The following is a 54211-nucleotide window of genomic DNA, read 5'->3' as shown; positions in this document are numbered from 1 at the left end:
ATGAAGTGGGCAAGAAGGGAGCCGCGGCGTTCGGGGGAAGCGGCCGGCCCAAGGCGAGCAACGATGAGGTGGCAGTACTCAAGCGCGAGTTGGCTCGCCTCAAAGAAGAGAATGAGATTTTAAAAAAAGCGGCAGCGTACTTCGCGCGGGAGTTGTCGTGAAGTACGCCTGGATAGAGGGCATGTCTGGCCATAGTGTGCGCACGATGTGTCGAGCATTGCGCGTATCGCCCAGTGGCTACTACGCCTGGAGGACGCGGAAACCCAGCGCTCGCCGACTCGCCAACGAACAACTGATCGCTCGCATGGAAGCCCTCCATCGCGAAAATCACGAAGCTTACGGCTCGGAGCGCCTGTGGCGAGCACTCAAGCAGGAAGGAGAGCACTGCGGCCGGCATCGGGTTCGTCGCCTGCGCTGCGAGCAGGGTATTCGTAGCCGTCGTCGCCTGCGGTATCTACGCACCAAGAGCCCCTATCAACGCGTACCGACGGCACCCAATCGTCTCGGTTGGCCGTTCGCAAGCCCGGAGCCCGATCATGTCTGGGTCGCTGATATCACCTTCATACCCACGCGCCAGGGCTGGGTCTATCTGGCTGCCGTTTTGGACCTTTGTAGCCGCCGCATCGTGGGCTGGGCCATGAGTGATCGTGCCGACCAGGCACTCGCCAGTGATGCGCTGGCGATGGCGCTGGGGCGCCGCTGCCCCGCCAACGGCGCGATCCATCACAGCGATCAAGGCTCTCAATACACCAGCAAGCTCTATCAGCAGCAATTACAAGATGCAGGCCTTACGGCCAGCATGAGCCGAAAGGGCATGCCCTATGACAACGCGGTCATGGAGAGCTTCTTTGCCTCGTTGAAACACGAGTTGACACATCATCAGACCTTCCCGGATCGCGACTCTGCACGGACCCAGATCTTCCAGTACATCGAGATCTTCTATAACCGCAAACGCTTGCATAGCAGTCTCGGGTATCAATCTCCGGACAGCTTTGAGCGTACGCTCACGGTGACGATTTAAACCGTCCGAGAAATCGGGGGTGATCCAGAGTGCACTTTTCCTTCGTGATCGGACGATCTGAGCCGGCATGCATGGTGCCTTGATTGGCTGACCATGAAAGCTCCGACTTATCGTGTTTGCCATGGCCCGACAACCTCGCATCGATCTGCCCGGTATCCCGCAACACATCGTTCAGCGCGGTAACGATCGGCAACCATGCTTTTTCACTGAGCAAGACTACCAACGATATCTAATGGATCTTCGGGAGATCTGTTCTCGTGAAGGATGCCAAATCCACGCCTACGTGCTTATGACCAATCACGTGCATCTACTAGCCACGCCGTCTTTGCCGGGCCAGATCGCACGAATCATGCAGTCACTGGGGCGCCGCTATGTACGATATATCAACGACCAGTATCGCCGCAGCGGTACTTTGTGGGAGGGCCGGTACAAGTCGTGCCTCGTCGACAGCGATAATTACCTCCTGCGTTGCTATCGCTATATCGAACTCAATCCAGTGCGGGCATGCATGGTCGCCACGCCCGCCGAGTATCGATGGTCCAGCTATCGGAGCAATGCCGAGGGGATGCAAAGCATCCTGCTGCGCCCTCACGCCAACTATTTGGCACTTGGCGGGTCCCAGGAAGAACGGTGCGTCGCTTATCGCGCACTCGTAGCGGAGGCTCTCTCTGAGGATGACCTTGAGGCTATCCGCGGTCATGTTCAGCGACAGCATGCGCTCGGAAGCCATCGATTCCGCGACRCAATCGAAGCGCAACTAGCGCGCCGCGTGGGACCGGCCAAGATGGGCCGGCCGCGCAAAGAGTCATGCTCCTAATTGTGTACTCTGACCCCAGTTTTGCCAGTTTTACAGTTTTGCTGCCGTCGCATTGAAACCGAGAGTTAGGACCGGCTTCCTTGCCCTGATCGCCAGATCAGCCAAAAAACGATCCCAGCCAGACCGCAGGCCAACCCTTGTACCAATCCCGATTGATACCGATCCGGGTAGAACGGCAACCGATACGCGTAGCCGACCAGTGCACCCGCAATCAGTCCTACGAGCAAGAACGTCCACCATCGCGTGAAGTCTCGGCTCCTGAACAGTAGGAAGAGTGGTAGTCCAATGATAGTCATCAACAAGGCAACGCCCGTGTAAATAATTGCCATGACTTCGAAGAACACTACCCAAGGCCCCTTGTTCGGCAGACTTAGTACAGCCATGACGACGACTGGGATGAGGGGGGCGACTAGAAAGCCGGACAATGTTGCAATTGACTGCCGATTCATCGTCATCGTTTACACCCGCACTTTTGCTTTGCGTTCGCGATTATGTCATTCATCTGAGTTCCCCAAACTGCCTGATTTCCGAAATCGTTGAGCGGACCCATGAAGGAGAGAGTACTTTGGCTAAATGCCTCACCCTCACCGTACGTGTGAGCTACACCGCCTGTAACTGTTCGCGCAACGTAGCCAGGCGCGAAGGCGCTGTTTGAACCAGTGACGTTAACCACCACTGGTGCGCCAGTATTGTTGTCGGTGGTGAGGTACGAGGTCACTGGATTGTTCGGTGCAATTCCCGGTACGGCTGCGTTATTTGCTGTCCCATCTATCGTTGCGGGCGAAGGATTGCCGAACGAAGGGGTGGGATTGTCAATGAGCCCTTGCATAACCGAATCAGCATCAGCACATCCTATGTCGCGCGTGACATCGTATGCATGATAGAACGCGTCGTGGCCGTCATCGGGACCCAAAAGCGAGGGAAATCCTGGCTGAGAAGGGATCGTGAACGACGGCCCGCCCGGATACGAACACGTCAGCGACCCGTAGCTTTGGGTGCAAGAAGTGCCGCGTGGATCCGTTGCACCAAGAGTATTGGCGCTCACGTACATGTAGGCGTTTAGGCCACCATTGAGGCCAATGGGATCGCTCTGCACATACCTTCCCGTCCCAGCTTCATAGTCGCGATTGACGTTGTAGCTCAGGCCGCTCTCCGTGTCGTAGTACTGACCGGGGAAGCGTAAATTGTAAGTGTAGTCACTTGCACTTGACGGCTGCTGCTCACCAAATGCATTCGCCTGATACGCAAACTGCCAGATAGCAGCCCCTGCAGGATCCGTTACAGCCCTGGGCGTACCCAGCCCATCCGCATGCACGTAGCTCACCGAGCTGGCGCCACTCGAGGTATCCACCACGGCGACCGGCAGGTTCCCTAGCCAGATGTAGTCGCGCGAAAAGCTACCGTATTCACCGAGTAGCTGGCTCGCTTCATCGTACGCAAAACGCAGGCTACTGGCGGCTGGGAAGGTTACGGCTTTAGCCGTACGCTGCCCGAAGGCATTGTACGAATACGTCCCAACAGTACTCCCGTCCCGTTGCACAACCGTCATCCGATTGCGCCCGTTGTAGCCGTAACCAAACGTGCTACCGCCAACCACGCTTCCCGTCGTATTGCCATTGGCGTCGTACGCCCGAGAGGTATTACCGATACTGGCAAGGTGATGCGTTCCGGCCTGGTAGTTGTAGACACCCGTAGCGAGCCCACTAGCGGTCTTGCTCAAGCGGTCACCAGTCTTGCTATACGTGTAGGCCTCTTCCACATTGCCATTGCCATCGGTCAATCCCGTTAGGCGATACAGCGGGTCATAGCTGTAGCTCTCCACGGCAGGATTGGCGCCCGGCGCATTGCCCAAGGCAGTGATATTGCCCATCGCATCGCGTGCAAAGTGCAAGTTCAGCGCCGGACTCACCACGTCTGTGAGCGCGTAGTTGGCGTCATAGGTACGCGTGATGGTCTGACCATTACCCAACGTATAGCTGGCAATAGGTCCAAAGGGCAGGTAACTGATGGTAGTGACCACATTTCCAGCCCCCGCACCGCTTGTGCCTGGCGGCAGGGCAGTGACGCCGCTGATACGGCCGGCAGCATCGCGGCTGTACTGGATGGATGTCCCCGACGGCGTCAGCGTGCTGGCGAGGCGGTCGGCCAAGGTGTAGCCGTAGGCGGTGACGTCAGTGACCGTGCCCTGCGTCTGGCTCTTGCGCGTGACGTTGCCATGCGCGTCGTAACAGTAGATCGTGGTGACAGCGGTCTCGATGATGCGGGTGAGGCGACCGGTCGGGTACGAGGCCGGGCAGCCGGTGACGCTGTTGGGCTCGTCGTAGCCGTAGGCCACATTGAGCGAGCTGTCGGCATAGGTGGTGGCGGTGCGACGGTTGAGCGCATCGTAGGTGCTGTTGCTCACCGTGCCTTTGGCGTCCGTGCGCTGTGTGGCGTTGCCAGCGGCGTCGTAGATGTAGCCCGTGGCACCCGTGTCCGGACTCTGTACGCCGGTTGCGTTGCCCAGGCCATCGTAGCTGTAGGTGGTGTTGAGCCCGTCCGGATCGCCCACGCCTTCCAGGCGATCATTGGCGTCGTAGGCGAACACGCTTTGCGTGTTCTGCGTGGCGGTATCGGTGCCGTTGTAGTTGTCGATGGTGCTGACCAGGCGGTTCAGCCCGTCATAACCCTGCTTGCGCTGGACGCCGAGCGCATCGGCGGTGTGCACCAGGTTGCCGTTGGCGTCGTAGCTGTCGCTGTAGGTGGCGTTGAACACGGCGTGGCTCAGCCCGTCCGTCACCTTGGTGAGCTGGCCCAGCGTGTTGTAGGTGCGCGAGAGCGCGCGACGTACCGTGCCGCTGGGATCGAACGTCTGCTCCTGCGTCTTGTTGCCCGCTGCATCCAGCGTGTAGTGAATGCGATCGCCCAAGGCATCGGTGATGTCGGTGAGGCGATGGGCGGCGTCATAGGTGTAACTCACCGTGACACCGTCGGCATCCGTGATTGATGCCACCGAACCGTATGGCGTGTAGCCGATGGTGGTGACAGCGTCGCCGGAGGAGGGCGTGCCGTTGGTATTGGCGCGCGTCGTGCGCGTCAGCAGCCAGCCGCGCGGGCTATAGGTGAGGTCCGTGATGACGCCGTTGGTATCGGATTGACGAACCACGCGGCCGTTCTTGTCGTAGGCCACGAGCGTGGTGACTTGGCCCAGCGCGTTGGTCACCTGATACAGGTCGCCTGCGCGATGGCAGGTGCCGCCAGAGGTGCCGCAGCCGGACTCGTCCGTGGCCAGGTAGTAGCTGTAGTTGGTGATGTCGGAGACATCGGTGCGCGGACCATCGACGAAGAGCAGCAGGCCGACGAGCGGGCATTGCGTGGTGTCGATGGCGGTGCAGTAGGTGTAGCGCTGCTGACGCACGCCGGCAGGCGCATTGCCGCTGCTGCCGCAGCCGTAACTCAGGCTTCCGGGGACATTGGGGTCCGCCTCGCAACGTGCCGTGGCCTGACCGGAGTTGTTGTAGACCCATGAGTCGTAGGCGACGGTGTTGCCGCTGCTGTCGAGGACGGTACGGGTAAGCGGGACGCGCTGCGTGATGTCCCAGGTGAAATTCGTGGTGCGTTGAGTGGCCTGACCTTTGGCATCGATCTGCTGGGTCAACAGGGCGGCGCTGTTATAGGTGGTCGCCGTCGTGTTGCCGTTGAAATCGACGTAGCTGGTCGGATTGCTGTTGGCGTCGTACGTGCGCGTCTTCCAGGGCTGGCCGCAAATGGGGCCGCACGGCTGGCTGATCGAACTGGCGCGAACCAGGCCATTGGCGGTGGCATACCCCATGGTCATGGTGTTGCCTAGCGGGTACGTCACCGTCGACGTGCCATTGCTGCTGTATACGACGCTGGTTATCCCAATGCTGCCTCCAGCAAAGCTGGATGAGGTTCCGCGCCCCGTGCTGTCGTACGTGGTGGATTCATACCTGCTGCCGGATTCATCGATGACGCCGGTCAAGGCATTCGGAAGATTGGCGCCACTCGTCAGCGACGATTCGTTGTACGCGTACTGCAGGACACGCGTGTCGGGGTATTGCACAGACGCCAGATTGCCTGCCGTATCGTAGGTATATATCAACGTGCCGCCATCGGGCAGAGTGACCTGATGAACACGGGCATTGGCGTCGTACGCGAAACTAAGTTGCCGACCTTTCATGTCGGTGACAGTCAACAATAGTCCCGCCAATGGAGCGATCTGTTGTGACGTTTGGGCGGTACTGTACGTCAGCGAGATGCCGTTTCCTGTTTCATCCATGACTTGTTGCAGCAGGCCATTGGCATCGTACGTTTCGGTGTGATGGAGTGCTGCAATGAACGCGGAGTAGCCAACAGGATTGCCCTGACCGTCGTCCATTTCGACTAGCGTGTCCGTAACGTCTCGGGACGCGGTCCAAATCCCATTGCTCTTGGTGAAGAATTCTTGCTTTCCATCCGGGCGAAGCAATGCCACGGTCCCCGGGTAAACGATGACTCGAAGCGATCGGTCGAAACTGTGGCGCCAATGTGAGCCTATCGCCGACTGCGACGTTGAGGCATCACTGTTGTAAAAGCGACGAAGCGTAAGCCATTGGGATCCGGCATAGTCATCTTCTTGCCGATAGCTGTTCCCTGTAGCCGTATTGATAGGATCGCCAACGCTTGGATTGCCATCCGAAGGGGAGCCATACGCTTGTTGGCAGGTAGGTCCGCTTGTGGCCCCGATGTGACCTTCGCCACCATTACAGCCACCGCCATCGCCGACATTCTTGCGATTGTCGACGCCATATATCCAGATGAAATAATCATCGCTCGGGCCCAGATATAACGGCGTCCGCGGAGAACCATCATTGTTAGCAATTAGCCAAGTTCCAACCATAACGGAGGGATAGCCGTTATAGGTCGCATCGACGCATGCTTGACTGTGTGACCAATTGACCACTTTTCGAGACCCGTCTGCGGGCAGTCCGTACATAGAAACGCAGCCATTTACGGCGTCTGCGTGCGTTTGCACATTGATCCAGTTGTCCGCCCGCGCACCCGAGGGCCATAGCGAAAGCAAAGCAGACAGACACAGCAGTCGAAGGACTCCTTTTCTGACAACGTCCGCGCGACGCCGCATTGAACCTGTATAGGAAGAGGCTGTGCGCGAGCGAATCCAGCGCACAAGGGATGGCGTGCGAAGTTCCATTTCATTTCCCCTGATTGACATCTGAGCAAGCCGCGCCTTGGCGCTAGTCACAGGCAGATATAGCAAGGAATGGCAACTGCGCCACCCACCGATGCGCGAACTGGTTCACGATTTGAGCAGTGATATCTCTTACGACAGATGGCGTCGTATGCCATCAATCCGGCTTGCGGAAGGTCAACCCATGGTTGAAGACGAGAACCGAGGTCAATAAAACCGAGGTCAAAGTGGGCTTAAGTTGTGGTCGAAAAGGCCTGGGACAAAATGCCTCGGCAAGCACGAAAAAAGGCCCGACAAAAGTCGGGCCTTTTCTTTCAAATCTGGTACCGGTGATAGGACTCGAACCTACACGACATCGCTGCCAGTGGATTTTGAGTCCTATCAAGAACAGTCTTTAAAACATTAGCTTGGATGATTTGGCGTTCCGCAACGGGGCGCTATTTTGGTCATACAAGTCATTGAAACACAAACCCACGAAAACAATTGCGGAATGACTATTTGGTAGGCGTGACTTTGTCGCCGCGGCGATTGCGCACGTAGTGCTCGGTCATGGTGACGGTGGTGTGGCCGAGCTGTTGCTGAGCTTGGCGGATGTCCGTCGAGTCAGTCTTGTCGGTGCCCGCCTTGGCGCGAAGATCGCGGAACTGGAACTCGCTGGCGGGGATGCCTGCGTCGTCGCGCGCAGTATTGAACCGATCGCGCAGCATCCATTCCGATAGCGGCCGGCCCTGGTCGCTGACGATCAGCCGCGTGCTATGCACCTTGTACCCCGCCTTGCGTGCCGTAATGCGTGCCAGGAGCGCCGCCAAGTCGCCAACGACCTCGATGCGACGCTTGGCCTTGGTCTTGCCCTGCTTAACGTGCAGAAAGCCATCACGGACGTCTCGCTGATCCATGGTCCGCGTGTCTGCCACGCGCTGGCCGGTGAGGTACGCGAGATCCATGGCGTCGCGCAGCGCCTGGTCGCCAAGGTTATAGACGGCGTTGAACACGTCGTCCTCGATATACACGTCGCGGCCCGTCTCCTTGAAGCCACGGATGCCGGCGCAAGGGTTGGGCAAATCGGTATAGCCTTCCTCGCGCGCCCAATTCCAAAGATGAGATAGCAGGGCCTTATCGCGGTTGGCGCGCACCTGAGCCTTGGCGCCACGCCAGCGCAGGAACTTCTTCACTAGGTTGGGCGTGATCCCATCCAGCGGGCCGGGCGGGTCGTTGAAGAAGGTGAGCAGCTGCCGCATGCTTTTGTGGTTGTCGCGCTGCGTGCCGGTCGACTTGGTTGGCACGACGGAGCCGAGATAGCGATCAGCAACATATTTGAAGGTGATGACCTCGCGCGGCTTCTCTGCGCCGTCGCGCTCGATCTCGGCCCATCGTTTGATGGCCAGGCCATAATCAGTTCCTAGCGCCTCTTCTTTGCGCGGCCTGCCGCCGTGGTCGTAGAAGTAGTACGTGGTGTCGCCGCGCTTGCGCTGTCGCAGGCGCGGGATGGCGTTCGGCGTGGATGGTCTGCGCCCCATATCAAGCGGCCTTGTTCGGTCGCCATACGGGCTTGGCGGAGGCCTTCTCTGGCGCACCTTCCACCGCTGCGCGCGTGACCACGGGCCAGCCGTGGCCATCGACGTAATGGCGGATGCCATTCTGGCGAAGAAAGGAGAGCTGTCGGGCGCGCGTGTGCGCCCGGGTCAGCTCGGTGATTTCGGTACGTGACAGACACAGGTTCGTCATTTTCTCACTCACAGCCCCACCTCGGTCGCCTTTCCTTTCTCCACGCGCTGGGATAGGGCGGCTTCTGCAATGGCCAGCGACTCGTCTGCTTTTCCTTGAGTGACAAAACCAGCAGCCACAAGCGCGTCAAAGGCGAATGCCTTTCGCATATCCAACGAAGTGGCGCTCGGGTGGGTGAATAGCGGGATGGGCGTCGCTTTGCATGGATGCGCATACACTTCAATATCTCCGGCATGCTCGCAGCATTTCAGATAGTCGATGTCTTGCTGCGAAGTCCAAGCAACCGCATCACCGCTATCGGCTCGGGTGTTGATCGGCCTAAATCCACGTTCTGCCGCCTTAATGAAGTCAGTGCAGAACGATGAATCCGCGAAACCAAGCGTCACATATGCGCGATTGGCGTGTGTTCGATCAATCGTCACAGGCACAGGGATGCCGTTGACTTCCTGCTGAGATACTTGTTCGATGCGCTCGCCATTCGGTTCGGCGGCGAGCATCGCCCGTTCAATAGCATGCAGGCCACGAACCAGTTCCTTCAGGTCCGGGTCCGTCTTAAGGTCATTGGCGAGAAGCTCGAAGCTATCGAGCAGCGATCCAATGAGTGGCATGACATCCCGAGACTGAGCTGCACGTAGAGCTTCGACCTCAGAAACCGTAGAAGACGTTTGGACGTCGGTGGTCTTAGCGGCTTTCCATGCATGCCACGTTGCATCCTTCAGGTTGTTAGGTTGGTATTCACCGTAGCGATTGGCGTACCACTTCTCAAACGCCTCACGACACTTAAGCTGCTCGGCGGTGTTGTCGTTCATATTGGCATCTCATCTTGCCGTTGTTCGAACAAGTCTGGATCAAGCTCATACATTGAGCATGTACCGTCCTGCTTAACCAGCGCGTCAAGTATATTCGTTGCTGTCTCGTTGTTGCAGGCATCGTAGTTGTACGTGTACTGCACAAAGGCGATTGGACACGGATGTTCGCCATATCTGCATCGCATACACTGCTCGTTGAACGTATAACCTTCAGAGCTATTCGCGAAGTAGGCCATCACTTCACCTCGTCTTGCGGTGCGAGCATGGATTTACGTAGGAAACATGGCGGGTCACCTTCTGGATGGAACGCGCCTTTTGCGAGTAGCGTCTCCGTCACTTCATCGATCATGTCATCGCCAAAGTCGCTGAGGACACCTTCATCCGGCGCGCCGCACATCCAAACTCCCACTTGCGAGTAGATGTCGCCGCGCGCCGCGCAGTAGTGCGCATGTGGCGTTCCTTCATCGTCCGCGTAGTAGAAAATCCACCCATCATGCACAGCCACCTTCCGAGAGGCTACGAACGCTTCTAGTGCTTCAACGGATTCAATGGTCCCGTGCAGTCCAACAGGTTTTCCATCAAGCGTTCCGGTAAAGAGTGCAGGGTAGGCCACCTTCCGCGAGGCGAGGGATTCAAGGGCGGCGCGCAAATCGTCGGCACGTACCGTCACCGACTTAGCCTCGTCACGGTATGCAATCTCCCGCAATCGCTCCGTGACAGCATCATTCGTAACCGCATCGCGGGATAGGTGGGCGTCGATAGCTTTGGCCCAAATATCCATCAAGGTGCACGTTACGTGGTGTTTCGTGGTTCGCTGGAATTTAGATTCCTCGCGAATCGAATCGCGCACCTGCTCCAAACTCATCCCGCTACGCTCGGTGGTCATGGGTTGTTGTCCTTGTTGTCGGTGATGGCGTATTTGCGAAAATTCGTATCGCCAGTCTCCTTGTGCGCAAGATTTCCTTTGCTATCCGTGACGAACATACCAAGTGGCAGGAACACTTGTTCAAAGCATCCATGCCACTGGCCTTTCGCGCCAATCGATTCATCCTTGTCGCATCCCGAACAAAGCGCAGGCATACCCTTGTACTTACGCCACGCGTAATTGCTGAGAGCCGTGTTTTCACAGCAACCACACTGTTCGCATTGAAATAGGCTCACGACTTCCCCCTCACCATCGATTCGAGCGCGTCTTTTCGTGGCGGCAACTTGCCGTCAGCGACATTCCGCGCGATGGATTCCTCCGTCATCTTCACGGCGTGCGCAATGGCGTCATCCTTCGACCAGTCGCGATAGCATTTGTCGTGGTTGACGATGTTCATCCACTGCGTGTCCCAAAGTCGAACCTCACCATCCCCAACCTCCACGGGACGCTCAAGGATTTCTTGGATGGCATCGGCACACATTTCGTAACCATGCGCAATGCCGTCGCAGAAGTCGCCACAGCCGCGACTGGTTCGTTCTTTCTCGCGCCACTTCTCCACCAGCTCCCACAGAGCGCGGTTGTCAGGGGTTGTCATGGGGTCACCTCAACGATTGCACGAGCGATTCGGTAGCCACGCCTATACGCGATAGCCCATCGCCGTGAAGTTGTTGCCGCCTCATCGTATTCTCTGGCAGAAATACATCCTGAGACGACCAGGGTCATAACTGCGTGCCTCGTTCGCTTAGCGCCTAGCCACTCGATGATCCTTCCGCTCGGATACATAGCAACCCACATCTGCGTACTCGTACTCATTTCGCCTGCTCCTTCAACGCAGAGAGGACGGCGGTGGTTTGTTTGTTGCACATGCCAATCTCCTAAAAAGGAATCACTTCCGACCAGTCGTCACAGCCCTCAAGCTGCGCGCCTGGCGGAACCGTTGCCGTCCAGTGCCCGCACCAGCCATCCCGGAACGCCTCGCAGTCCTTGCACGGCGTCAGCTCCGGCAACGACTCCAGCGCCTTCACCGCGTTCTGCGCCGACCGGATCATTCGCGCTCGTTCGTTCTTGTTCGGTAGCTGCAGGCTCACTGAATTGGTGCTCCAGAATGTCGGGATACTTGTCGGTCTCATCGACCAGGATTGAAGCGGGCGTGGGCAGCTTCCAGGCGAGCGGCAACGCTTCCTCTACCGTGCGCGGACACTGGTCAGAGGTTCGCGCCTGCCACCAGCGCAGCGCCTTAGCGCGCGGCATGCCGTCGTGCTCGATGCACACCCACTCGCTAAAGCGTCGCAGGCCGCATTGGTACGTCACACGAAGCGACACGGTCTTGCCGGCCTTGTCGTGGCGTGCATACGAAACAGAGTTGACGGCGTGAACGTTGCGCACGCGTTCTCGGTCCGTGGACAGCACGGGCGCGTTCACCGGGCGGTCGCTGTGCGCTGGGTCCGCGCTACCAAACTCGAATTCGCACACGTCGCACTTGCGCATGCCGAAGGGCAGAAGAGACTGGCACTTCGGGCATTCCTTCATGCGCCCCTTTTCGACTTCCGCTTTCTGTCCCGCTTTGCGCGGTCGGCTCACGCGGATCTGATCGACGGGGCCGTGCTCAAGCAGGTTTCCGGCGAAGTCCAACACCAGGCAGTCACTCTTTCCGGGTGCGATGCGGAAGCCGCGGCCGATTTGCTGATACATGAGCCCGGGCGACTTTGTCGGTCGCAGCATGGCCACGCAATCGATATGCGGGGCGTCGAAGCCTTCGCTGAGCACGTTTACGTTGACCATGCACCGGATGCGGCCTTCCTTGTAGGCGTCGATCAGCGACTTGCGCTCGCCCTTGGGCGTCTTGCTACTGACGACGCCAACAGTGATGCCGCGAGCTTTGAGCACGTCGCGCACCATCTCGGCGTGCTTGATGTTCACGCAGAACACAATCCATGCGCGGCGGTCAGCGGCGCGCGTGCACAGCTCATTGCAGGTGCGCCCCACCAGGCCATTTGCCATCATGGCGTCAGCGAGCTCGCCCTCGTCGTACTCGCCGCCCTTGGTGTGCACCTGCGACAGGTCGGCCAGCTCAAGGCCACCCGGCGTGACCAGGCGCGACAGGTAGCCATCGCTGATCAGGTCCGGGATACGCGCCTCGTAGGCAATCTCGTTGAGCACGTACTCGGGCCCGCAGATCGGAATGGCCTTTCCCTTGAGGCGGTAGGGCGTCGCGGTCAGGCCGATGACGCGCAGGTTCGGATTGAACTTGCGGCAATCGTTGATGAATTTGAGATAGCTGCCTTCGCCATCCAGCGGGATGCGCTGGGCTTCGTCGATGATCAGGATGTCGAAGCGGCCAAGCTGGTGCGCGATCTTGGCCACGCTCTGGATCTGCATGTACAACACGGAGTCGAAGCGATCGCGTCGACGCAGGCCGGCGGCATAGATGCCCATGGGTGCGTTGGGCCACAGCGCGCGGAGCTTGCCGGCGTTCTGGCTGACGAGCTCCTGGACGTGCGCAAGGATGCCCACGCGACCGCCCCACTGCTTGACGGCTTCCATGGCAATGGCCGCCATTAGCGGCGACTTGCCGGCGCCGGTGGGGAGCACCATGGCAGGGTTGCCTTCGCGGTTGCGCAGGAAGTCCCAGCAGGTGTCGAGGGCGGTTTGCTGGTAGGAGCGCAGCTCCATCACGCCGCCCTCTTGGCCGGCGGATCGAGCTTCGCCTCAGTGCGCCGCTTATTGGCACATACAACGCATGCACCGCCATTCACATAACGCACGCAGCTTCCGCACTTCTTGCACTCGGCACCGTCATATCGCGCAGCGTTCCTGTTCTCAACGCGGTGCAAGTGGTTTCGACCGCCTGAAATCTTCCGTTCGCGCGCCGATGCCAGCAGATCGTCCGAGAGCTGACGCCACAGGCCGAAGAGGCTGTCGCCAGCCGTGTACACGCCGACCAGTTCTTCCTCGATCACATGGTCAGGCGCCTCGACCGTCACGAAGCCATCAGGCGACAGGCACACAGCGCGCGCGATCTTGTACTCGCTGATGATGTTGGCCGCTTTGTCGGCGCACTGGCTGATGGTGTGCATGCCGATACGGCCGCAGGGGCGCTCGTTCATGCGGCCTCCCAAGTACGGTATGTGGAGGCGTGCTTCTCTTTGCTGCATTTCTCGCAGCGGCGAATGCCCGTGTCTTTCCAGTCCGGGTGAGCCAAGTGGTCAGGCCACAGCGAAATGCGCTTGATGTTCAGGCGCGGCATGAGCCACACAACGCGCCATGAGTGCAGGCAAAGCAACTGACGAATACTCACGCCGCCTCCTTGTGCTCAACCAACCGTCCCGCAAACGCATCACGCAACTCGTTCGTCTGGGCATCGCGAATCTGCGCAGGCGTACTGGCGGCGAGCTCCGTGCTCTCAAAGCTGCCCGGCCCACGCGGCCCATTGCGGAATACAAAGCCGTCAGCGGACTTGTATTCGACCCAGCCATCATCAGCCGACGCGTCCGATACTTCGCCCCAACGCTTCAACAAAACCGGTACGTACAGATGGCTCGAGCACGCCGCGCGCTGCGCATCCAGCGGAATGTCCGCGCCCCACTTGGCGCACGACCAGCGGCCATCGCCATCCTTCTCGGGCGTGGCGTGCAGGCAGGTGCGGCAGGAGACCTGGGGGAGCTGGTTGGTGTGGCACACCTTGCTGGCTGGGCAGAACTTGCACTTGTAGAACGCGGCGTCCGTGCTGATGCCGGGCAGGGGCTCCTGAGCGAAGATGATGCGTTCGGCTTTGGCTTCGAGCGAAGCCTGGAAGTCCGCGTCCGCATGGATGCGTTCGGCATGCAGCTGGTCGTCATCCTTGTTGACGGCCAGGTACAGCGCCCGATCCAGCTGCGCCCACTTCATGTAAATCTGCATCTGAGCGTAGTGCTCGGGCTTCGCCTTGTGCACGCCGTCCTTGACCAGCGTGGCGAAGCTCTTGGTGTTGTGCGTTTTGAACTCGCACACGTGCCAGGTCTTGGGCGCCTCGGGAATGCCCAGCGCCACGGCATCCATGCTGCCGCCAGCGTGGCCGCTGACACTCTTGAAATTGAACTGATTGCCGGTCGCCGGATCGACGTCCACGACCTTGCAGCCGATAGCGCGCAAGTCGGCGACGAAAGCCGCCTCTTCGCGCTGGCCGCGGTCGAACAGGCGCAGCATGCGGCCGTCGAACTGCTCGCCACCGGTCACCCAGCGGAAGCCGTACCACAGCTGACGCTCGCACTCACGACCGATCACGGAACCGCCGAGATAGGCGCGCGGCTGCGACTGATGACCGGCCCAAAACGAATAGATCGCGTTGACCGTTTGGGATTCGGGTTTTTCGGGTAGCAGGGCCATGGGCGGTTCCTGGTTCAAGAAGGGGCCGGTCTTTCCCGGCTGTCAGCTCGTTGCTGCGTCTACACCGACGGCGCGGCGAAGGAGTCGGGCTTCCTTGCCCTGGCGCGCAGCTCGCGCGGAATGGTTAGGCGGCGCGCTGTGCCCACGGCGGCGTGGCGCCGGTTGCGGGTGCGGCGGTGTTCGTCTGCGTGGGAGCGATCTGCGTGTTCGTCGCCACGACGCCTTCAGCCTTCTTCCAGGCCTTCACTTCGTTCTTGTCGCGGGTGCTCTTGTAGCCCTTCTTGTCCACAGTACCCGCCGGAATCATTTCGACGCGGATGATGTGGGGCTTGTAGTGCAGCTCCTGCGAATCACGCGGATTGGCAACGCCGGTTGCGGCGCGAACCGAGGCGAACTCGCGATTGGCAATGGTGCGCGCCTGCTCGTTCGGGCTGCTGAGGTTGATGCGCGACCACACCTTGCGGCCGAGGTACTGGCTGTCCTTGATCTCGTACTCAAGCTCCAGGTACTCGCCATCGTTGTTCTTGGTCGGCTTCATCTCGCTGTTGACGATCTGCGCGAGGTATTCGCCGGAGGGAAGGGCGCTGAAGTCGGACTGGGCTTCGGCTTCGGCGTCATAAGCATTGAAGATATTTGCCATGTTCGTGTTCCTCGGTTCGGGTTGGTGGTGCTTGGTAGGCAGTGGCCGGCCTTGCATCCGGCTGCGTCGTTTCTCAGTCCCGCTTGCGCGTTAGCTCCGCGACTCACTGCCGTAATCGTTAAGCCGCCTGCGCCATCGCAGTCGGCGTCATGGCCTGCATCAGCGCAGACCACGAAAGGTCGATGGTGTCGGGCATGCCGTAGCGGTTGCCGGCGATGTAGCTGGGCTTAGCGTTGACGTGCATCACGCGGCGGCCAGTGCCGACACCGCGAGCGCGCGTGCCGCTGAAGCCGTCCTTTTCTTTCTTGATGGCGATCTCTTCCTGAGCGAAACCGATCACGTCCGCCCACTCGACAGCCAGGCCGAGCGCGCCCTTTTGCAGCTTCAGCTCGTAGCGGTCGAAGGCTTCGGTGTCGGGCGCCTCGAAGCGCTTCACCGCGCTGTGGGCAATCAGCACGATGGCCTTGCCGTGATTTAGGCGCAGATCGTTCAGCGCGGCAAAGAACTGGCGCCAGGTGTCGTTGGCGGCGATGTAGCCCTTGCCGTAGCCCGGCGCTTCGATGTTAGGCCAGCCGTTGGCCTTGCAGACGTGCGCCCACACAAGCGGCTCAAGCCAATCGAGCGAGTCAATGACGGCGGTGCCAAAATCGTTCGGCGCGGCCAGGCTGTCGATGGCCTGCATCACCTCATCGAACGAGGTCAGCAGCGGGAACGCGTTCGTCTCAATGCCCTGCAGGCCGTCTTCGAGCGGCAGGAAAATCGGGTTGTATGCGCCGGCCGCGAAGGTGGATTTGCCGACCTTCTGCGCGCCGTGCACGATGACGCGCGGCGGCAGGCTATTGCGGGTGGTGCGGGAGATCGAAGAAAGGGAAATGGCCATGGTTTAGGGCTCCGGGTTCGTGGTGCACGGTTCGTCGAGTTCTATTTCGGCGCGGCCGCAGACTTTGCAGAGGCCGAGAACGATGTCGCCGTTTTGGTCTTTGATGACGTCGGGCACGCCGGCATCACCGCGCTTGTAGAGGACGTGTTCCGCTTCCATCACGCCGCCTCCCGCATGTCTTCCGCGATGCGCTCAACCTTCACCGAAGGCTTAGCGGGCTTGGCGGTGATCGCCTGCGACAACACCGAATAAGCATCCGGCTCGTTCGACTGCAGGTAACGAAGGCCGGCAAGAACGAGCGACGGCTTGTAGCTGATGGCCTGTTCCAAGAGAGCGAGCGGCACCTGATCCTTGATTGCCGCCAACGCAGGCCCGTCCACCGTGCGATTCATCGCGTAGGTGATCGACACCTTGTAGTCGGCGCCCTTCATGCTGACGCTGCCTTCGGTCTTGGCGGGCATCAGTTCGACCAGGGCTTGCTCGGCGCGCAGGCGTTCTGCGGTTGCACGGGCTTCGTTGAACTTGGCGATTTCCAGGTTCTTGGYGGCTTCGTCGATGGGGTTCATGCGGCCTCCAAGAGCGTGTGCTTTTCGGCTTCGGCAGCGGCTTTGGCGAGAGCTAGGGCAATGCGCTTCGCCGCTGCGATAGAGATGTGATACGACGACGAGCTATTCCCGCTGTCCATGCAGATATGGATGCTGCCTACGGCGCCGTGCTGGCAGTCGTGTGCATTGACGCTGACGGCAATTTCGCCAAGCGTCTTATGCGCTCCTGCAGTCCTGGTCTCGTTTCGATAGACAATGCTCATGTCACCTTCTCCAGTGTGTTTAGCGCGCCAACCACAGCAAGGCGGCGCAGATGAATTCGATGGCGATCGGGGTGACCAAAGCCCGGGCGAGCTTCACGCGGCACCCTTGGGCTCAACCTGACGCACGCTGCGCAGGTAGCGCGTCGCAGTGCTGAGCGCGTTGGCCACGCTATGGCCTTCGCTCGCGGTGCGCAGCGCCATGCGTTCTGCCTGTTTTGTGGTCTCGGGGCCTGCGTGCGAACTCATGCGGATCGAGCGACGCAGGGCGAATAGGCGCGGGTCGTAGATGGTGGCGCTCACTGGTCACCTCCGTTGATGCGAATGCGCCGAAGAAGAACGGCCGCGATGAATCCAGCGAAGCCGCCTACGATCTGGCCGATGACGAAGCCAGCAGGGAAGCTCATGCCGCCCACCGCCATTCACTCTGCGAGAAGCCGCCAGCCATCAGCTCGACCGCCTCGGCAATGCGTGCCTTCGCCTTGCGATCCGTGATGCGGCGGTTGACGGCCATGCGGCGCCAGAACCAGCCCTCGAGCATCACTTCGTTCGAGGCGCGGCCCATGCCGCCCGGCACCTTTGCCTGCAGCTCATGCATCTGATCGTTGAGGCGACCGCGCTCGTAGTTCGACGCGTACGGGTCTTTGATGGCCTTCCACCAGTCGCGCTGTGCGCGGCGGGCAGCGTGCCGGAGCTTCTGGTAGGTATGGCGGTTCACTTCTCACCCCTCGCGCGCTTCAGGACTTCCTTGCGTTCGTTGACGCGCGTCACTCCGAACAAGCCTTTAAGGCCTGCGTTGATGACGCGATCAAGGAACTCCAACCGCCACTTGTCGTGCAGGCAGGCGAGAGCGATGCGGATGATTTCGTGAGCCTTGGTCAGCTCACCCATCAGGCCGGAGACAATCCAGCGGTCACGGACCAGGCGGTCCGCTTGCTCGGGCCACCCGGCGGAGCGCAAGAAGTCGGCAATCTCCTGGAGATCCAGGAGCAAGCCGTTCTTGTTGCGGTCGCCAGTGGCCATCGAGACCTCCCATCACTCGCCGGTTGGCGGTGCGGGGAGAACTATGCGCTTCGCACAGTTTACGGTCAATGCGTTTCGCACGGTTATTTGTGCATACCGCATAGTTGTTCAGCTAGCGTTTAGTTTAGTGTCGGTTTTTTGGCACAAAAAAAGCCCGCTCAAGCGGGCTTGGTCCAGGGGCGCGGTGATTCACTGCGTCATTGCATCGACCTGGAAGCGCGAGAACGCCACCTTGTAGTCGGCCTCCGTCGGCGTTCCACGATCCCCATGCGCCCAGCCGGGAAGGTAGGCGAGCCACGCCGCGAATAGGTCTTTGCCGCTGGCTTTGATGGTCGCGCTGGCGGGCCCTGCAACGAATGCCTTGTAGGCATCTTCGCCTGACTGCCGCGCGGCGCTTACGCATGCCTCAAGGGATGCGCGTGCGGCCTCCGTGGCCTGACTCCGGTAGTCAAGCCTGGCCTCCATATGGGCCTTGTAGCCGATGGACGCGCACTTGTTGGCCGGTTCGGTAAGAGCCGCCATGAAGCCATCCGCGGTGGTTGGCGGCGGCGCCTGTCGCGGCCCCGAGAAGTCCCTGGATGAAAGCCTTATCTCAGGTGGCGGAAGGGTAGTTTGAGCCAGTGCCGAGGCAGTCAGAAGGGCGGCTAACGCAATCCATAGCCTCTTCATTTCTTCCCCTGCAGCTGGTCAATCATGGAATCAACGACCGCCTGAGCCTCGGGCGATAGGTCGCTCCACTTGCGCAGACGCGTGCGCATGGTGTCCACCCGCTCTTGGTCGTCCGTGCCCGCATACATCTCTTCAAAGGTGGTCTGCAGCACGTCTAGAAGTGCCTTTATGTCATCCGTATCCACACGATTTCCCCTGGTGCCATTGAACCATTGCGCAACAGTGGATTCGGCACGGGAGATCCCGCGCTTCTCCAGCGCGGCCACCACATCGGGAATCGTCATGCGCAATTTCTTTCTTTGCGCTGTCAGATTGTCAGTGAACTTGCTCATGAAATGAGACGCCTGTAACGGCGCGGTATGTGACCAAGGTCGAAGGCTAGAGCAGGTGCTTGCATTCCATCTGTGCGAAGTGCACACTCCGAAACAATGCAAAACGCACAGTCAACCATGACCCCTCGCGATTACTGGCAGAGCTACGTGGATCGGAACGGCGGCCTCCCGGCAGTCGCTGACAAGCTCTGCATCCCTTATCCCACCCTCTATGCCGTCGGCATGGGGCGCAGAGGCATCGGCCACCGGCTGGCAGATCGGATGGTCAAGGCTGACCCGAGCCTTGATGCCACTGTGCTGATTTGGGTCCGGCCGTTGCAGCCGATCCAGAGTCCGCTGAGCAATTCCACGAGCCCGGTCACTAAGAGGGCGGCCTAAGCCATGGCGCTTGTGCATTTCAACGTCCTTGTCCGTGGTGTCCATGCCGACACCGTACTGACGCAGCGCAACACCTTCCACGTTCGGAGTAGCCAACCGTGAACGTCATCGACGCAGCGCACCGCACCATCCACGACTACCCGGGCGGCTCCGAGTCGCTTGGCCCACGCATCGGCATGTCCGCCGCCGTGCTTCGCTCCAAGGTCAACCCGAACACGGCCACGCATCACCTCACGCTTCGCGAGGCCGATCGCATCATGGGCGTGACCGGCGATCACCAGATCCTGCATGCGCTGGCTGCCAATCATGGCTTTGCGCTGACCAGCCTGGAGGGCGAGTGCGAGGACGTCTCGATCCTGACGAGCATCCTGCGCGTGACCAGCGCCGAGGGCGAGCTCGCGCGCGTGATCGACGTCGCTCTGGCCGACGGGCGCATCAGTGCCAACGAAAAGGCAGACATCGAGGAATGCGCACTTCACGTGCAGCAGAAGATCGTCGCCATGGTCAATCGGATCGTGGGGCAGAGCGGCGCGGTGTTGAAGGCGGTGGCGTGAACACCACCGACCAGCTCGCCCCACTCGAGTTCAACCCGGACCCCGACACCGTCGAAACCATTCGCACCCACCTGTGGCTGCAGCGAAATGCGCGCGAGCTGGCCGAGCAGGGAGAAGAAAATGTCTGACGAAGCCGACAAGGCCGCCGAGCTGGAACAGATCGAGCGCGAGGCGGCGATCCGATTGCATGCCACGCGGGTGCGGGTGATTCCACTTTGCGAGGAATGCGAGGAAACGCCCGTCGTCGTTTCTAAGGGCGTCGCGTGGCGCTTCTGCATTCAGTGTGCTGAGGATCATCTGCGTAGGAATCAGGCGGCGTGAGTGCTGCGCGCCACTACTACAACGAAATCGATCCCTACGCCGTGGCGTGGCTTCGCAACCTCATGGCCGAGGGTCTTATCCCTGCTGGCGACATCGACACCAGGAGCATCGAGGATGTCCGACCCATTGACCTCGCCGGATACGTGCAATGTCATTTCTTTGCTGGCATCGGCGGGTGGCCCCTCGCCCTGGCGCTTGCCGGATGGCCGAGTGATCGACCCGTGTGGACTGGCAGCTGCCCTTGTCAGCCTTTCAGCGTCGCAGGTAAGGGAAATGGGGCTGCAGATAAGCGGCATCTCTGGCCTGCATGGTTCCACCTCATCAGCCAGTGTCGCCCTGCAGTCGTCTTTGGAGAGCAGGTTGCGGCAGCGGTTGGACATCAATGGCTCGATGGAATGTGTGCTGACCTGGAAGGACAGGACTACGCCATCGGGGCGACGGTATTGCCAGCTTGTGCCGTCGGCGCGCCCCATCGGCGAGATCGCCTCTGGTTTGTGGCCGACACCGACCGTCCAGGACTCGGAACAAGCGGGCGGCAAAGGGTGCATAGCGAATGGAAAACGCGGCCATTCGTTGCACAGTCTGTCGCAGGCACTTTGGCCAACGCCGGCGGCACGGGACTGGCGCAGCGAGAGCGCGAGCGCGGAGTTTTACGAGAGGTGGGCTGCGAATCCCAAGGGCAAGACGCTGCCAATGACAGTCGCGCTATGGGCCATGCCAACGAGCTTGGCACCAGCGAAGAGCGGCAACAACGAAGCGGGCAATTCGGCTGGCCTAGTGGCAATCCGTGGGCACGTCCTGGCTGGATCATCGGACACGACGGAAAAGCCCGGCGCGTTGAACCCAGCATTCGTCTGCTGGCTCATGGGCTACCCGCTAGAGTGGGACGCCTGCGCGCCTACGGCAATGCCATCGTCCCGCAAGCCGCGGCCGAGTTCATCCAAGCGTACGCCGAAGCCCGAGGGCTGATCGCCGCTCCGGTGGAGCTGGCCGCATGACCGCCGCCCAAGCCCTGACGCAACTAGATCAATCCGAAGCAGCCCGCTTCCTCGCTATCCTGGACGAGAGCGCCGAGACGTTCTGTTTCCGCGTCTTCGACGACAAAGAGTCGCGCAAGGATCCGCGCCTTGCTGCCAAGTTCGACGGCGGTCTCACCGATGTGTGGCCGCACCTGGTCGCCAAGCAAGCGCAGGGCTGTGGCGTGTACGTGGTGGCAAACGCCGGCGAGCAGACCAACGACACCATCTACAAGGTGCGCGCGGTGTTTGCCGATACCGATGGCGCGCCGCTGGATCCGATCCTGGCCTGTGGCCTTGAGCCCCACGTCGTCGTCGAGTCCAGCCCGGGCAAGTGGCACGTCTACTGGCTGGTGGACGATCTGCCGACAGCGGCCTTTCGCGACGTGCAGCGCTCGATCGCGGCGCAGTTTGGCACCGACAAGAGCGTGAACGACCTGGCGCGCGTCATGCGCTTGCCGGGCATGCTGCACCAGAAGGGTGCGCCGTTCCTCGCCCGCATCATCCACGAGTCCGGCGCGCTGCCGTACTCGGCTGAGACGATCCTTGCGCACTTCCCGCCGGCGGTCGCCTCTGACCAAAGCCAAGGTCTGACCGGCGCTCAAGGCCTCGGGCCTGGCGTCGTCATCGAGCACGATCGCCACGCGGACGTGATCAAGTGCACGTTACTACTCGCGCAGTCCGTGCATGCCGGCGCCATGACGCGCCGCGAAGCCTTCGACACCATGTGCGCGCGTCGCGATGCGGGCCGTTACAGCCGCCATGTGCCTGACGAAGAGATTCAGCGTGCGTTGGATGGGGCTCTGTCGAAGCGGGAGTTGGCGCCGGCAGTCGTCCCGCCCGAGCAACAGCCTGCAAGCATCATGGATGCCCTTGATGCCGCCTGCGTGCCGTTCACGCTCGAAGAGTTGGCCGCTTCCGCCATCCCGCACCCGCACGCCTTCATGTCCGCAGACGGACGCCGCGGCCTGTTCCCGGAAGGCGAGGTGTCCATCGTGGCCGCGCCTGGCCGCGAGGGTAAGACATCCGCCGTGATGGCCATCGTCAAGCAGTACGCGCTCGGCCTGCCATTGGCAGACATGTGCCCGTCCGAGGTTCGCTCGGCCATGATCTACAGCGCCGAGGATGACCGCGCGCAGTATTCGCGCAAGTTCGAGGCCCAGCACCTTTACGCGACGCCCGACGAAGCAGACCGCCTGCGCAAGAACGTCATCATCCCCGAGCTGCACCAGGGCGCGCTGAGCGATATGCGCGAGATCGTGAAGGCGCAAGGCAAGAACCTTGCACGCGGACTCATCGTTGAACCCTTGATAGCCAAGATAAACAAGATGAAGGACCGCGAGTGCCCGCTCGGCCTGGTCGTCTTCGAGACGGCCTCGACCATCTCCGAAGCCGAGGAAGACAACGCGGGCCTGCGCTTCCTGGTCATGACCCTGAAGCACATTGCCAAGACGACCGGCGTTGCCGTGGTTCTCACGCACCACACGAACCAGGAGTCAGGTAACGCCCTGTCATCGCTCGAGCTGAGCGAGGCTGCAATCCGCGGTGGCACAGCCCTGGTCAACAATGCCCGTCAGACGCATCTCATCGTGAACCTTGGCAGCGACAGCCAGCCATTCCCCGATGGCGATGCCCGCACGCTGTTGCGCAAGATGGTCGCGCGCGGCGAGGCGGAGCGCGTGACGGCGCTGGTGTGCCTGTCATCGTCCAAGTCAGCCGATCCTGCGCCGACATTCTTCCGCTGGGCGGACACCGAACACCATGGCCCGCGCCTGCACACGATCCAGCCGCCGAAGGATGTGGCCGGCAAGTCGTGGCTCAGTGTCCGCCGCATGCTGTCTGGTGCGCGCGAGGAAGCCAAGGCAGACAAGAAGGCAGAGCAGGGCAACGCCAGCATGCGCGTGGTCGTACAGGCCGCCTGCGCCCTGGCTGAGGCTGGCGAGCAGCCCACGGCCGCGAAGATCAGTGCCAAGTGCGGTCGTAACCCGGGCTGGGCAAAGCCCTACCTCGCCATGGCCCTCGAGCTTGGCGAGCTGTCCAGGTCGACGGAACAGGTGCCACGAACCAAGGGGTTCACCGATGTCTATCGGCCTCCGTCTGACGCTCCGAAGCCCTGGGAAGCGGGCGACTCCTTGGTCAACTCCTTGCCTCAATCAAACGCACCGTGGAGTCAGAAGTAAATGCGCATGAATCAACGACTTAACTCCTTGATTGACTCCTTGATGACTCCTTGCTTGCCGTTGGGGCATGTGCTGGGGGTAAATGCGGCGCTGTCAGGCGCGCATTACCCCGTACTTGCCCCCGCCCGACTACTACTCCTTGATGCTGTATCCCTAAAGGGGCAAGGAGTAGTCACCAAGGAGTCGTCGATCCCTGCTGTCAGGGTGCCGGCATGAGCTGGCAGACGATGATGGTCTTTGGGGGCGCTGCGATCCTCGCGATCTTCGGCAAGGACCACGACGACGCGGTAGCCTGCGCAGCCTTCGGTTTGGTCGGCCACATCTGCTGGGCGATCGACCGCCTTGGTGCGCGCCGATGAACAGCGAGCACATCGAAGCCGTCCTGCTCATGCGCTGGGTCGAGGGAGCTGAGCGCGACTGGCCCGAGCTGAAGTTCTTCGCGGCCTGGCCGAATGGTGGCCATCGGTCGAAGCGCACTGCCGGGCTGATTAAGGCAGAGGGCGTTCGCCGCGGTCCGCCGGATTACTGGTTCCCTGTGCGCCGGTCTGACTTCATCGGCTTGGTCATCGAGCTGAAGACCGAAACGGGCCGACCGTCGACCGAACAGCGGGAGTGGCTGGCTCACCTTCGCGCCACAGGATGGCGCGCCGAACTCTGCCGCGGCCACGAGCAAGCCATCGCCGTGCTCCGTGATTATCTGGCGGCCGATGGGGCCGACAACGAACTCAAGGACGCCGCATGACCCTACACACCTTCGAAGCCAACAGCCGCCCCAGCTTCCGCGAGCGCGTGTTCGCCCTGGCCGGCCATAGCACCTGGCGCGAGCCGACGGGGGCTGGCACAAGCCACCTGCGCGCGATCCCGGCCGATCACATGGTCGCCGCGGCTTTGTCGTTCGGGCGTCGCGATGCCAAGGACATCGGCCCGGACATCGCCATGGACATCGCCACCGGGCGCGCTGGCCACTATCGACCCATCTGCGAAGCGCTCGGTAAGGCGCTGGCAGGCGATCGCAGCGTCTTGGTGAAGCGTCACCGCGCCAACATCGGCGTCGTTGCCTGGGCGGCTTACCAGGCGGTCATGGGGCGACCGCAGCCACCGATGCCCGATGGCGTGCGGGCGGACGACTGGAACGACCTGGTGGCGGCTGGGGCGTATATCCTGGAGACGTTGGCGGAGGATGCGCTTGCGTTGGCGGCGCGCAGGAACCGCCGCGCTGCTTGACAAGCGCTAGGCGCCCTGCACGAAACTTCCATCATCGAACCACTGCGCCCTGTCATCTGACGGGGCGTTTTCGTTTGGGGTGGTGGCAGGTCAGCTAACACGGCCGTGATGGCAATCGCGGCGAGGTCGGTAGGGCTCCGTACGGTGTCCCGCAACCTTGGTAACCCGCGGCCTGAAAAGCCAACGCGTAGGCGTCCCGCCACCCCGATCACCTGAGCCGGCCTGCGCCATTGGCGTCAGTAGCAGCGGAAACGCTCGCCGGACTTATTCACAACCAGCGAAGGATGCTCATCATGGGCTCGATGACGAAGAACGACTGTCCGTTCTGCGCGGACAACGCGCGCGCTCGCCGTGAAGATTTCGAGCGCGATGTGCTGCCAGAGATTCAGGCAAAGCGCGACGCCGAGCAGGGCGACGTAACGCAGGGCGGCTGAGCATGCACGCACACATGCCGCCGTTCACTCGGAAGGATCCGCCTGCGCGTGCAGAGCCTGCTGCGCCGATTAGCGACCGCGAAGCGGGCCTCCGCACGCTGAAGCACTACCTCTACCACGCTGGTCTGATCGTCGATCAGCTTATTGCCAGCGAGATGTCGATCACGGCTCGTGTGCCTGAATCGGCCACGTCCGAGCGCATTCCTGTTCGCCACCTTATCGATTGGTGCGCGCTCGATGCGCAGCGCGAAGCTGTCGTTCCGCTACGCCGCAACGCTGACGGTTCGCTAGCCACTGACGGCACAGCCGCCGACTTCCAGCGCGACCGGGACGCGACCGGCGCATGAGTGCCCCTAAGCGGCACTTCGTCATCCCTGACACCCAGGTCAAGAAGGGTGTTCCGACCGACCACCTCGCTTGGATCGGCCAAGCCATCCGCGACTACCAGCCCGACGAGGTGATCCACCTTGGCGACCACTGGGACTTTCCTTCGCTGTCGCGCTACGAGGGTATCGGGTCGCTGTCGATGGAAGGCGCGCGCGTCGAGGACGATGTCCAGGCTGGCAATGACGCGCTGAGTCTGCTGACCAAGGCCATGGGCCGTCCGAAGCGTCCGCKCAAGATGACGATGCTGGAAGGCAACCACGAGCATCGCCTGATTCGAGCGATCAACAGCGACCCGCGACTGGCTGGCACGTTGGGCTATCACCTGCTCAACCGCGAGCGGCTTGGCTGGGACGTGGTGCCGTATTACTGCAGCGCACCCGGCCAGCGCGTGATCGACGGTGTGACCTACGCGCACTACTTCGCGGCAGTGAACACCGGCCGCGCCATCGGCGGCACGCCGCAGAACAAGCTCAACCATGTTGGCGACTCGTTCGTGCAGGGCCACGTGCAGGGATACGAGGTTGGCACCAAGCAGTACGCCACCGGCAAGATCAAGAAAGGCATCGTGGCCGGCTCGTGCTACCTGCACGACGAGGAATACAAGGGCATGGCCAACAACCACTGGCGCGGTGTGGTTGTTCTCAACGAGGTACGCAACGGCGAGTTCTGCGAGATGCCGCTGACACTCGACTACCTGTGCCGCAAGTACGAGGGCGTGAGCCTTGATGCGTACATGCGCCGGAAGTACCGCAATGCGACGGAGCGTTTCACGGTGGCGAGGAAGGCGGCATGACCACCATCGCGTGGGATGGCTACGTGCTCGCTGCCGACAAGCAGACCACATATGGCGGTTCGAAGTACCGAATCACGAACAAGATCGAACCTGTCGCCGGCGGATACATCGCCTGCGCAGGCAACGTCGCACAGATCCATCACTTCCTTCGCTGGTATCGCGGCGGCAAGAAGGTCAAGAAGCCCGAGCTGGTGAACTTCACGGCCATCATGGTCGTGCGCGGCAAGCTCAGCTTGTGGGAAGGCGATTCAGAGATCCCGTGCCGAATCGAGGAATGCATGGCCGAGGGCTCCGGTTGGCGATGGGCCGCYGCAGCCATGGACTTCGGCAAGACGGCGGTCGAGGCCGTCCAGTACGCAGCGACACGAGACAACGGCACCGGTGGTGGCGTGGATTTCGTCGTCATCAAACAGCGCGCACGCGCAAAGAACAGGGGCGGCAGCTGATGCGCAATTTCATTGAAGGGGCAAGCGTGGGCTACGCGGTGACGTATTTGAGCGGCGTGATGGCTGGCTTTCCCTGGGACAAGCTGGCGTCGGCGCTGACCGCGCTGTGGTTCGCCTCGCTCCTGTTCGACAAGTACGTTCGTCCGCGCATCGTTGCGTGGTTCAAGGCACGAAAGGCGGCGACGCAGGAATGAATCCGCGCGTGGTTGTCACAGCCAGCGCTGCGGTTCTTGCCGTAGCAGGCGCGCTCGTGACGAAGTGGGAGGGCGTGCGATACACGCCGTACCGCGACACCGGCGGCATTCTGACCGTGTGTTATGGGCACACCGGTAAGGACGTGATCGACGGTCGCCGGTACACCACCGACGAGTGCGAACAGTTCAAGCAGGCTGACCTTGAGGTAGCAAACCAGTCCGTCAAGCGCTGCTTGACCATGCCCATGCTCGTGCAGATCGAGGGCGCACTCACGAGCGCCGTATTCAATGCGGGGCAGGGCGTCGTTTGCGGATCGACCTTGCAGACCAAGGCACAGCTCAACGACTGGCCGGGCGCGTGCGCCGAGCTGGGCCGCTGGAAGTACATCGGACGCCAGGTCAGCCAAGGCCTGGAGAATCGCCGCGCCGACGAGCGCGCCGTATGCGAGGGCAAGTCATGACCGGCATGTACACGCACCGCCTCAAATGGTGGGCATGGCTCGCGCTGAAGATCGTGGCCATGCACCGGCGCGTATCGGGCCAGACGAGCTTTGACCGAGTTGTCGAGTTCTGCCTGCGCAAGGGGTTCACGCCGCGATGACGATCACACTGCACTGGTGGATGATTCCTGTCGCGCTCGTTTGTTGGGGCGCGATCACCTTGTTTCGTGCACCGACTGCCGGATTTGAAGGCATTGGCAACGCAATGGGCGCCATTGCGTTGTTTGCCATAGCCGCCGCCATCTGCCTTGGACACTGGCTGTGATGGACGCGCTCAAGCCTTACTGGCTGGAAATCAAGTTCGCGCTGTGGGCATTCGTGCTCACGGCTGTCTTTCTTGCTGGCCATCACGTTGGCGGCCTTCGCGCACGCGAACAGCTTGCCAAAGCCGACCAGCACACCGCCGAGCAAACCACCAAGGCCAGCGAAGCGGCGCGCGACACCGAGCACACGCAGGCCAATGACTTCGCGGCCATCGATGTCAAATTCACCGGGGACATGCGTTATGCGCAAGCTCTTTCTGCCAGCACTGTCGCTGGCCTGCATGCTGGCACTGTCCGGCTGTCTCCAACGTGGCGTTGTGCAGCCGCCGGTGTGCCCGCGACCGCAGCCGATCCCGGAGCTGTCGACGCCGCGAATCGACTACGTGAAGAAAGTGCAGGCCGAATTATTGGACTCGTTGCCAGCCTCCAAGCAGAAAGGGATGCAGCCCTAGACAAGCTGGCTGCTGAGCGGAAATAAGCATGGCCAAGAGCAGTACGACGTTCGAAAAGGGCAAGTCGGGCAACCCGGGCGGGCGTTCGCCGCGCATCGGGCCCAATGGCGAGACAGCGGCCCAGCTCGCGCGCGAGCACACGGTCGCGGCGATCGAATGCCTTGTCGAGGTGACCAACGACAAGAAGGCGTTTCCTATTGCACGAGTTCAGGCCGCCAATGCGCTGCTTGACCGCGGCTGGGGTAAGCCCACCGAGTACGTCGAGGCCAATGTCACGACTRACAACGTGCCCGTGATCCAGATCGTTCGCGTTCCGGCCGATGCCGCAGATACAGCTCACTGATCCTCAGTTCGAGTTCGTCACCGCTGAAGAGCAGTTCCCCGCCATGGTGGCCGGCTTCGGCAGCGGCAAGACTCACGCGGCCATTGTTCGCGCGCTGACAAAGAAGCTGCAGTACCCGCGCCAGAGCGTGGCGTACTACCTGCCTACGTACGACCTGGTGCGCCGCATTGCGTTTCCGCGCATCAGCGAGCAGCTGGAAGAGCTTGGCCTGAAGTTCGCCACGAACAAGGCGGACAACATCATCACCGTGCAGGATGCGGGCGACATCATCCTGCGCACGATGGACACGCCCGAGCGCATCATCGGCTATGAGGTGGCCGACTCGATCGCCGACGAGCTGGACACGCTAAAAGAGGAACAGGCGCGCGCGGTCTGGGTGAAGATCATCTCGCGCAACCGCCAGAAGAAGCCGGACGGCAGCTTGAACACGGTGGCCGTGGCAACCACGCCGGAAGGCTTCCGTTTCGTCTACGACCGCTGGAAGCGAAACCCTGCGAACGGCTATCGCATCATCAAGGCATCCACGCTGAGCAATGCGCGGAACTTGCCAGCCGGCTACATCGACAGCCTGCGCGCCTCGTACCCGAGCAACCTGCTTGCCGCGTACCTGGACGGCGAGTTCGTGAACCTGGTGGCGGGTTCGGTCTATCCCGAGTTCGACCGCGCCAAGAATGCCAGCACCGAGACGATCAAGCCCGGCGATGCGCTGCACGTGGGCATGGACTTCAACGTCGGCAAGATGTCGGCGGTCGTGCACGTACTGCGCGGCGACAACCCGCACGCTGTCAAGGAATACACAAAGGTGCTGGACACGCCGGCCATGTGCGCGCTGCTGAAGCGTGAGCATCCGGGCCACGCGATCATGGTCTATCCCGACGCCAGCGGTCAGGCGCGCAAGTCGAACAACGCCAGCGAGTCCGATCACGCAATCCTGCGTACGGCTGGATTCAGCGTGCGCGTCAACGCCACCAACCCACGCGTCAAAGACCGCGTGCTGTCGGTGAATGCCATGGTGAACAAGGACGGCGCAAGGCGCTACCTGGTGAACCCTGAGCTTTGCCCCGAGCTGGTCGAGTCGCTCGAGAAACAGGCCTACGACAAGAACGGCGAGCCAGATAAGGCCGGCGGCCTGGATCACGTCATCGACGCGGCCGGCTATTTCGTCGTCTACCGATACCCCATTCAGCACCGCATTGCCGTGGTGCAGCCTCTCAGGATCTAAGCATGCCCATTGCCGTCAATGACACCAACGACGAGATCACCGCTCGCCGCAAAGAATGGGTCGTGCTTGACGCCTTGATGGGCGGCACGCCTGCCATGCGCAAGGCAGGGCAGAACCTGTTGCCCATGTGGCCCGCCGAGGCTAGCGACGCCTATGATCTACGCCTTAAGACGGCCACTCTGTTTCCAGCGTATCGCCGCACGGTTGGCGTTATGTCGGGCAAGCCATTCGCCAAGCCGCTGCAGTTGAAGGATGCCGACCAGCAGATCGAGCAGTGGGCCGACGACATCGACATGCAGGGCGTCAGCCTGAACAGCTTTGCCGCGGAGATGTTCGAAGAATCGTTCAGTGGCCTCGCCGGCATTATGGTCAGTTACCCACGCGCGCCCGCCGGCGGCTATCGCAGCAAGGGCGACATGCCCGCATCGATCCGCCCGTACTTCGTGCGCGTGAAGCACAACCAGATTCTTGGCTGGCTCACTGACCAGTCCAGCGGCCCGGCCCGGCTTTCCCAGCTTCGCATCCTGGAGCAGGCTGAGGAACCAGACGGCCCGTTCGGCGTGAAGTGYGTCGATCAGGTGCGCGTGCTGTACCCGGGCCGCTGGGAAGTTTGGAAGGAGATTGACAAGGGCAAGTGGGTGATCACCGACTTCGGCACAACGTCGCTCGACGTGGTCAACTTCGTGCCCATCTACGGTATCCGCAAGGGCTTTATGTGCGGGCAACCGCCGATGCTTGATCTGGCCTACCTCAACGTGAAGCACTGGCAGAGCCAGAGCGACCAGGACACGATCCTGCACGTGGCGCGCGTTCCCATCCTGGCCATGATCGGCGCAGACGACAACACTGCACTGACCGTCGGTGGCGCAGCGGCCGTGAAGCTACCCGCGCAATCGGACATGAAGTTCGTCGAGCACAGCGGAAAGGCGATCGCGGCCGGCCAATCGGCGCTCGACGCACTCGAGGATCAGATGATCCAGTCGGGCGCGGAGCTGATGGTCAAGAAGCCCGGCGCGCGCACGGCGACGGAATCAGCCAACGATGCCGAGGCCAACAAATCCGATCTTCAGCGCATGGCGGAGAACTTCGCGGATTCTGTGGATCAAGCGCTCGTTATCATGGGGCAGTTCGCCAACGTCGCCCAGACTGGCAACGTCGAGCTATTCAGCGACTACGGCGCGAGCACGATGGGTGAGGCCAGCGCGGCCTTGATCAAGGATCTCCACCTGGCCGGAGTCATCACTGGCGAGACCGCCATTGGCGAGCTGCAGCGCCGCGGCGTGCTGTCGGATGACATCGACCCCGAGGTCGAGTTCGAACTGGCCAAGGCGGAAGTGCCTGCGCTTCCGGCGCCGCCCGCGCCGGGACCCGGTAACGAAACGGCGAGCTCGTTCACCTGATGGCCACCGCCAACGCCGTCCTGCAGGATTGGGCGATCGACCACGAGCACGATCTCCGGCAGTTCGCCACCGGTGTCGTGCAGCGCATGATCGCCGTGCTCAACCGAACGGACGCGAGCCTCATGGCGCAGCTGACCGAAGCGCTGATGCAGATGGACCGTGAGAGCTTCACGGTCAAGCGCCTGGACGCGCTGCTCGACTCGGTGCGGAAGCTCAACGCACAGGCCTATGACGCTGTGCTGGCTGACCTCAAGCCTGAGATGAAAGGCTTGGCAGGCGTCGAGTCGAAGGCTCAGCTGGCCGGATTGCGCGCAGCGGTGCCCGCGCAGGTGATGGTGCAATTCCCCGTCGCCGGCGTGTCGGCCAGCCAGGTCTATGCCACCGCGCTGTCGCGGCCGTTCCAGGGCCGGCTCCTGAAAGATTGGGCCGCCAACCTGGAAGCCTCGCGCCTGACGCAGATCCGCAACGCCGTGCGCGCTGGCTTCGTTGAGGGCCGCACCACTGCGGACATCATCAAGACCATTCGCGGCACCAAGGCCTTGCGCTATGGCGACGGCATCCTCGAGCGCCCGCGCCGCGAGCTGGCCGCCGTGGTACAAACCGCGCTGAGCCATACGGCTCAGACCGCGAGGCAGGCCATGACGGACGCGAACGCCGAGCTGGTGAAGGCCGTGCAATGGGTGTCAACGCTGGACAGCAAGACCAGCCCCATGTGTCGCATCCGCGACGGCTTGCGCTATACATCGGACGATCACAAGCCCATCGGCCATTCGATCCCGTGGGGCGAAGGCCCTGGGCGGCTGCACTTCAATTGCCGCAGCGTCAGCGTGCCGGTGCTCAAGAGCTGGAAGGAACTCGGCATCGACATGGACGAGATGTCGCCGGGCACGCGCGCGTCCATGGATGGCCAAGTGCCGGCCGATCAGACATACGCCGAGTGGTTCGCCAAGCAGTCGCCCGAGCGCCAGGACGAGATCCTCGGGCCCGAGCGCGCAAAGCTGTATCGGTCGGGCAAGGTGTCGTTCTCACAGTTCTATTCGCCCAATGGCAAATACCTGACGCTTGAGCAGCTCGAGGCGAAGACGGGCGCTTGACAAGCGCACGGCATAATCTGCGAGCATTGTTCACGATGGGACGATTTCGCGTAATAGATGGAACGCCAGCGCCGGACACACCGGCCGAGCAGGTACGCGAGCGAGTCCGCAAATCACGACCGCGCCATATCCCGTCTTGCAGTAGCTGCGGCGGCATTGAGTACATCGCGGCGCGCGCTGGTACTGCGACAACGAAATTGTGCGTGGTCTGCCTGACTCAGGGAAGGCGACGCGAGATGGACAAGCCGGCATAGCTGGCGAACGAATGGCGACCCTTCGCGTAGGGTCGGAGGAATCCCGGAGGGGACGAACGCCTCTCTAGTCGGCAAACACCCGAGCCCCGCCATGCGGGGCTTTTTCTTTGGGCGAAGCCCAGCCATCAAGCCCGAGGGGCATACACCGTGAGCGAAATCGACCTGACCTCTCCCGAGGTCAAGCAAGCCATTGCCGACGCCGTCGCAGAACAGACGCAAGGCCTCATCGCCAAGCGTGACGAACTGCTCGGGAAGATCAAGAAGCTCCAGCAGGGGCAGCAGATCGACCCGGCCGACCTTCAAGCGGTCGAGGCGGAACGAGACGAGTGGAAGGGCAAAGCCCAGGCAGCGGATAAGGCCGCCAAGAAAGCGGCGGCTGATCTCGATGCCGCCAACAAGCGCGCCACCGACATCGACAGCGCCTACAGCAACACCCTGCGCGACGCGGCCTTGGCCGATGCGCTGGCGAAGGCTGGCGTTACCAATCCCGTCCACATCAAGGCCGCCAAGGCTTTGCTCAAGGACGCGGTGCAGGTGGTCGACGAGAACGGCACGCGAATCGTCAAGGCTGGCGAAGTGGCACTCGACAAGCACATCACGGAATGGGCAGCGAGCGACGAAGGCAAGTTCTTCGTGGCTGCGCCGGCCTCTCACGGCGATGGCGCGCGTGGCGGCCATCGCGGAAACGCAAACAGCAAGAGCGTGACGCGAGAAGCGTTCAACGCAATGGATGCGGCAGCGCAATCAGCCCACTGCCTTGGCGGCGGGACCATCGCTGACGCCTAAACCAATTCAAGAGGATTCACTCCGTGGCAAATACCATCAACCAGTTGATTCCCGACCTGTACAGCGCGCTCGATGTCGTGAGCCGCGAGCTCGTCGGCTTCATCCCGGCCGTAAGTCGCGACTCGACCTACGAGCGCGCCGCGGTCGGCCAGACTGTCCGCAGTTTCGTTGCGCCCGCCGCGACGGCCACTGATATCGTACCGGCCGTCGTGCCGCCCGATGACGGCGATCAGACGATTGGCAATGTGCCGATCACCATCACCAAAGCAAAGCGCGTCCCGCTTCGCTGGAATGGCGAACAGTCGCTCGGCCTGAACAACGGCGGCCCGGGCGTGCTCAACGTCCGCGCTCAGCAGTTCGCGCAGGCCATGCGTACCCTGACCAACGCCATTGAGTCGGATCTTGGCGGCCTGTTCGTAGGCGCATCGCGCGCCTATGGCACCGCTGGCACCACGCCGTTCGCGTCTAACGTTGGCGATCCGGCGCAGGTCCGCAAGATCCTGTCCGACAACGGCCAGTGGACGAGCGACATGCACGGCGTCATCGACACCACGTCGGGCGCCGCCATGCGCACTCTGTTGCAGCTGACTAAGGCAAACGAGGCCGGCAGCGACACCCTGCTGCGACAGGGCGTGCTGCAGAACATCCACGGCTTCGACTTCCGCGAATCTGCGCAGGTTAAGCAGGGCGTCACGGTGGGTACGGGTGCGAGCTACGTCACCAACGGCTCGGCCTATGCTGTCGGCGCAACGGCCATCACGATCGCTACCGGCACCGGCACCGTTCTGGCCGGCGATATCGTGACGTTCGCTGGCGATACCAACCAGTATGTTGTTTCCGTTGGCACTGCTGCGGCTGGCGTGATCACCCTGGCTGCACCGGGCCTGCAGAAGGCTATCCCGGCTAGCGCGAAGGCTATGACGATCGTCGGCGCGGCGACGCGCAACATGTTCTTCGCCCGCAGCGCCATCCAGCTGGCCACCCGCGCACCGGCTCTGCCGGATGGCGGTGACGCAGCCGTCGATCGCCAGATCATCACCGATCCGCGTTCGGGCCTGTCGTTCGAAGTGGCGCAGTACGCGCAGTATCGCCAGATGCAGTACGAAATCTGTGCTGTGTGGGGCTGTGCTGTCGTCAAGCCGGAAGGCTTGGCGCTGTTGCTGGGTTGATCCAACTAGGGGCGGCTCCGGCCGCCCCTTTCATATTCTGAGGGGTTCGCATGGCTCTGATTGTTGAGGATGGCAGCGGTTTGCCCAACGCCGAGTCCTATATCAGCGTGGCCGATGCGGACACCTACTTCGCGAACCGTGGCAACGCCGCATGGGCGGCGCTGGACACGACGACCAAAGAGCAATCGTTGCGCGCCGCTACCGACTACATGGCGCAAACATACCGGCTGCGCTGGGTGGGCATGCGCGTGACGATCACGCAGTGCCTGGACTGGCCGCGCGCTTGGGTGCCGATTCCCGATAGCCCTGGCGGCTACCGCGCGTCGCCCGCATACCTGCCGCTGAACGTTGTGCCACAGGAAGTGGTGAGGACGTGCGCTGAACTGGCTGTGCGCTCCAGTGCGGCAGTGCTGTCGCCGGACCTGACGACCCAGGTCACGCGGGAGACTGTCGGGCCAATCACGGTCGAGTATGCGCAGGGCGCGCGCCAGACGCCGTACTACCACGCGGTGGAGGCATGGCTTGCGCCGTACCTGAAAGCGCGCGGCGGGCTTGATGTGGTGCGGGCGTGAAGGCGCGCATTGAGATGGAAGGACATGGCCGAGGTCAGGTCTACATTGACGGTGTGCGCCAAGAGCGACTTATCGGCTTCAAGGTCGAGGCTGGCGTCGGCCAGGTGAACAAGCTGACTCTTATTCTTATGCCTGACGTGATCGAGTTCGACGGCGAAGCGGAAGTCGAATGACCGCATTCGCCTACCCAAACACCGCAGCCACCGCTACGCGCCTCCTGCAGCGCTTTGGCGCAGCGTGCACGATCAAGCGCGAGACCGGCACGGACTATGATCCGGCAAGCGGCACGACCGTGCCGACCTACGACAGTCTGCCATCTACCGCCGTCGTGTTCGCGATGCCACAGAAGTACATCGACGGCACGCTGATCCTGCAGGGTGACCAGCAGGCGTTCTGTGCGCCTGCGGTCGAGCCGAAGCAGGGCGACGCCTTCGACTGGCAGGGCAAGACTTACGCGATCATTTCTGTGAAGCCGGTGTCGCCGGCTGGTGTGCCCGTCCTGTTCGAGGCTCAGCTCCGTGGCTGAGTCCTTCGCGGTGTCGCTGCGCGCATTCGCGCAGAAGGCACCGGAGCAGGCGCGCACGGTCATTCGCAAGGTGTCGATCGACCTGCTCACCGCGACCGTGCTGCGAACGCCAGTAGGCAATCCCGACCTCTGGGCACACAAGCCACCGGCGGGCTACGTCGGCGGCCGACTGCGTGCCAACTGGAATGTCTCACTCGTCGATCCCGACACTTCGACGACCGACGACACGGACAACACGGGGCAGGCGGTCATCAGTCGCGGCACGAGCATCATCGGCCAGGCCGATGGTGTGAAAGACATCTGCATCACCAATTCATTGCCATACGCGCTGCCTGTCGAATACGGCCACAGCGGCGTGCAGGCACCGCAAGGCATGGTTCGCGTGACCGTTGCGGAGTTCAACCAGTACGTCGACAAGGCTGCAGCCGAGGTCAACCAGTGAGCAACAAGCTTTGCCGGCGCGCCATCGAGACGCAGCTTGCCGCATGGGCCGCTGCGCGCTTGCCGGCGCTCGCCATCGCCTACGAGAACGTGCCGTTCAATGCGCCCGCTGGGGCTTATCTGCGCGGCTTCCTTATGCCCGCCAAGACGGCAAGCAATGATCTCGCCGGCGCGGCGCGCACCTATAGCGGCGTGTACCAGGTCAGCGTGGTCGCGCCGATCAATGCGGGCCCGGGCGCGGCCGAAGGCATCGCCGACGAACTGGCGGCCTTGTTCCCGCTCAACCAGCGCCTATCCGTTCCCGGGCTCGTGCTGCAAGTCATCACCCCCGTCACTGCCGCGCAAGGCGCGCAGGACGCCACCAATTTCATCGTGCCGGTCAGCTTCGGCTATCGAGCCGACATCACGTAATCGCGCGACGAGCGCAGCAAGCGGCCCCGCAAGGGGCTTTTTTTATGCCCGCTCGCCGGGCTTCTTCCTCTGAGGAACCCACATGGCAATCACTCTCCCCAATGGCGCGCTGGTCAACATCGCCAACGGCTACGGCTCTGCAATCGCCGTCACCGGCATCTCCAATGCCTCCGAAGCGGTGTTCACTGTTGCCAACACGTTCGCCACGGGCGACTACGTCGAGGTGACCGGCACGGGCTGGTCGCGACTCAACGACAAGGTCGTACGCGTAAAGTCGGCAACGTCGACCACGTTCGTGGCCGAGGCCTACGACACGTCCAGCACGTCGATCTATCCGGCCGGTGGCGGCAACGTCGGCTCGGTGCGCAAGGTGACTGGCTTCACCCAGCTGTCGCAGATCCTGACCACCACCTCGAGCGGCGGCGATCAGCAGTTCCTGACGTATCAGCTCCTGGAAGCGGACGCGCAGAAGAACATCCCGACCTTCAAGACGCCGTCGGTAATCACCCTGGAAGTGGCCGACGATCCGAGCCTGGCCGGTTACATTTTGGCCAAGGCGGCCAACGATGACCGCCTGCCGCGCGCCATCCAGATCGCGCTGCCCAACGGCGCCAAGCTGCTCTACAACTCGTACGTGAGCTTGTCGCCGGCGCCGTCGCTGACGGTAAACACGATCATGTCGGTGCAGGTCACGTTCTCGAACAAGAACGAGCCCGTCCGCTACGCCTCTTAAGGGCGATCCCCTACAGCCCCCGGTAGCTCCGGGGGCTTCTTTTTCATAAGGACTAGAACATGACCAAGCTCAAGCTGGCAGCCGAACCGACCTTCAAGGCCAAGGTGTCCATTCCTCTGCCGGGCGCCGCGCCCGCCGATGTGGAATTCACCTTCAAGCACCGCACGCGTGACCAGATCGTCGAATGGCTGGAGAAGCGCGACACCAGCGACATCGACAGCGTGAAGGATTGCGCGATCGGCTGGGAACTCGACGATGAGTTCACCGACGAGAACATCGGCCGCTTGTGCCAGAACTACTTGGGCGCAGGCTACGCCATCGTCACCACGTACCTGACCGAACTGCGCGGCGCACGCGCAAAAAACTAAAGAGCGTCGCCAGGGCGCTGTACGAGAAGGCACCGAGCGCGGATCAACTCGCCGCGCTCGGCCTCATGCTCGAAGACCTTGACGACGCTGAGATATGGCCGGAGAACCTTCTCACGGTCAACGTGTTCATCGGCATGTCCACGCAGTGGCGTGCCGCCATGGGCGGTCCCATCGGCCTCGACTACACGGCACTCCCCGCCGTAATGCGACTGATGAACGTGCCGCGCGCGCAGTGGCGTGAAACCTTCGAGGGCTTGCGAGTGATGGAGGCAGAAGCCATGCACGTGATGAGTGTCAGCTGATGACTGATATCGCAAGCCTTGGCATTGTCGTCACGCAAAGTGGCGTCAAAGAGAGCGAGGACGGCCTCAACAAGATGGCCGACGCGGGCGACCGCGCCTCCGCATCTACCGACAAGCTATCGAAGGCCACCGCGAACGCCGCGAAGGCGTATAACAGTGCCTCCTATCGCCAGCAGACCGCCGACCTCGCCAAGCTCGTCGGCCAGATCGATCCGACCGTAGCGGCTCTCGACAAGCTCGACCAGCAACAGGCCAAGCTCGCCGCGTTCAAGAAGTCCGGCATTCTCAGCGCCGACGACTTCAAGACCTATTCGGCGGCCATCGACGCATCGCGCTCGAAGATCGCCGGCGCATCCGATGCGCTGGAGCACTTCAGCCTCAACAACGCGAACGCGCGCCGTGAGCTTGGCTATCTGGCCAAGGACATCGCGACTGGGCAGTGGGGTCGGCTTGAGCAGTCGTTTGCCACGCTGGTCAGCCAGTCCGGTCTGCTTGCCGTGGTATTTAGCACGGCCGGCTTGGCGATTGCCGGCCTTGCCGTTGCCGTCGGCGTGGCTGGTGTCGCCTTCGTCCAGGCGCAGAACGAAACCTCCGCCTACAACAAGGCCCTGATCGAGACTGGCGCCAACGCGGGCGTCACGGCTGCGCAGCTCAACGACATGGCGAAGGCCATGACGAGCACTATCGGCACGCAGCACCAGGCGGCCGAAGCGCTCGCGCAGGTGACTGCCGCCGGCAAGTTCACCGGCGACCAGATCCAGACTGTGGCCACTGCTGCCGAGCAGTTGCAGCAGGCCACCGGCCAGAGCATAAAGGACACGATCAAGCAGTTTTCTGACCTGGCCGACGACCCGGTCAAGGCGATCATCAAGCTCAACAACGAACAGCACTTCCTCACCGATGCCGTCTACGAGCAAATCAAGGCGCTAGAGGACCAGGGAAGGGCGCAGGATGCAGCCAATCTTGCGGAAGACACCTACGCCAATGCGATCGGTGATCGATCGACCAAGATCAAGGCGAACCTAGGCACCATCGAGACAGCCTGGAATAGCGTCAAGAGCGCAGCCGCCAATGCTTGGGATGCCATGCTTTCCGTTGGCCGTGATCCGACGGGCGACGACAAGCTCCTACAGTTGCAGGGTCAGGCCAACGCGCTCGCCAAGCAGCTGCAGGCGCTGAAGGATGCGCCTGCGCCTGGCGGCAGTGGATTCGGCAACATCGGTAGCGTGCAACGTGACCAGGAGATTCAATCTCTCCAGGCTCGGCTTGACGCTGCGGTTAAGGCCTACCACGACGAGGAACATAAGCAGTCCGACGATGGGGTTGGCGCGGCGAAGGCCGCTGCATTGCAGTCGGCCAACGAGATCGCCATTGCGCTTGGTCAGGAGGCTGACCAGTACGCCAGCGCCGAGGACAAGCGCGCCAAGGCCATCGCGGCAGCGCACCAGAAAGCCAATGACGCCATTGCCAAGCTCAACGCGACGAGCGACGCCACGCTCATTGCGCAGATTCGAGACAACGAAGCCAAGGTCGTAGCGGGCATCAATTCTCAGGGTCCGAAGGCCAAGGACGACTCGATCGATGCTGATTTGCTTGTCCAGAAGCAAGTCACGGAAGAAATCACCAAGCAGATCGAAGGCTACAAGAAAGAACTGACGCAGCAGGCCCTCAACACCACGGCCATCAACAACTACAAGGCCGCGCAAGAGGACAAGCTCAAGACCGACCAGGCGGCCATTGATCTGCAGGTGCAGGCCGTCAGCCTGGGCAAGCAGCAGGTTCAGATCCAGCAACAGCTGATCAAGGCGCAATCGGACGCCGACAAGCAGATCGAGCAGCTCAACCGCGACTTTGCGGATAAGTCCAAGGGGATGACCCAGGAGACTTACGACGCACAGCTGGCCGCGATCACCGACTTCGAGAACAAACGCAAGGCCCAGATCGTCAAGGGCAATAACGACATTCTGGCGGCGCAGGCTGACTGGAAGAACGGTATGGTGGGTGCGATTGCCGACTACGAAGAGAGTGCCGCCAACGTCGCCGGGCAGACGCGCAACCTGTTCACCAATGCCTTCGACGGTATCGGCGATGCGCTGGCGAATTTCGTCACGACGGGCAAGCTCAACTTTACCGATCTGGCAAACTCGATCGTCTCCGACCTGGTCAAGATCGAGACGCGCATCCTCGTGTCGCAGGCGCTGCAGTCGTTGTTTGGGAGCTATACACCGGGCACAGATGCAAGCGCCATGGCTGGCATCAATGCGCAGATCGGCCGCAACACGGCCGGCATCAACTGGTCGCCAACGGCCAACGCCAACGGCGGCGTGTACGCATCGGACAGCCTGTCCCATTACTCCGGCCAAGTAATCAGCAAGCCAACGTTGTTCGCCTTTGCCAAGGGCGCTGGCTTGATGGGAGAAGCTGGGCCGGAAGCCATCATGCCGCTTACGCGCGGCGCGAACGGAAAGCTTGGCGTGCAGTCGTCGGGCGGCGGTGCGCAGGTGGAAGTGAACATCACCAACCAGGGCCAGCCGGTACAGGCACAGCAGACCGGGGTTCGGCAAGACGGTGGCAAGACCATCGTCGACATGATCATCAACACGGTGGCGCAAGACACGCTCCGCGGCGGCAAGACCGCCAAGGCGCAAGAACAGCGCTACGGCCTACGCCAAAAGGGTAACTCGGTAGGGAGCGCCCAATGACCAACGCAGTATGGCCGGCATCGCTTCCGATTCCGACTGATCAGGGTGTCCAGTACCAGGCGCTGTCGGAGCCGGTCCTAACCACCGACATGGAGACTGGCGCTCCAAAGCGCCGCCGGCGCTTCACGGCGGTGCCTGAAGAGTTCACGTGCTCGCTGTATCTCACGTCGGACCAGGTGGCCACGCTCAAGCAGTTCGTCGAGGTCACGCTGTCCGATGTCATGCCGTTCGACTGGGTGGATTGGCGCACCGGCGATCCCGCCACGTACGTGTTCAACAAGCGGCCTGTCTACCAGCTGGTCGCCGCCGGGGCGGGTATCTGGCAGGCGAGCCTTGATCTAGTGACGGTGCCCTGATGCGGCAGGTTTCCCCGAAAGCCCTGCAGGCCATGTTCGCGCAGCAGACGGCCGAGCTGTTCCTGATGTGCCTGGCAATCGATCATCCGACGTTCACCGATCCGATCTTGCTGGTGTACGACACGGTGCCACTGGTGCGCTCGACCGGCACCTATCAGCCGTTCGCCTTCCAGTGCGCGCTGCCCGATCAAACGGACGACCAGCTCCCCCAGGTCAAGGTGACCATCGAGAACACCGACCTGTCCGTGGCGCAGGCGATCCGTCAGCTCACCGGCCTACCGGCGGTGACCCTAGACGTGGTGCTGGCCAGTCAGCCGGACACGATCGAAGCCGGTCCGTTCTACTTCGCCATGACCGATATCCAGGTAAACGCCAGCACGATCACGGGTACGCTCAGCTACGAAGAGGACATCTTTGCCCAGCAGGTGCCCGGCCAGCAGTACCTGCCGACGAACTCCCCGGGCATGTTCCAGTGATCCCTGCGTGGGTCGGGCCGTACGTCGGGCTGCCGTACAAGGACAAGGGCAGGGGGCCGGACGGTTGGGATTGCTGGGGCGGTGTTCGCATGGTGTTGGATGACGTGTTCGGCCTTGCGCTTCCCGACTACGCCGACGCGTACGGATCCGCAGATGATCGACTGGCTGTCGCCGCGGCAGTGGATGCAGGGCTCACCTATGGCTGGGAGCCGGCTCAGGTGGCCGAGCCTGGCTCGCTGCTCATCCTGCGCGTGGCAGGGCGCCCGTGGCACTGCGGCCTGATCGTGGCGCCCAACCTATTCCTGCACTGGCCGCCGAAGTCAACGAGCTGCGTTGCGCGGCTCGACTCGCCGCAATGGGCCAAGCGCATCCAGGGGATCTATCGGCCGAGTCGTTGAAAACACAGCCATATCGTGCGATACGTTGTCACGATACCCCTATTTCACCCATAGCCCGCCTTGCGCGGGCTTTTTTTGTGAGCCCCGTTCATGGCCGATGACAATCTCTGCACTGTCGTCGCACGGGCCAGCGTGTTCGATGGCGAAGCCGTGTGCGCAGAGGTCAAGGCCGGGCAGACCATCGAGCAGATGCTCGGCTCCGAAGCAACGCACGCCTGTGAGGTGTCCGTTGGCGGACATGCCGTACCTCGCGCCATGTGGTCCAAGGTTCGCCCACGCGCCGGCCAGCTGATCCACGCCACGATCTACCCGCAAGGCGGCAATGGCGGCAAGGCCCTGCGCCTCGTGGCGATGGTGGTGGTGGCTTACTTGAGCTACGGCACGTCGCTGTACTTGCAGGGTGCGGGCTACGGCGCATACGCGGCTGCCGGCGCACTTGCTGTGTCGGTCATCGGCACGATGGCGATCAACGCACTGATCCCGCCGCCATCAGCAAACACTGGCGCGGCCGCCAATGGTGGCACGTTCAACCAACTCCAGAGCCTGACCGGCACAAGCAATAACCTGAACCCGTACGGCGTGATCCCGTGCGTGGTCGGAACCACGCAGTTCTTCCCGCCGCACGCCGCGCTGCCGTACACCGAAATCAGCGGCGACGACCAGTACATGCGCATGCTGCTCGATCTCGGCTATGGCGATCTGGACATCAGCGATATCCAGATCGGCGGTACGGCCATCGACACCTACGACGATGTCGAATACGAGATCGGCACGAGCCCTACGATCTACTCATCGGACGTGTTTGAGCTTGCCGTCGGGACCGTTCTCAACAACGACGGCGATACAGATACCCGGACGGGTCAGAACCCAGCGTCGGAGATGTCGGTCGATCTTATTTTCCCATCTGGCCTGTACGCAGTCACCGACAAGGGAAAGAACGTCAACGCCTATCTGAACGTGGACATTGCGTTCCGCCAGGTCGGCACGACCACATGGTTCGGCATCTACGATCAGCCGGGCATCTCGATATCGACGCCGGCCGCTGTCGTCGATCATGCCCATAACCAAATCGTCATCACGTCCAACCAGCGAAAAGTGCTTCGCGTTGGCGTGCGATGGAAGAATCCATCGTCGGCGCAGTATGAGGTCAAGGTAACGAGGCTAGGCACTGGCTGGGCCACAAGCGTGGCCCAGCTCCACGACATGACATGGGCGGTGTTGCGCTCAATCAACCCATCGACAGCCGCGAGTACCACCGGAACCACCAAGCTTGCCGTGCGCATCAAAGCCACGGACCAGCTCAACGGCGTAGTCCAGAACCTGAGCGTGCTGGCATCGCAGAAGATCCCGACGTATGACCCAGTAGCCGGAACGTGGAGCGCGAACGCGCCGACCGAAAACCCGGCATGGATCTATGCATGGCTGCTGACCCGCTGCCCGGCCGTCGTTCGCAGGCTGGCTGATTCGCGCATCGACTTGTCGTATATCGCCAACTGGGCGGCTGAGTGCACAGCCAAAGGCCTGAAGATCGGCTTTGTCATGGACTCGGGCCGTGCGCTGATCGATGTGGCCAAGGACGTACTTGCCGCTGGCCGCGCAAGCTTTGGCCTGCGCAATGGCATGTACAGTGCCGTGCGCGATCTAGCGCAAACCGTGCCGGTGCAGATGTTCACGCCGAAGAACAGCGCCGACTTCAGCTATGCGCGCTCGTTCGCTGACCTTCCGCATGCGCTGAAGGTCACCTTCACTAATCCCGAGGCGCAGTGGCAGAAGGACGTCACGACAGTATATTGGAACGGCTTCAACGCGGGCAACGCTACGCGGTTCGAGGAACTCGATCTGTCCATGGTAACGGACCCGGGCGCCGCATGGCGGCTTGGGCGCTACCACCTTGCCGTGATGTACAACCGCCTGGTGACCTACACATTCACGGCTGATGTTGAGCACCTAGTCTGCGAGCGCGGCGACCTCATCACCGTTGGCCATGACATCGTCGGCTGGGGCGTGGCCTATGGCCGCGTGAAGTCGATCAGCGGCTCGAGCATTACGCTTGATGAGGCTGTCACGCTTGATCCGGCCAAGGCGTACGTCATCCGTGTGCGCCGCTCGGACAATGTGCAGGTGTCGACCGGTGCCGATGCGTCGTATAGCTGGGACAGCACTTGGATCACTTTCGACAACGATACCGACGTAGACGACATCGTCGCGCCGACGCGCACGTTCACCATCGGCGGCCTGTCGGGCGCACAGGTGGGCGACCTCTTTGTGATTGGCGAGCAGTTGCACGAGGTGGCTAGCTTGATCGTCAATTCGGTTGAGCCTGGGTCTGACCTGTCGGCCACCATCACGGCTGTCGACTACGCTCCATCGGTCATCACGGCAGACAGTGGCACGCCGCCGGCGTTCGTGAGCCAGATCAATGGCAAGCTTTGGTGCGCCGCGCCGGCCGCGCCGTCGCTGAATATCCGCCTGAGCACGTCGGCTACGAACGATGCCGGCCTGACCCACAACGAGGTGGGTGTGTCGAGCAATGCGGGCGGAGGTGGCAGCGGGTTCTATCGCATGCCGATCTTCCCCGGCGGTAGCCGGATTGCGATCCAGTAATGGCCACGTCATCGGCGGTTAGCTATGACGTGCGCTGGCGCGTCACGGGCGACACGGGCGCGTGGAGCGTGCCGCAGTCGTTCAAGGTGGGCGCGGAGATCGTCATCACCGGCCTTGACCGCTCCAAGTCCTACGACTTCCAGGCGCGCTCGGTGAGCAAGTGCGGCGCCAAGTCCGATTGGGMCGTGCAGACCGGCGTGGTCGCGGACGCCAACCAGCGCGTAAGCCAGGGCAACATGGCCATGCTGCGCGTTGGCGGGATTGGCAGCGCGTGGACTGGATTCTCGATCAGCTACAGCGCCACAACGACGAGCGCAACGATCAGCTGTACGGCCGGCACGCTGCAGGATGGAGCAGTCAATCCATCCTATGCCGCAAGCAGCATTGTCGTCAGCGGAACGGCTGGCACGACCGTCGTTTACTACCTGTACTACGACGACCCGGCCGGAACCGGCGGCACGCTCGCGCTCGGCGCCACGACGACGTATTCCGATCTCTCTGCCAACCAGGGCCGCGTCAATGTGGGCACGGTGTCCGTCGTGTACCCGACGAGCGGCTCAGGTTCTGGCGGCGGCAATCCTGGCGGCGGCGGCCGCTTTCCGATTCAGTAAGGGCGACCATGGCCTACACCAAACAAACCGACGTGCCGTGCGCGTCGGGCGAGACCGTTGTGCTTCTCGACTCTGGCCATCTTGTGGCCGTCCAGTGCACGGCCACGCGCAACCCGTCCACCAACATGATCGACCTGGTGCCCTTTGCGCGCTGGATCGACGCGCAAGGCGTGACGAAGGCTGACGGCAACGGTAGCGACGTGACGACCGTCAAGACCGTGAGTATGTCTCCCGATGACGTCGCGCGACTGGGCGGCGCGGACACTGTTCGCAAGGAATGCCAGCTCCTTGTTCTTGGCGAGCCGCTCACTTTGGATCCTGCCAACGCCGGCATGACCATCATTCCATGGAGCGCCGACGTTGTCGCGCAGTGCTCCATCCGCAATGCCATTGCCGCTGCCAGCGTGACCGCGCCGGCCGCTTCTGACGTGCTCTGAGGATTCATAGATGGGACTGATTAACGCACTGTCGAAGCTGTACAACGGCCTAGTAGCGAATGACGGGACCGGCGACGATCTGCGATCTGGTGCCAATACGATCAATGGCAACTCCGACCTGATTGCGCAGGCAGTCAATGCACTGGCAGCATCGCAAGGCTCTGGCGTCAAGCCATTCGCCACCAAGGCCGCTCTCATCGCTGCCCAAGCAAGCCTGCCCGCCGGGACAGTTGCCGTCGTTTTTGCTGATGCGACGCCAGCGAACAACACCAGCTATGTGTGGGATGGCGCGACCCTGACCACGGCATACGACCGCCTCACCTTCGCGCTAGGCAATGGCTCGGGCTTCCAGAACACGGGCACAGGCTCTGTCATTCTCGACTTGCAGACGCGTGGCCGAAACGTCGTCAACTACGGTGACCACGCCACGCTTCAGCAGTCACTGGATGAGTGCTTCCTGAGCGGAAAGCCGTTCGTCGGCCGCAAGGGCGCGGTCGTGACGATAAATAGCCCTCTAACCATGCACCCGAACCTTGTCGCCGACTTCAGCGGCATGACGATCATCGCCGGCTCGGGTATTACGTCGGGCAGCGCCATTACCGTGGATGGGTCGATAAGCCCGACGGCTACGTCTGGCGTCGTTCGAGGCCTTTGCTTGATGCGCGCATTGGTCAGCGGCCATGCCGACACGTCGTCAGTCGTTGACGGGCTTTCGCTAGGCGGCACGAGCGGACAGGTGTCCGACATGGGCTGGTACGACATGAAGATCTTCGGATTCCGTGACAACCTTCGCTTTGACGGCCCGAACTGCTACCTAAATCACTTCTACAACCCGCAGATCGGCTTTGGCTGGCGCCGCGCAGTCGCGGCCTACGCGACGACGAACTCCGGCGAGAACAACACGTTCCATGGCGGCTCGATCTTCGATTGCAACAACACATCCTTCAACGGGACGGGTATCTACGTAGACCCGGCAACGTCAGGCTTCGAGATAACGCTGCTCGGTACAAGCATCGACTATTGCGACATCTCGATCGATAGCAGTGGTGGATACATCCGCGGGTTTGGTTGTCATTTGGAAAACAACAACAACAACGAACATATCCGTATGACGTATGTCGCTGGCAAGCCGCGTCCAGTGCTGCAATTGTTCGGAGGTGGCATTACCAATGGTCCTGGCGTTACGTCTTGGACGGGCATCCCGGTGGAGACCACGCTCGGCAGGCCGGCACTAGTTACCGTCAACACGGGCGACGTTGACGTTTTCATTGAGGGCACGTATTGCGGTAACTCGCGCACTAACGAGTACGTCACCGAGATCGTCAAGGCGCAAAGCGGAGGCAACATTCGCCGCGCCGACATACACCCAGCCATCGACTTCAGTACGAACACGACGCCGACACCGATCAATATTTCGAAGGCCATCAATCGACTGTACGTCGGCACGGCAAGCGACGCCGGATGGACCAAGAACAGTGCGTCCGGTGGAACCTTGAGCTTTGACAACACCGTGTTCAAGGGCACGGATGTCGGCTCACGCAAGGGCGTAGGCACCTCCGGCAACTCGCTTGCCTATACGCAAACGATACCCGTGCGCGCCAAGGATCTTTTCATTCTCCGTGGCTATGTGCGCATTGACGCCATTTCTTCGGGGTACTGCGCCTTCCGCGTTGACTTCCTGGCCCAAGACGGCACGACGGTCATTCAGACCATCATCGGCAATCAGATCAACGCGACGACAAGCGGCGGATTCGCCTACATCTTCTTGGCCGCGGTAGTGCCCAATGGAGCCGTTTCGGCCAAGTGTCAGGACTACTTCAACAACTGGACAGGCACGGCTTGGTTCTCCGAAGAGCGACTCTGGACGCTGTAAGCCGTGGCTTTGTTCATATTTTAGTCATGTGGCACCATTGACCTACTGAAACCCAAGCCGGACAACGGATGTCACCTCTACCGCGACTCACGACCAAGTCGAGCGATCTGCTCAATATCGACGCCCTGCGATTCATTGCCGCGTTCGGGGTGATGCTTTTTCACTCTGCCAGATATTTCGATTTTGGCCCCAGCGTTGACTTGAGCGAGACACTGGGGCCCCTTCGACTCCTGGTCGATCTCTTCTTCGCCATCTCCGGCTTTGTGATCGGCTATAGCTATCTTGAGCGCGCTTCGGACTGGCCAAGCGTCCGGCGGTTCTTGCTTGGTCGCTTCGCCTACATCTACCCCATCCACTTCGCCACGTTCGTTTTTGCTGTGGCGATGGGCATCGTCGGCGCCGGAAAGTCGGAGCATGCAGAGAACTTCGCGGCAGCCTGCATTCCGGCCAACCTCGTGCTCGGACAGGCGTGGGGCATGTGCGGACACTTGAGCTTCAATATGCCGTCGTGGTCGCTAAGCGCAGAGGCCATGATGTATCTGCTGTTCCCGCTGTTTGTGATGGTCGCGAGGCGAAAGGCTTTTGTGATTCCAATGGCCTCGCTAGCATCGTTTGCGGTGCTCACATGGGCATCGTGGGGCAACTCCAGTCCATGGTACGAATGGACGGCGCCGAGCGGCGCGCTGCGTGCTCTGCCTTCGTTCCTTTTTGGACTGAGCCTGTGGCTGTACCGCGACAAGGTGCGAAACGTAGCGGGAGCGCATGGCCTTCTGTACGCATTTGCGGTCGGAGTAATCGCGTTGATTGCAGCGCACGCACCATACTTGGCGATTCTCATCGGCGTCTATGGTGTGGTTATTTTCGCCTGTGCCTGCGATCTGCAAGGGCGGCACAGCAATCTCGTGCTTCGACTTGCGCCACTAGGTAGCTTGACGCTTGAGATATACATGATTCACCAGCTTGCCCTGACGGTCTTTATAGCCGTTGCTGCAAAGCGATTCCTTGGATTGCATGGCGCCGCCATGAACGCGGCCGTATTACTAACCTACGTGCTGGTGTTTTTGCTGGCATACGCGGCGAAGTTCACGTTTGTCGATCCATTGAAGCGATCGATAATGGCGCGGTCATCGCGGAGCAACACCCTGGCCGCAGTCGTGCCGAGCCGCATGGCGTAAACAAGAATTGCGGAAAAATCCCAAGATTGCGGAAAAGAAAAAGGCCCCTGAAAGGGGCCTAAGTCATTGGTACCGGTGATAGGACTCGAACCTACACGACATCGCTGCCAGTGGATTTTGAGTCCACCGCGTCTACCATTCCGCCACACCGGCATTGCAGCGACGCATTATGCCGGGTTCAGTGGACCGGGTCGAGCCCCAGTTGGCGGTCGGAGCGCTGGTACTGGTTGTGGCCCAGGGGCTGGAACACGGCGCAGTGGGTCATGGCGCCCGAATAGATGTGCAGGCTCACGGCGACGGCGTCGTCGCTCGGGTTGCGGATGGTGTGGTACTCGTGGGGCGGGATCAGGCTGCCGGCGGAGCCGGGGCCGGCCTGGATGGAGCCCACGGGCTGGAAGCAGTAGTTGCCGTCTTCGTCGGCGAGGCGCTCGTACTGGACCACTTCCAGGGCGCCGCTCCAGACGCCTTCCACGCACCACATGCCGCAGTGGTCGTGGATCGGGGTGCCCTGGCCGGGCCCCCAGGTCATGGCGACCACGCAGTAGCCGTGGTCCTCGCTGCGGTAGAGCTCGCGGCGGGCGTAGCGGCCTTCGGCGGTCTCGAAGACGCACTCGGGCAGCGTCACCTGCTGGCTGCGGATGAGGCTGCACAGGCTGTTGCGCAGGCTGTCGGTGACGGCGCGCGTGGTGTCCTGAGACACGGCCGCGTCGATGGCGTCGATGAGCTTGCGGGAGCCGGGGAAGTCCAGGGTAAGCATGGTGTTCTCGAGGTTCGTGCTACCCGGCCATCTTAGCAGCGCCGGCGGGGCGCCGCAGGCGGCTCGTTCAGAGTCCGCCGAGGAAGCCGCCTATGGCACGGCTGTAGTTGGGGATGTCAACCAGGAATGCATCATGTCCCTGCGGCGAATTGAGCGCCACGAATTCCACCGCGGCGCCGGCCGCGCGCAGGCCGTCGGCGATTTGTTCCTGCTGTTCCAGCGGGAACAGGATGTCGGTRCTCACGCCGATCACCATGGCCTTTTCCACGCTGATGCGCTTGAGGCCTTCCATCACGTTGCCGTTGCCGTACTCGGCCATGTCGAACCAGTCGCTGGCGCGCGAGAGGTAGAGATAGCTGTTCGGATCGAAGGTGTGCACGAAGCGTTGGGCGTGGCCTTCGAGGTAGGACTCCACCTCGAATTCGAGACCGAACGGATTGTCGTCGCGCTGCTCGGGATCGAGCCGGATGCGTGCAAAGCGGCCGTTCCATTCCATCGCGGAGCGGTAGGTGATCACGCCGAGTTTGCGCGCGATGCTCATGCCGTCGACGGGATAGTCGTCATCGGCATAGCGACCGTTGTTCCAGTGTGGATCGAGCCGGATGGCTTCGCGCTGCAGCGAGCGGATGGCGATGGCAAACGGCTGCGCCTGCGGGGCAGTGTCCACGCTGATATGCGCGCGCACGCTGCCCGGGTGCAGCACCATGTACGCCAGCGCGCTCATGCCGCCCATCGAGCAGCCGATCAGGCAGGCGAGCTGTTCGATGCCGAGGCTTTGCACGGCGACGTGCGCGGCGTTGGCCACGTCCTCCAGCGACAGCTCGGGAAAGTCCAGGCGATAGGCTTCGCCCGTGGCGGGATTGATCGATCGGGCGCAGGTGGAACCCTTGTCGCTGCCCAGCGAGTTCACGCAGATGACGAACCAGCGTGAGCTATCGATCGCCTTGCCCGGGCCGATCATCGCTTCCCACCAGCCGTCGGACGGATCTTCCGCGTTGGATGCGGCGTGCGCGCTGGGCGAGAGGCCGGTGAGGATGAGCACGGCGTTGTCGCGCGCGCTGTTCAACTCGCCCCAGGTTTCGTACGCCACGCGGGCCTCGCGCAATACTCCGCCTCGTTTCATCGCAAAGGGCGAGGGCAGGGCGCAGTAGCGGCGGGCGTCATGTGTCATTCGTGAACCTTGTCGATGCTGATCTTGATCGGCGACTGCGTGCTTACTGCGACCACGCCGGCATCGCCTTCCAGGTCGCCCGGCTGGGCGATGGCCTGGCCGCTCTTGCTGATGCGGGCGCCCACGAACACGCGCGGCACCGAGGATAGTTTGAGTTGCGGCGTCATGCCCATCGCATCGTTCAAAGTGACGGTGGCGGGCAGGGCGTTGGCGTCCAGCCTGGCCACCGCCAGCGGCATTGGCGGACCGTGCTCGGCGCGCGCGTAGACGAACAGCGTATCGCCCGCTGCAAGCTTGCTCTTGAGTGCTGGCGACAACGCCACTTGCACTTGCAGCGAGGGCTGCGCAGCGGCTGCGGCTGGCGTTTCCGCCGCGGTCTTGCCGGGGCTGTTGACGCGCGCATCGGCGACCGCGATCTGCTCGGCCACGGCCTTGGCCACGTTGGAGTCCGGATCCAGTTGCGGCTGCAGCTGGCGCCAGGTGGCGGCGGCTTGCGCGTATTGATCGTGCTGGAACTGGCTGATGCCGAGCAGCCACAGGCCACGCTGGCTTTGCGGGTCGATCTTCACGGCGCGTTCGAGCAGCTCCTGCGCGCGGCCGTCGATGCGGTGATCCTCGCGCAGCAGCGAATCGGCTTCGGCCCAGCCGACCATCGCGACGCTGTTGTCGGGATCGATGCGCAGGGCTTCGTCGTACGCATGGCGCGCATCGGAGGCGCGGTGCATCACGCTATAGGTCTGGCCCAACAGCATCCAGCCCTGCAGGTCGTCGGGTTTCTGCACGAGGTGTGCGTTCAATTCGTCGACCGCCTGGTCGATGCTCATGCCAGCGTCGGACTTGGGCACACCATCGAGCACGACGGGCGTGCCTACGGCGAGGTAGAGGCCGATGGCAGCCACGGGCAGACAGAAGGCCACGATCATGGAGAGCGCGAAGAGGCCACGTGGGCGGCCGAGTCGTCGTCCGTGACGGACCAGTGGCAGCAACACCAGCAACAGCGCCGCAACGATCATCGCCGCGGCGATCAGATAAAAAGCCAGCCTCACCAGTCGTCCCCTTCATCGGTCGGCTTGTCGTTGGCGACGGCGAGCGCAGCGCGACCGCGCCGGCGCACTGTCACCACCACCACGGCCGCACCGGCCAGCAAGATCACCAACGGTCCAAACCACAGCAGCAGCGTGCTGGTTTTCACCGGTGGGTCATACAACACGAAATCGGAATAGCGATCGACCAGGTATTGCTTGATCTCCTCGTCGCTCTTGCCCTGCTGCATCAGGTTGAAGACCTCGTGCCGCAGGTCGCGTGCGAGGTCGGCGTTGGAGTCGGCCAGGTTTTCGTTCTGGCAGACCAGGCAACGCAGTTCGCGCGTGAGGCTCTGGAAGCGCACTTCCTGGGCGTGGTCTTTGAAGGGCAGCGGGTCGATGGCCTGGGCGAAGGCGAGCCCGGCGACGAGGAACAACAGCAGAACCTGTGGGAGCGCACCCTGTGCGCGACGCCAGGCGGGCCGGTCGCGCACAGGGTGCGCTCCCACAAAAAGGCGGCGGATCATGGCTGTTCCTTGGACAACGCCGCAATCGCCGGCTTCAATTCCTTCGCAATCACCTCAGGCGTCAACGGCCCAATCCGCTTGTAGCGGATCACGCCCTTGCCATCGACCAGAAAGCTTTCCGGTGCGCCATACACGCCAAAATCGATCGCGGTGCGACCTTCGCGATCGACGATGATCATGTCGTACGGGTTGCCGTGCTTGGCCAGCCAGTCCTTGGCGTCGTCCGGTGCATCTTTGTAGTTGTAGCCGACGACCGGCACGCCGATGGTCTTGCCTTCGGTCATCAGCACGGGATGTTCTTCGCCGCAGGCGATGCACCAGCTGGCGAACACGTTGATCAGATAAGGTTTGCCCAGCATCGCGTCCCGGCTGACTGTCTGCGCGGGATCATCGAGCTTGGGCAGCACGAACGCCGGCGCCGGCTTGTTGATCAGCGGCGACGGCACTTCGCGCTGGTCGTGCTGGGTATTCCACCAGATACCGAAGCCGAACAAAGCCACCAGCAACAGAAAGCCGAAGAAGGGAATCAGGCGGCTCATGCGCGCGACTCCTGCAGCGCGGTTGCCGGAATGGCTGCGGCCTCGGCCACACGCTTGGTGCGGAAGCGACGATCGGCAGCTGCGAAGAAGCCGCCCAGCATCATCAACAGGCCACCCGCCCAGATCCAGCGCACGAACGGCTTGTCGTAAAGGCGTAGTGCCCACGCGCCTTCCGGCTGCTTGGCATCCATGGGCTCGCCGAGCGCCACATACAGATCACGGAACAGGCCGGGGTTGATCGCCGATTCCGTCTGCACCTGGCCGCGCAGGTAGGTGCGCTTCTGCGGGTGCATCACGGCGACGGTGCTGCCGTTGCGCGTGACAGTGACCGTGCCTTGGTCGCCCTGCCAGTTAGGGCCTTGCGTGTGCTGCACGCCGTCGAAGCGGAACTCGTAGCCGCCGATGCTCTCGGTCTGGCCCGGCGCCACGCGCACGTCACGCTCCACGCTCAGCGCGTTGGTGAGCAATACGCCGGCAAGGAACACGCCCGCGCCGAAATGGGCGAGCAGCATGCCGGCCATCTCGGCAGGATAACGCCGGCCGGCGGGCATCTCGCGCCAACGCTTGAACACGTAAAGCAGGGTGCCGAAGCAGCACCACACTGCCGCCGCAGTGCCGGCGATCGCCTTGCTCTCGCCACTGGTGACAAATGCCGCGACGATGGCGCAGGCGATGGCCGCAAGACCTGCACGCCACATCACCTTCTTCAGTACAGGCACATCGCTCTTACCCCAGCGCAGGTACGGGCCGAATGGCAGCAGCAGCACCACAGGCAGCATCAGCAGGGTGAACAGGAAACCGAAATACGGCGGGCCCACCGAAATCTTGCCGAGATTCAGCGCATCGCCGAGCAAGGGGAACAAGGTGCCGAGCAGCACCATCGCCGCGGCCACGGTGAACATCAGGTTGCCGATAAGGATGGCTGTTTCGCGCGACACCACGGCAAACGGCTTGCCGCCTGCCACTTTCGGTGCGCGTATCGCATAGAGCAGCAGCGAACCGCCCACCACGATGGCTAGGAAGCAGAGGATGAAGAGGCCGCGGCGCGGATCCGAAGCAAACGCATGCACCGAAGTGAGCACGCCCGAACGCACCAGGAAGGTACCCAACAACGAAAGTGAGAACGCGAAAATGGAAAGCAGGATGGTCCATGCACGCAGACCGCCGCGCTTCTCCGTCACGGCCTGCGCATGGATCAACGCCGCGCCGACGAGCCACGGCATGAAGCTCGCATTCTCCACCGGATCCCAGAACCACCAGCCGCCCCAGCCGAGCTCGGCATACGCCCACCAGCTGCCCGCGACGATGCCAGCGGTGAGAAAGCCCCACGCCACGTTCGTCCACGGACGCGCCCAGCGCACCCAGGCCTGTTCCAGTTCGCCGCCCAACAGCGCGGCGATGGAAAATGCGAACGCGACAGAGAAGCCGACGTAGCCCATGTACAGCACGGGCGGATGGAACGTCATGCCCGGATCCTGCAGCACCGGATTGAGATCGCCGCCATCGGGCGGCATCGGCAACAGGCGTGCAAACGGATTGGAGGTGAAGATGATGAAGGCGAGGAAGCCGACGGCAACGAGACCCAGCACACCGAGCACACG

General features: G+C 62.0%; 70 protein-coding genes and 1 tRNA gene (1 of these 71 cut by a window edge). 43 read left to right on the top strand and 28 right to left on the bottom strand.

What is annotated here, in order from left to right; translation table 11 throughout:
* From AC1DMG_RS06120 to AC1DMG_RS06110, 3 genes are all read left to right on the top strand, one after another.
* Positions 1–161: the 3' portion of a transposase gene (locus AC1DMG_RS06120; RefSeq protein WP_214571259.1), read on the top strand. Its footprint begins 133 nt before the window's first position; 161 of the gene's 294 nt are visible here — the last part of the coding sequence; its start codon lies off the left edge, out of view; the stop codon is at positions 159–161.
* 20 nt (positions 162–181) lie between these two features.
* Entirely contained in the window at positions 182–1021 is an 840-nt protein-coding gene (locus AC1DMG_RS06115) for an IS3 family transposase (RefSeq protein WP_477176041.1), read from the top strand.
* 121 nt (positions 1022–1142) lie between these two features.
* The gene (locus AC1DMG_RS06110) at positions 1143–1838 is read left to right on the top strand and encodes a transposase (RefSeq protein ID WP_477180304.1); all 696 of its coding nucleotides are present in this window, start codon (positions 1143–1145) and stop codon (positions 1836–1838) included.
* A 451-nt stretch (positions 1839–2289) separates the two neighbouring features.
* Here AC1DMG_RS06110 and AC1DMG_RS06105 read toward each other — a convergent pair whose 3' ends face one another.
* The 21 genes from AC1DMG_RS06105 to AC1DMG_RS06005 form a co-directional block, all read right to left on the bottom strand.
* On the bottom strand, positions 2290–6813 hold the full coding sequence (locus AC1DMG_RS06105) for an RHS repeat-associated core domain-containing protein (protein ID WP_477178226.1): 4524 nt from the start codon (positions 6811–6813) through the stop codon (positions 2290–2292).
* A gap of 707 nt (positions 6814–7520) precedes the next feature.
* A complete protein-coding gene (locus AC1DMG_RS06100) occupies positions 7521–8543 on the bottom strand; it encodes a tyrosine-type recombinase/integrase (RefSeq protein WP_477180311.1) in 1023 nt (340 codons plus the stop codon).
* 1 nt (position 8544) lies between these two features.
* A complete protein-coding gene (locus tag AC1DMG_RS06095) occupies positions 8545–8751 on the bottom strand; it encodes a DUF4224 domain-containing protein (RefSeq protein ID WP_477180303.1) in 207 nt (68 codons plus the stop codon).
* An 8-nt stretch (positions 8752–8759) separates the two neighbouring features.
* Entirely contained in the window at positions 8760–9560 is an 801-nt protein-coding gene (locus AC1DMG_RS06090; RefSeq protein WP_477180302.1) for a hypothetical protein, read from the bottom strand.
* Between the two features lie 235 nt (positions 9561–9795).
* Positions 9796–10446, bottom strand: a complete 651-nt coding sequence (locus AC1DMG_RS06085; RefSeq protein ID WP_477180301.1) for a hypothetical protein — start codon at positions 10444–10446, stop codon at positions 9796–9798.
* Positions 10443–10721: a hypothetical protein gene (locus AC1DMG_RS06080; RefSeq protein WP_477180300.1), complete on the bottom strand. Its 279-nt coding sequence runs from the start codon at positions 10719–10721 to the stop codon at positions 10443–10445. The genes AC1DMG_RS06085 and AC1DMG_RS06080 overlap by 4 nt, the downstream gene beginning before the upstream one ends.
* Complete coding sequence (locus AC1DMG_RS06075; protein ID WP_477180299.1) at positions 10718–11044, bottom strand: hypothetical protein; 327 nt, start codon at positions 11042–11044, stop codon at positions 10718–10720. The genes AC1DMG_RS06080 and AC1DMG_RS06075 overlap by 4 nt, the downstream gene beginning before the upstream one ends.
* A gap of 353 nt (positions 11045–11397) precedes the next feature.
* A complete protein-coding gene (locus AC1DMG_RS06070; protein WP_477180310.1) occupies positions 11398–13158 on the bottom strand; it encodes a DEAD/DEAH box helicase in 1761 nt (586 codons plus the stop codon).
* Positions 13158–13562 carry a hypothetical protein gene (locus AC1DMG_RS06065; protein ID WP_477180298.1) on the bottom strand — a complete coding sequence of 135 codons (405 nt, stop codon included), beginning with the start codon at positions 13560–13562 and terminating at the stop codon, positions 13158–13160. Before AC1DMG_RS06065 ends, AC1DMG_RS06070 begins: the two co-directional genes overlap by 1 nt.
* A 26-nt stretch (positions 13563–13588) precedes the next feature.
* The gene (locus tag AC1DMG_RS06060) at positions 13589–13783 is read right to left on the bottom strand and encodes a hypothetical protein (RefSeq protein ID WP_477180297.1); all 195 of its coding nucleotides are present in this window, start codon (positions 13781–13783) and stop codon (positions 13589–13591) included.
* Entirely contained in the window at positions 13780–14850 is a 1071-nt protein-coding gene (locus AC1DMG_RS06055; RefSeq protein ID WP_477180296.1) for a hypothetical protein, read from the bottom strand. Before AC1DMG_RS06055 ends, AC1DMG_RS06060 begins: the two co-directional genes overlap by 4 nt.
* A 124-nt stretch (positions 14851–14974) precedes the next feature.
* Positions 14975–15490 carry a DUF669 domain-containing protein gene (locus AC1DMG_RS06050; RefSeq protein ID WP_477180295.1) on the bottom strand — a complete coding sequence of 172 codons (516 nt, stop codon included), beginning with the start codon at positions 15488–15490 and terminating at the stop codon, positions 14975–14977.
* 118 nt (positions 15491–15608) lie between these two features.
* The gene (locus AC1DMG_RS06045) at positions 15609–16370 is read right to left on the bottom strand and encodes an ATP-binding protein (RefSeq protein WP_477180294.1); all 762 of its coding nucleotides are present in this window, start codon (positions 16368–16370) and stop codon (positions 15609–15611) included.
* 3 nt (positions 16371–16373) lie between these two features.
* Positions 16374–16529 (bottom strand): hypothetical protein, encoded by a 156-nt coding sequence (locus tag AC1DMG_RS06040; RefSeq protein WP_477180293.1) that lies wholly within the window; start codon positions 16527–16529, stop codon positions 16374–16376.
* Positions 16529–16936 carry a DUF7173 family protein gene (locus tag AC1DMG_RS06035; protein WP_477180292.1) on the bottom strand — a complete coding sequence of 136 codons (408 nt, stop codon included), beginning with the start codon at positions 16934–16936 and terminating at the stop codon, positions 16529–16531. The genes AC1DMG_RS06040 and AC1DMG_RS06035 overlap by 1 nt, the downstream gene beginning before the upstream one ends.
* Positions 16933–17178: a hypothetical protein gene (locus tag AC1DMG_RS06030; protein ID WP_477180291.1), complete on the bottom strand. Its 246-nt coding sequence runs from the start codon at positions 17176–17178 to the stop codon at positions 16933–16935. The genes AC1DMG_RS06035 and AC1DMG_RS06030 overlap by 4 nt, the downstream gene beginning before the upstream one ends.
* A gap of 93 nt (positions 17179–17271) precedes the next feature.
* Positions 17272–17478, bottom strand: coding sequence for a hypothetical protein (locus tag AC1DMG_RS06025; RefSeq protein ID WP_477180290.1), 207 nt, complete (start codon positions 17476–17478; stop codon positions 17272–17274).
* Positions 17479–17578: 100 nt separating this feature from the next.
* Positions 17579–17893, bottom strand: coding sequence for a hypothetical protein (locus AC1DMG_RS06020; protein WP_477180289.1), 315 nt, complete (start codon positions 17891–17893; stop codon positions 17579–17581).
* Positions 17890–18198 (bottom strand): hypothetical protein, encoded by a 309-nt coding sequence (locus tag AC1DMG_RS06015; RefSeq protein WP_477180288.1) that lies wholly within the window; start codon positions 18196–18198, stop codon positions 17890–17892. The genes AC1DMG_RS06020 and AC1DMG_RS06015 overlap by 4 nt, the downstream gene beginning before the upstream one ends.
* A gap of 189 nt (positions 18199–18387) precedes the next feature.
* The gene (locus AC1DMG_RS06010; RefSeq protein WP_477180287.1) at positions 18388–18720 is read right to left on the bottom strand and encodes a hypothetical protein; all 333 of its coding nucleotides are present in this window, start codon (positions 18718–18720) and stop codon (positions 18388–18390) included.
* A gap of 143 nt (positions 18721–18863) precedes the next feature.
* Positions 18864–19199, bottom strand: a complete 336-nt coding sequence (locus AC1DMG_RS06005; protein ID WP_477180286.1) for a hypothetical protein — start codon at positions 19197–19199, stop codon at positions 18864–18866.
* A gap of 476 nt (positions 19200–19675) precedes the next feature.
* Here AC1DMG_RS06005 and AC1DMG_RS06000 point away from each other — a divergent pair, with 476 nt between their 5' ends.
* The 40 genes from AC1DMG_RS06000 (at position 19676) to AC1DMG_RS05805 (ending at position 48594) form a co-directional block, all read left to right on the top strand.
* Positions 19676–20131: a phage regulatory CII family protein gene (locus tag AC1DMG_RS06000; RefSeq protein WP_477180285.1), complete on the top strand. Its 456-nt coding sequence runs from the start codon at positions 19676–19678 to the stop codon at positions 20129–20131.
* The gene (locus tag AC1DMG_RS05995) at positions 20128–20259 is read left to right on the top strand and encodes a hypothetical protein (RefSeq protein ID WP_477180284.1); all 132 of its coding nucleotides are present in this window, start codon (positions 20128–20130) and stop codon (positions 20257–20259) included. The genes AC1DMG_RS06000 and AC1DMG_RS05995 overlap by 4 nt, the downstream gene beginning before the upstream one ends.
* Positions 20252–20452: a hypothetical protein gene (locus tag AC1DMG_RS05990; protein ID WP_477180283.1), complete on the top strand. Its 201-nt coding sequence runs from the start codon at positions 20252–20254 to the stop codon at positions 20450–20452. Before AC1DMG_RS05995 ends, AC1DMG_RS05990 begins: the two co-directional genes overlap by 8 nt.
* Positions 20449–21450 (top strand): DNA cytosine methyltransferase, encoded by a 1002-nt coding sequence (locus tag AC1DMG_RS05985; protein WP_477180282.1) that lies wholly within the window; start codon positions 20449–20451, stop codon positions 21448–21450. The genes AC1DMG_RS05990 and AC1DMG_RS05985 overlap by 4 nt, the downstream gene beginning before the upstream one ends.
* A 263-nt stretch (positions 21451–21713) precedes the next feature.
* Positions 21714–23648, top strand: coding sequence for an AAA family ATPase (locus tag AC1DMG_RS05980; protein ID WP_477180281.1), 1935 nt, complete (start codon positions 21714–21716; stop codon positions 23646–23648).
* Positions 23649–23860: 212 nt separating this feature from the next.
* A complete protein-coding gene (locus AC1DMG_RS05975; protein ID WP_477180280.1) occupies positions 23861–24007 on the top strand; it encodes a hypothetical protein in 147 nt (48 codons plus the stop codon).
* Positions 24004–24390 (top strand): VRR-NUC domain-containing protein, encoded by a 387-nt coding sequence (locus tag AC1DMG_RS05970; RefSeq protein WP_477180279.1) that lies wholly within the window; start codon positions 24004–24006, stop codon positions 24388–24390. Before AC1DMG_RS05975 ends, AC1DMG_RS05970 begins: the two co-directional genes overlap by 4 nt.
* Positions 24387–24872, top strand: coding sequence for a hypothetical protein (locus AC1DMG_RS05965; protein ID WP_477180278.1), 486 nt, complete (start codon positions 24387–24389; stop codon positions 24870–24872). The genes AC1DMG_RS05970 and AC1DMG_RS05965 overlap by 4 nt, the downstream gene beginning before the upstream one ends.
* Before the next feature lie 293 nt (positions 24873–25165).
* Positions 25166–25306, top strand: a complete 141-nt coding sequence (locus tag AC1DMG_RS05960; RefSeq protein WP_477180277.1) for a hypothetical protein — start codon at positions 25166–25168, stop codon at positions 25304–25306.
* Positions 25307–25320: 14 nt separating this feature from the next.
* Entirely contained in the window at positions 25321–25653 is a 333-nt protein-coding gene (locus AC1DMG_RS05955) for a hypothetical protein (protein WP_477180276.1), read from the top strand.
* The gene (locus tag AC1DMG_RS05950) at positions 25650–26486 is read left to right on the top strand and encodes a hypothetical protein (protein WP_477180275.1); all 837 of its coding nucleotides are present in this window, start codon (positions 25650–25652) and stop codon (positions 26484–26486) included. The genes AC1DMG_RS05955 and AC1DMG_RS05950 overlap by 4 nt, the downstream gene beginning before the upstream one ends.
* Positions 26483–26932 carry a hypothetical protein gene (locus AC1DMG_RS05945; RefSeq protein ID WP_477180274.1) on the top strand — a complete coding sequence of 150 codons (450 nt, stop codon included), beginning with the start codon at positions 26483–26485 and terminating at the stop codon, positions 26930–26932. Before AC1DMG_RS05950 ends, AC1DMG_RS05945 begins: the two co-directional genes overlap by 4 nt.
* Complete coding sequence (locus AC1DMG_RS05940) at positions 26932–27126, top strand: hypothetical protein (RefSeq protein ID WP_477180273.1); 195 nt, start codon at positions 26932–26934, stop codon at positions 27124–27126. The genes AC1DMG_RS05945 and AC1DMG_RS05940 overlap by 1 nt, the downstream gene beginning before the upstream one ends.
* Before the next feature lie 56 nt (positions 27127–27182).
* Positions 27183–27587: a lysozyme gene (locus tag AC1DMG_RS05935; protein WP_477180272.1), complete on the top strand. Its 405-nt coding sequence runs from the start codon at positions 27183–27185 to the stop codon at positions 27585–27587.
* Entirely contained in the window at positions 27584–27727 is a 144-nt protein-coding gene (locus AC1DMG_RS05930) for a hypothetical protein (protein WP_477180271.1), read from the top strand. The genes AC1DMG_RS05935 and AC1DMG_RS05930 overlap by 4 nt, the downstream gene beginning before the upstream one ends.
* Positions 27724–27891: a hypothetical protein gene (locus AC1DMG_RS05925; RefSeq protein WP_477180270.1), complete on the top strand. Its 168-nt coding sequence runs from the start codon at positions 27724–27726 to the stop codon at positions 27889–27891. The genes AC1DMG_RS05930 and AC1DMG_RS05925 overlap by 4 nt, the downstream gene beginning before the upstream one ends.
* Complete coding sequence (locus AC1DMG_RS05920; RefSeq protein WP_477180269.1) at positions 27891–28367, top strand: hypothetical protein; 477 nt, start codon at positions 27891–27893, stop codon at positions 28365–28367. Before AC1DMG_RS05925 ends, AC1DMG_RS05920 begins: the two co-directional genes overlap by 1 nt.
* Before the next feature lie 2 nt (positions 28368–28369).
* Positions 28370–28684 (top strand): hypothetical protein, encoded by a 315-nt coding sequence (locus AC1DMG_RS05915; protein WP_477180268.1) that lies wholly within the window; start codon positions 28370–28372, stop codon positions 28682–28684.
* Positions 28662–29906: a terminase large subunit domain-containing protein gene (locus tag AC1DMG_RS05910; protein WP_477180267.1), complete on the top strand. Its 1245-nt coding sequence runs from the start codon at positions 28662–28664 to the stop codon at positions 29904–29906. The genes AC1DMG_RS05915 and AC1DMG_RS05910 overlap by 23 nt, the downstream gene beginning before the upstream one ends.
* Before the next feature lie 125 nt (positions 29907–30031).
* Complete coding sequence (locus AC1DMG_RS05905; RefSeq protein WP_477180266.1) at positions 30032–31306, top strand: DUF4055 domain-containing protein; 1275 nt, start codon at positions 30032–30034, stop codon at positions 31304–31306.
* The gene (locus tag AC1DMG_RS05900; RefSeq protein WP_477180265.1) at positions 31306–32400 is read left to right on the top strand and encodes a phage minor head protein; all 1095 of its coding nucleotides are present in this window, start codon (positions 31306–31308) and stop codon (positions 32398–32400) included. Before AC1DMG_RS05905 ends, AC1DMG_RS05900 begins: the two co-directional genes overlap by 1 nt.
* Before the next feature lie 401 nt (positions 32401–32801).
* A complete protein-coding gene (locus AC1DMG_RS05895) occupies positions 32802–33440 on the top strand; it encodes a hypothetical protein (RefSeq protein WP_477180264.1) in 639 nt (212 codons plus the stop codon).
* Positions 33441–33484: 44 nt separating this feature from the next.
* Entirely contained in the window at positions 33485–34609 is a 1125-nt protein-coding gene (locus AC1DMG_RS05890) for a major capsid protein (protein WP_477180263.1), read from the top strand.
* A gap of 50 nt (positions 34610–34659) precedes the next feature.
* Complete coding sequence (locus AC1DMG_RS05885) at positions 34660–35181, top strand: DnaT-like ssDNA-binding protein (protein ID WP_477180262.1); 522 nt, start codon at positions 34660–34662, stop codon at positions 35179–35181.
* Positions 35178–35354 (top strand): hypothetical protein, encoded by a 177-nt coding sequence (locus AC1DMG_RS05880; protein ID WP_477180261.1) that lies wholly within the window; start codon positions 35178–35180, stop codon positions 35352–35354. Before AC1DMG_RS05885 ends, AC1DMG_RS05880 begins: the two co-directional genes overlap by 4 nt.
* Complete coding sequence (locus tag AC1DMG_RS05875; RefSeq protein WP_477180260.1) at positions 35351–35707, top strand: hypothetical protein; 357 nt, start codon at positions 35351–35353, stop codon at positions 35705–35707. The genes AC1DMG_RS05880 and AC1DMG_RS05875 overlap by 4 nt, the downstream gene beginning before the upstream one ends.
* A complete protein-coding gene (locus AC1DMG_RS05870) occupies positions 35700–36149 on the top strand; it encodes a hypothetical protein (protein ID WP_477180259.1) in 450 nt (149 codons plus the stop codon). The genes AC1DMG_RS05875 and AC1DMG_RS05870 overlap by 8 nt, the downstream gene beginning before the upstream one ends.
* A complete protein-coding gene (locus tag AC1DMG_RS05865) occupies positions 36146–36559 on the top strand; it encodes a phage tail terminator-like protein (protein WP_477180258.1) in 414 nt (137 codons plus the stop codon). Before AC1DMG_RS05870 ends, AC1DMG_RS05865 begins: the two co-directional genes overlap by 4 nt.
* Positions 36560–36641: 82 nt before the next feature.
* Positions 36642–37292, top strand: a complete 651-nt coding sequence (locus AC1DMG_RS05860) for a phage tail protein (protein WP_477180257.1) — start codon at positions 36642–36644, stop codon at positions 37290–37292.
* A 59-nt stretch (positions 37293–37351) separates the two neighbouring features.
* Entirely contained in the window at positions 37352–37660 is a 309-nt protein-coding gene (locus AC1DMG_RS05855) for a phage tail assembly chaperone (protein ID WP_477180256.1), read from the top strand.
* Between the two features lie 65 nt (positions 37661–37725).
* On the top strand, positions 37726–37962 hold the full coding sequence (locus tag AC1DMG_RS05850; protein ID WP_477180255.1) for a DUF1799 domain-containing protein: 237 nt from the start codon (positions 37726–37728) through the stop codon (positions 37960–37962).
* Positions 37962–40664 carry a phage tail tape measure protein gene (locus tag AC1DMG_RS05845; protein ID WP_477180254.1) on the top strand — a complete coding sequence of 901 codons (2703 nt, stop codon included), beginning with the start codon at positions 37962–37964 and terminating at the stop codon, positions 40662–40664. The genes AC1DMG_RS05850 and AC1DMG_RS05845 overlap by 1 nt, the downstream gene beginning before the upstream one ends.
* Positions 40661–41020, top strand: coding sequence for a hypothetical protein (locus AC1DMG_RS05840; RefSeq protein ID WP_477180253.1), 360 nt, complete (start codon positions 40661–40663; stop codon positions 41018–41020). The genes AC1DMG_RS05845 and AC1DMG_RS05840 overlap by 4 nt, the downstream gene beginning before the upstream one ends.
* Complete coding sequence (locus tag AC1DMG_RS05835) at positions 41020–41496, top strand: DUF1833 family protein (RefSeq protein ID WP_477180252.1); 477 nt, start codon at positions 41020–41022, stop codon at positions 41494–41496. Before AC1DMG_RS05840 ends, AC1DMG_RS05835 begins: the two co-directional genes overlap by 1 nt.
* A complete protein-coding gene (locus AC1DMG_RS05830; RefSeq protein ID WP_477180251.1) occupies positions 41493–41894 on the top strand; it encodes an NlpC/P60 family protein in 402 nt (133 codons plus the stop codon). The genes AC1DMG_RS05835 and AC1DMG_RS05830 overlap by 4 nt, the downstream gene beginning before the upstream one ends.
* Before the next feature lie 90 nt (positions 41895–41984).
* Entirely contained in the window at positions 41985–44498 is a 2514-nt protein-coding gene (locus AC1DMG_RS05825) for a host specificity factor TipJ family phage tail protein (protein ID WP_477180250.1), read from the top strand.
* On the top strand, positions 44498–45109 hold the full coding sequence (locus tag AC1DMG_RS05820) for a hypothetical protein (RefSeq protein WP_477180249.1): 612 nt from the start codon (positions 44498–44500) through the stop codon (positions 45107–45109). The genes AC1DMG_RS05825 and AC1DMG_RS05820 overlap by 1 nt, the downstream gene beginning before the upstream one ends.
* Positions 45110–45117: 8 nt before the next feature.
* A complete protein-coding gene (locus tag AC1DMG_RS05815) occupies positions 45118–45546 on the top strand; it encodes a hypothetical protein (RefSeq protein ID WP_477180248.1) in 429 nt (142 codons plus the stop codon).
* Between the two features lie 10 nt (positions 45547–45556).
* Positions 45557–47419 carry a hypothetical protein gene (locus AC1DMG_RS05810; RefSeq protein WP_477180247.1) on the top strand — a complete coding sequence of 621 codons (1863 nt, stop codon included), beginning with the start codon at positions 45557–45559 and terminating at the stop codon, positions 47417–47419.
* 68 nt (positions 47420–47487) lie between these two features.
* Positions 47488–48594 carry an acyltransferase family protein gene (locus AC1DMG_RS05805; RefSeq protein WP_477180246.1) on the top strand — a complete coding sequence of 369 codons (1107 nt, stop codon included), beginning with the start codon at positions 47488–47490 and terminating at the stop codon, positions 48592–48594.
* Between the two features lie 67 nt (positions 48595–48661).
* Here the strand turns inward: AC1DMG_RS05805 and AC1DMG_RS05800 are convergent.
* The 7 genes from AC1DMG_RS05800 to AC1DMG_RS05770 all read right to left on the bottom strand — a co-directional run.
* Positions 48662–48747: transfer RNA gene (locus tag AC1DMG_RS05800), tRNA-Leu, on the bottom strand.
* Between the two features lie 25 nt (positions 48748–48772).
* A complete protein-coding gene (locus tag AC1DMG_RS05795; RefSeq protein WP_121881108.1) occupies positions 48773–49351 on the bottom strand; it encodes a cysteine dioxygenase family protein in 579 nt (192 codons plus the stop codon).
* 67 nt (positions 49352–49418) lie between these two features.
* The gene (gene metX, locus AC1DMG_RS05790) at positions 49419–50522 is read right to left on the bottom strand and encodes a homoserine O-acetyltransferase MetX (RefSeq protein WP_477176026.1); all 1104 of its coding nucleotides are present in this window, start codon (positions 50520–50522) and stop codon (positions 49419–49421) included.
* Positions 50519–51568, bottom strand: coding sequence for a tetratricopeptide repeat protein (locus AC1DMG_RS05785; protein ID WP_477176025.1), 1050 nt, complete (start codon positions 51566–51568; stop codon positions 50519–50521). Before AC1DMG_RS05785 ends, metX begins: the two co-directional genes overlap by 4 nt.
* Positions 51565–52071: a cytochrome c-type biogenesis protein gene (locus AC1DMG_RS05780; protein ID WP_477180245.1), complete on the bottom strand. Its 507-nt coding sequence runs from the start codon at positions 52069–52071 to the stop codon at positions 51565–51567. The genes AC1DMG_RS05785 and AC1DMG_RS05780 overlap by 4 nt, the downstream gene beginning before the upstream one ends.
* On the bottom strand, positions 52068–52610 hold the full coding sequence (locus AC1DMG_RS05775) for a DsbE family thiol:disulfide interchange protein (RefSeq protein ID WP_441604005.1): 543 nt from the start codon (positions 52608–52610) through the stop codon (positions 52068–52070). The genes AC1DMG_RS05780 and AC1DMG_RS05775 overlap by 4 nt, the downstream gene beginning before the upstream one ends.
* Positions 52607–54211 (bottom strand): heme lyase CcmF/NrfE family subunit (locus AC1DMG_RS05770; RefSeq protein ID WP_477180244.1); only part of this gene is annotated, 1605 nt, incomplete at its 5' end. The genes AC1DMG_RS05775 and AC1DMG_RS05770, both read right to left, overlap by 4 nt.

It is taken from the genome of Dyella sp. 01N36 (assembly GCF_056399745.1).
This window is presented reverse-complemented; position numbering and strand designations above follow the sequence as displayed.

Excerpts from the sequence above, each read along its gene's own strand:
- AC1DMG_RS05815 (WP_477180248.1), top strand. The coding sequence starts at position 45,118 with ATGGCCTACACCAAACAAACCGACGTGCCGTGCGCGTCGGGCGAGACC.
- AC1DMG_RS05885 (WP_477180262.1), top strand. The coding sequence starts at position 34,660 with ATGGCTCTGATTGTTGAGGATGGCAGCGGTTTGCCCAACGCCGAGTCC.
- AC1DMG_RS05955 (WP_477180276.1), top strand. The coding sequence starts at position 25,321 with ATGCCGCCGTTCACTCGGAAGGATCCGCCTGCGCGTGCAGAGCCTGCT.
- AC1DMG_RS06115 (WP_477176041.1), top strand. The coding sequence starts at position 182 with ATGTCTGGCCATAGTGTGCGCACGATGTGTCGAGCATTGCGCGTATCG.
- AC1DMG_RS05920 (WP_477180269.1), top strand. The coding sequence starts at position 27,891 with ATGGACGCGCTCAAGCCTTACTGGCTGGAAATCAAGTTCGCGCTGTGG.
- AC1DMG_RS05900 (WP_477180265.1), top strand. The coding sequence starts at position 31,306 with ATGGCCACCGCCAACGCCGTCCTGCAGGATTGGGCGATCGACCACGAG.
- AC1DMG_RS06040 (WP_477180293.1), bottom strand. The coding sequence starts at position 16,529 with ATGGAAGCGGAACACGTCCTCTACAAGCGCGGTGATGCCGGCGTGCCC.
- AC1DMG_RS06070 (WP_477180310.1), bottom strand. The coding sequence starts at position 13,158 with ATGGAGCTGCGCTCCTACCAGCAAACCGCCCTCGACACCTGCTGGGAC.
- AC1DMG_RS06085 (WP_477180301.1), bottom strand. The coding sequence starts at position 10,446 with ATGACCACCGAGCGTAGCGGGATGAGTTTGGAGCAGGTGCGCGATTCG.
- AC1DMG_RS05965 (WP_477180278.1), top strand. The coding sequence starts at position 24,387 with ATGACCCTACACACCTTCGAAGCCAACAGCCGCCCCAGCTTCCGCGAG.
- AC1DMG_RS05990 (WP_477180283.1), top strand. The coding sequence starts at position 20,252 with ATGTCTGACGAAGCCGACAAGGCCGCCGAGCTGGAACAGATCGAGCGC.
- AC1DMG_RS05960 (WP_477180277.1), top strand. The coding sequence starts at position 25,166 with ATGGGCTCGATGACGAAGAACGACTGTCCGTTCTGCGCGGACAACGCG.
- AC1DMG_RS06010 (WP_477180287.1), bottom strand. The coding sequence starts at position 18,720 with ATGGCGGCTCTTACCGAACCGGCCAACAAGTGCGCGTCCATCGGCTAC.
- AC1DMG_RS06015 (WP_477180288.1), bottom strand. The coding sequence starts at position 18,198 with ATGGCCACTGGCGACCGCAACAAGAACGGCTTGCTCCTGGATCTCCAG.
- AC1DMG_RS05810 (WP_477180247.1), top strand. The coding sequence starts at position 45,557 with ATGGGACTGATTAACGCACTGTCGAAGCTGTACAACGGCCTAGTAGCG.
- AC1DMG_RS06105 (WP_477178226.1), bottom strand. The coding sequence starts at position 6,813 with ATGTACGGACTGCCCGCAGACGGGTCTCGAAAAGTGGTCAATTGGTCA.
- AC1DMG_RS06090 (WP_477180302.1), bottom strand. The coding sequence starts at position 9,560 with ATGAACGACAACACCGCCGAGCAGCTTAAGTGTCGTGAGGCGTTTGAG.
- AC1DMG_RS05805 (WP_477180246.1), top strand. The coding sequence starts at position 47,488 with ATGTCACCTCTACCGCGACTCACGACCAAGTCGAGCGATCTGCTCAAT.
- AC1DMG_RS05930 (WP_477180271.1), top strand. The coding sequence starts at position 27,584 with ATGACCGGCATGTACACGCACCGCCTCAAATGGTGGGCATGGCTCGCG.
- AC1DMG_RS05860 (WP_477180257.1), top strand. The coding sequence starts at position 36,642 with ATGGCAATCACTCTCCCCAATGGCGCGCTGGTCAACATCGCCAACGGC.
- AC1DMG_RS05825 (WP_477180250.1), top strand. The coding sequence starts at position 41,985 with ATGGCCGATGACAATCTCTGCACTGTCGTCGCACGGGCCAGCGTGTTC.
- AC1DMG_RS06030 (WP_477180291.1), bottom strand. The coding sequence starts at position 17,178 with ATGAGCATTGTCTATCGAAACGAGACCAGGACTGCAGGAGCGCATAAG.
- AC1DMG_RS05855 (WP_477180256.1), top strand. The coding sequence starts at position 37,352 with ATGACCAAGCTCAAGCTGGCAGCCGAACCGACCTTCAAGGCCAAGGTG.
- AC1DMG_RS06005 (WP_477180286.1), bottom strand. The coding sequence starts at position 19,199 with ATGAGCAAGTTCACTGACAATCTGACAGCGCAAAGAAAGAAATTGCGC.
- AC1DMG_RS05835 (WP_477180252.1), top strand. The coding sequence starts at position 41,020 with ATGCGGCAGGTTTCCCCGAAAGCCCTGCAGGCCATGTTCGCGCAGCAG.
- AC1DMG_RS05910 (WP_477180267.1), top strand. The coding sequence starts at position 28,662 with ATGCCGCAGATACAGCTCACTGATCCTCAGTTCGAGTTCGTCACCGCT.
- AC1DMG_RS05840 (WP_477180253.1), top strand. The coding sequence starts at position 40,661 with ATGACCAACGCAGTATGGCCGGCATCGCTTCCGATTCCGACTGATCAG.
- AC1DMG_RS05925 (WP_477180270.1), top strand. The coding sequence starts at position 27,724 with ATGACGATCACACTGCACTGGTGGATGATTCCTGTCGCGCTCGTTTGT.
- AC1DMG_RS06055 (WP_477180296.1), bottom strand. The coding sequence starts at position 14,850 with ATGGCCCTGCTACCCGAAAAACCCGAATCCCAAACGGTCAACGCGATC.
- AC1DMG_RS05850 (WP_477180255.1), top strand. The coding sequence starts at position 37,726 with ATGCTCGAAGACCTTGACGACGCTGAGATATGGCCGGAGAACCTTCTC.
- AC1DMG_RS06065 (WP_477180298.1), bottom strand. The coding sequence starts at position 13,562 with ATGCACACCATCAGCCAGTGCGCCGACAAAGCGGCCAACATCATCAGC.
- AC1DMG_RS05875 (WP_477180260.1), top strand. The coding sequence starts at position 35,351 with ATGACCGCATTCGCCTACCCAAACACCGCAGCCACCGCTACGCGCCTC.
- AC1DMG_RS05845 (WP_477180254.1), top strand. The coding sequence starts at position 37,962 with ATGACTGATATCGCAAGCCTTGGCATTGTCGTCACGCAAAGTGGCGTC.
- AC1DMG_RS06095 (WP_477180303.1), bottom strand. The coding sequence starts at position 8,751 with ATGACGAACCTGTGTCTGTCACGTACCGAAATCACCGAGCTGACCCGG.
- AC1DMG_RS05795 (WP_121881108.1), bottom strand. The coding sequence starts at position 49,351 with ATGCTTACCCTGGACTTCCCCGGCTCCCGCAAGCTCATCGACGCCATC.
- AC1DMG_RS05780 (WP_477180245.1), bottom strand. The coding sequence starts at position 52,071 with ATGATCCGCCGCCTTTTTGTGGGAGCGCACCCTGTGCGCGACCGGCCC.
- AC1DMG_RS06050 (WP_477180295.1), bottom strand. The coding sequence starts at position 15,490 with ATGGCAAATATCTTCAATGCTTATGACGCCGAAGCCGAAGCCCAGTCC.
- AC1DMG_RS05975 (WP_477180280.1), top strand. The coding sequence starts at position 23,861 with ATGAGCTGGCAGACGATGATGGTCTTTGGGGGCGCTGCGATCCTCGCG.
- AC1DMG_RS05970 (WP_477180279.1), top strand. The coding sequence starts at position 24,004 with ATGAACAGCGAGCACATCGAAGCCGTCCTGCTCATGCGCTGGGTCGAG.
- AC1DMG_RS06100 (WP_477180311.1), bottom strand. The coding sequence starts at position 8,543 with ATGGGGCGCAGACCATCCACGCCGAACGCCATCCCGCGCCTGCGACAG.
- AC1DMG_RS05940 (WP_477180273.1), top strand. The coding sequence starts at position 26,932 with ATGCGCAATTTCATTGAAGGGGCAAGCGTGGGCTACGCGGTGACGTAT.
- AC1DMG_RS05775 (WP_441604005.1), bottom strand. The coding sequence starts at position 52,610 with ATGAGCCGCCTGATTCCCTTCTTCGGCTTTCTGTTGCTGGTGGCTTTG.
- AC1DMG_RS06045 (WP_477180294.1), bottom strand. The coding sequence starts at position 16,370 with ATGGCCATTTCCCTTTCTTCGATCTCCCGCACCACCCGCAATAGCCTG.